Here is a 56,968-nt window from a genome sequence, read left to right on the forward strand (position 1 = left end):
CGCAGGCACCGCTCGTCTACGACGAGCGTCTCGAGATCCGCCAGCTTCTCATCGACTGGTCGACCGCCCGCGGCGTGATCGACCAGGCCGACTTCTACGACCCCAACTGGTCGCTGACGACGGAGCCCGCCGCCGAGGTCCCGGTCACCCCGGCGCCGACCGAGCCCGGCACCCCGACGGAGCAGCCCACCACAGCTCCGTCGCCGCACCCCACCACCACGGCGGCCCCCGTCGCGGGAGGCTCCGGCCCGGGCTCGCTCGCGAACACCGGCGCCGACGCGGCCGGCCTGATCGGCGGAGCCCTCGTGCTGCTGCTGTCGGGTCTCGCGCTGGTCGTCGCGCGACGCCGCCTCGCGGCCTAGCCGAGCAGGGCACGGGCGGCGGTCGGCGGGGTCTCCCGCCGGCCGCCGTTCGCCGTTCCGGAGGATCGCGGGACGATCGGGCCGCGGACCGGCGGCTCAGTCCCCGCGGCGTCGCGACCGGCGGGCCCGCCAGGCCGAGAACGCCCCGGTCGACCAGAGCGCCCAGACCACCAGCAGGGGCTGGAAGACGAGCCGCACCGCGCGCGCCGCGTCCGTCTCGAGGCCGAACGCCGGCGTCCGCGTCACCAGCTGCGAGATGTTCCCCGGGAAGACCGCGACGAAGAACGCCGCCACCACGACTCCCACGATCACGCGCCACCGCACGAGCACGACGAGCGCGAGCCCGAGCGCGATCTCGACGACGCCCGACGCGACGACCACCAGGTCCGGGTCGGCCGGCAGCCACGGCGGGACCTGCGCCTGGAAGGCCTGACGCGCGACCGTCAGGTGCGCCGTGCCGGCCGTGACGAGCAGCAGGCCCAGGAGGATGCGGGCGAGAGTGCGCGGGAGGGAGCGGCGTCCTCCGTCGGTCGCTGTGGCGGCGGTCATGCCCCCAGTCTGCGCTCGGAGCCCGCTCGCGCCGACCGCGAGCGCGTTCCGGCGGCGCCCCGTATCCTCGTTACCGCCCCGTCCGCAGACCGTGAAACGAGTTCCATGAGCACCCTGCCCCGCCTGATGGCCTTCGACCTCGACGACACCCTCGCCGCCTCGAAGTCCCCCGTCGACCCGGCGATGGCCGACCTCTTCGTGAAGCTGCTCCAGGCCACCGAGGTGTGCATCATCTCGGGCGGCCAGATCGGCCAGTTCCGGATGCAGGTGCTCGACCGCCTCGAGGGCGCCGACCCCGAGGTCCTCGCGAAGCTGCACCTCATGCCCACCTGCGGCACGCAGTACTACCGGTACGAGAACGGCGACTGGGCGCAGATCTACGCCGAGAACCTCACCGAGGACGAGAAGTCGCGCGCGCTCGCCGCCGTCGAGGAGAAGGCGAAGGAGCTCGGCTACTGGGAGTCCGAGACCTGGGGCCCGATCCTCGAGGACCGCGACTCGCAGATCACCTTCTCGGCCCTCGGCCAGTCCGCGCCCGTCGAGGTCAAGCAGGCCTGGGACCCGGACGGCGAGAAGAAGAACACCCTCCGCGAGGCCGTGCAGGCCGTGCTCCCCGACCTCGAGGTGCGCTCCGGCGGCTCGACGTCGGTCGACATCACCCGCAAGGGCATCGACAAGGCGTACGGGATGAACAAGCTCACCGAGCTGACGGGCATCCCTCTCGACGACATGATCTTCGTCGGCGACCGCCTCGACCCGGACGGCAACGACTACCCCGTCAAGGCGATGGGCGTCGAGTGCTTCGCCGTCGAGGGCTGGCACGACACCGCCGCGTACCTCCGCTCCTACGGCCTGTAGGCCGCGCCCCGCGAGCCTCTGCCGCGGCGGGGGCGCTGCGGCAGGGCGGCGCCGGGCGGGCGTCGTTCAGCGGTCCTCGTTCAGCGAGCCGGCGGCGGTGCCGCCGAGGGCGAGCCGGAGCCGCTTGGGCAGTCCGGCGACGACGATCGCGTGGGACTCCTCGATCAGCTCCAGCACCAGCCCGGACTCCACCGCCCCGCCCGCATCGACGGTCACCCAGTGCTTCTTGTTCAGGTGGTACCCGGGCTCGATGCCCTCGACCCCCGCGACGAGGTGCACCACGTTCTCGGGCAGCGCCTTGACGCTCACGACGGGGCGCTCGAAGCGCTCCGACTCGAGCGCGAAGACCTTCCCGGCGACCTTCCACACCCGCGTGCCCGGGCCGAACGGGAAGCTCGCCTCCGCCCCCGCGAGCCCCTCGAGGAGCCGCCGTACCGCCGTGTCGTCCATCCGATCATCCTCCCGCACCCGACTGCGCCGGAGGCGGAACGCGCCCGCTCACCGGACCCGACCCGAGTCCCATCGGAGCGGCGCCCGTCGCCGCCGCTCCGGCGCCGAGGTCGGACGACGCGACGGCAGCGTCGGAGGAGCCGGAACGGAGCGGACGTCCTGATGGGTCGATGAGCGACTGCGGATGCGCCGGCGATCCTCCTCTCGCCGCCGGGGATCCGCGAACGAGCCCGCGCCCGGCCGAGGTGAGGCCGATCAGTCGGATCACGACGAGGCCGTGCAGCCGACGGAGACGCTGCACCTGAACGAGGAGGACGCCCTCGGGAGGCGGTCCTGCCCGTGCGCGCCTGGTGACGGAATCACGAAGGCCGTAGAGGCCATCCTCCGATCGGCCTTGTAGGGGTTCCTCGGGCGGGAAAGCGAGCGGGGAGACGCATCCGGGCAGCCGACACCGGAGCGCCTCATCCGGCCGGACTCACGGCCCGATCGATCCGCCAGGAGAGAGAAGGAACACAAGCGGGAGACGGCTCTGCGCCTCACCTGTCGATCAATCATCTCTCTTGCGGCAGAACAGGGCGACCTCGGAGTGAGGCGGATAGTCGTTCCGCCGCCGTTTCGGAGCCTCTCTCATCTGTCTCGAGATCGTCGAACCCCGTTGCGTGGAATTACTTGGTGTGCAGTAGTCTCAGGCCTGCCGCGGGAGGGACAGCCCTCTCGCGAAATCAATCGTCGCGGAAAAACTCTCGGGACGCTGCGACATGAGCAGTGGATCTTCCGAGGGAACGTCTGCCGTCTACGGCTCAGGTCGTTCGTTGAAGATCCGCAGGCCATTCGTCCAACCAGAGAGGCATATTATGTCGAACACGTCCCCTTCTGATTCGCCCGTTCCGGCTCGCAATGCGGTTCCCGGCCGCCGGACCGTCCTGCAGGCGACCGCATGGACCACTCCCGTCGTCGTCGCGGCGATCGGTGCGCCGCTCGCCGCCGCATCGGCCCCGGTGACCGTGCGCACGGTCGCTTTCGTCGACCAGGAGGGTGGCGATGCCACTACTTCCTACACGACGAGCAGCTGCAACCCGTTCAACGCCTACCTCCAGGTGAGCGATTCCGGAGTTCCGGCCGCCGCAGGCATCGCGGTGACGGTGACTCTGCCGACCGCGCTGCGCTGGTACGACGGCACGGCCACACCTCGCACGCTGTTCACGGGTGCCGGCGGAAGCCTCCTCCTGGAGGGCTTCAACGGTCTGCGTTTCGCCACCGCCGGAGTCAGCCAGACGGGCACCATCACGGCCACGACAGCAGGCGTGGTGAATCCGGCCCAGCCGACCGTTCCCGTGGCCGATGCGACCACCGCAGCGATCGTGAACGGCACCAGCGGCACCCGCACCTCGACCTTCCGCGGACGTCGCAACAATGTCGAGTCCGAGATGCCGGAAGCTGTCACCACTGTGGTCGATTTCGCAGTCGCGTGGACCGGCGTCGGTGACACGGCTGCGTCTGCGACCTACCTGAGCTACGTCGTCTCCCAGGACGGCGACGTCTACTCGCACACCGCCCCCTCCGGCGGCTTCTACGAGTGGGACACGACGACCCCCATCCGCATCGGCATGACCAGCATCGCGGCGGATGACGGTCTGATCATCGCCGGCGGCGACCGCGGAGCCCGCCTGTTCTCGGCCAGCGGCAGCACGGTGTACGACTGGGACGGCGTCGCGCTCGCGGCCGCGCCCGGAGGCCGCACTGTCCTCGACATCGCCGTGTCGTTCAGCGACGACAGCCTGTGGCGGGTGTCGCTCGTCGCGACCGACGGGACGGCATGGGAGGCGACGAAGACCATCGAGGCCGGAGCGTCTTGGTCGCCGTGGACGCAGGTCCTCGCCACAGTCACCGGGCTGCGTCAGGTCGCCGCCGACACCCAGGTCTTCGGCGCGACGCGTCGCATCTTCGCGACGACGGCCGCTGTGTTCGACCAGGACGGCACCCAGCTCACCGCACTTCCGGCCGGACGCACGGCGAAGGACCTCGGAGTCGAGATCGGCGGCAACTGGATCAACGTGATCGGTGACAACAACCAGTACTACCGCACCCCGTTGAGCAACCCCGGGACGTGGGACAGCAACAGCACCGGCAGCCCCGTCGTCACGATCACGAACGTCACCAGCGTGGCGTCGGCCTCGACGCCGAACATCGGCATCCGCGCGTTCTACGTGGCAGGCGCGGCACTCTGCGGCTGAGCTGATCACCAGGGGGCGCCCTGACGACGGCGCGCCCCCCGAGCAGGACTCGCGGGTCCGGTGACGTCCTCCCCTCGATCACCGAGGGAGGACGTCACCGGACCCGCTCGTGCGAGCGGATGCCTCGCTCACAGGACGACCGGCTCGGGCGGACGGGGACAGGGCCTCGATCCCCGGTCGCGCTCACCGGCCCGAACCCGACACGACCCGAGCGATCCGCGACGTCCTGAACGGAGAGCGGAAGCGCCCCGGGAAGCCGTGACACGGCTCGTCATCGGCTCCGAGCAGCTCCCCGTCGAGGCAGGATCGTCCGCCGGCGAGGCACTCGCCCCCGGAGCGCCCGACCACGGGCGCCTGGCCGCGGCCGTGGCCGGAGCCGATGACCGCAGACGCATGCGCCGATCTCGGCTCCACGCCCAGGAGCACTCCGGCGCAGCACCTGTCCGTCTCGATGAGCACGAGTGTGCCGTCGTCGTTTCCGGCAGCGGAAGCGTCCTGCTCGTCCCTGCCGGCGACGACGTGCCCGCCGTCGGTGCCCGACGATCGTCCGCCGGTCTCCCCTCGCGAGCTCTCGCGGCGCCTCTCCCGAGTCTTCTCCTGCCGTTGCGCGTCACGCCCCATCGACAGCGGCGGGACGCCGCGACACCGCATCAGCACCGGACGCACGAGCGCCGACCGCGCGAGCCGAGAGACCTGAGCCGCCCGACGGATCCGACCCGCCGAACCACCTCGACTCCCCGTGCTCGGGACGTCTCCGCCGCCGACGTCCGAGCGGTCGTCGACGGCGCACAACGGAGGTCCGAGCGCGTCCTCATCGTCGGGGAATAGTCGGAATAGCCGAGAGCATCCCCTAGGAGGGGCCTTTGCGCGGAGCTTCGCTCAGGACGGAGGAGCACGACGCCCGACCACTACGCTGAGGGCAGGTCGCTTATGCGAGAGAACAGCGGTCAGTCGCAGACAGGGCTCACACGGTGAAACTGCAAACACCCACTTCCACGAAGAGCTCTTCCTCCGAGAAGGGCCGGAGCTCCTGGTCCCGAGCAGTGGCCAGAAAACTCGTCATCACCGATGTCCTCGTCATCGTGTTCTCGGTCTTCAGCAGTCAGTTCTTCTGGTTCGGAGTGGAGAGCCGAGAATTGTTCGTGGCCGGCCATCAGCCGGAGATCGCGGGCCTGCTCGCGAACTACTGGATCGTCTCCTCGATGATCGTGGTGCTGTGGGCCGCCCTGTTGAAGTTCTACGCCACACGCGAAGACCGTGTCCTCGGCGGAGAGGTGACGGAGTACAAGCGCATCCTCGATGCGACGCTCCTGCTGTTCGCCGTGATCACGTGCGTCGCCTACCTCGGCCAGATCGGCTTCGCCCGCGGGTACATCATCACCGCGCTCCCGCTCGGCCTCGTCCTGCTCTGGCTCGGACGCGGAGCCTGGAGGGTGTGGCTGCGGCAGCAGCGGAGCGCGGGCCGGTACTCCTCCTCCGTCGTCCTCGTCGGCTCGCCACGGAGCGTCGAGCACATCTACCGCGAGCTCGTCCGCGCCCCCGGGGCCGGGTATCTCGTTGTCGGCGTGTGCATCCCCGAGGATCTGGCCAGCGATCGGGTGAGCGGGTGGGGGGTGCCTGTCTTCGAGAACATCACGGTGGATGCGGTGCCGGGCATCCTGAACCGGACCGGCGCCGATACCGTCATCATCACGAGCAGCGACCACCTGCCACCCGAGCAGATCCGACAGTTGAGCTGGAGTCTCGAGCCGAGGCGCCAGCACCTGGTCATGGCGCCGAGCCTCACCGACATCAGCGGACCGAGGATCCACATGCGCCCGGTGGCGGGCCTTCCTCTCGTGCACATCGAGACACCTCGATTCGAGGGCAGCAAGCAGGCCCGCAAGCGTGCCCTCGACATCGTCGGATCGCTGAGCCTCATCGCCGTGCTGATGCCTCTCATCGCCTCGGTCGCACTGGCCGTCAAGCTGACGAGCTCGGGGCCCCTGTTCTATCGCCAGACGCGGATCGGCATCAACGGCAAGCCCTTCGGCATGATCAAGTTCCGCTCGATGGTGGTGAACGCTCATGATCAGCTCGCCGAGCTGCTCGCCGCTCAGGGAACGTCCGGAACACCACTGTTCAAGATCACTGACGACCCTCGCATCACACCGATCGGACGCTTCATGCGCAAGTACTCGATCGACGAGGTCCCTCAGCTCTTCAACGTGCTGAGAGGCGACATGTCGCTCGTCGGGCCGCGGCCGCAGGTGGCGGGAGAAGTCGAGCTCTACGACGAGGCCGCGCGCCGGCGCCTCAACGTCAAGCCGGGCATGACCGGGCTCTGGCAGGTCAGCGGGCGGTCGACGCTCTCCTGGGAGGACGCCATCCGACTGGATCTCTACTACGTGGAGAACTGGTCGTTCACCGGGGACCTCGCGCTGCTCGCGAGAACCGTGCAGGCCGTCGTCGCCCCCGGAGGCGGCGCCCACTGACGCATCGGGCCACCGCGCGAGCGGCCGGTCCTCACATCTCGGTGACGACCGCGTCGTCGATGCCGACCGTTCCCGCGGCGGGGTCGTTCAGGCCGACGGTCACGCGGAAATGCGACGCCCAGGACGGCGCCTGGCGATCCACGCCGGTCGCGGGTCTTACCCGGAACGGGAGTGCCGCGGCCATCGCCGCCATCGACTGCGTCGTCGAGGAGACGGGCTCCGAGCGGACGGTGACAGGGATGCCGCGGGCGTCACGACCGGAGACGGTGACGAAGGACTCCGAGACGATCATCGACCCGTTCGCAGCGGCCTGTCCGATGACGAGGTCGGCGGCGTAGACCCGGCCGGGTCTGCTGAGCACATCGAACGAGAGACTCGTCTGTCCGGTGCCTGTTTTCCGGACCAGGAGCCGCCCTGACGCGACGGCGAGCGTGGCCGACGGGCTCGCACTCCGAGAGGTGGCGTCCGGAGTGTCCAGGTACGCGTCCGCGACCGTGCCCACATCGAAGGCTCCATCGACGAGCCGGTTCGCGGCGCGGTGGACGAGAACCGAGGTCGGCACGACGGAGGGCTCGTCCAGGATCGAGACGTCCGCCAACCGGACGAGTCCGGTCCCTCCGACGAGGTAGCCCGATGCCGGAGCGACGTTGCGGAAGGAGGTGCTCGTCACGACGATCCCGCCTCCCCAGCTCCTGTGAGCCGTCTCGAAGACTGTGGCCGCCGCCAGCGGGGCGGCGGCGGAGACCGTGCCGCCGTTGATGCTGATCCTGGCCGTCGTCGTCGCAGCGGTGGAGAACGCGCTGACCGTGCTCGCCGGGGTCAGGCGGACGGTCGCAGCGTGCAGCGTGACGGCACCCCCTGAAGCCTCGACCGCGCGATCGCATCCGCTGATGGCCAGCGACGTCGTGTGCAGCTCGCCACTGGTCGACGCGGAGGACAGTCCCGTCGTGCACGAGCGCACAGAACCGCCGACCATCGCGAGATTCGACCCAGGGGCAGTGCCGGCGACCAGGACGCCCGTGCCGCACTCCTCCACGGCCACGTGGAAGAGGCGCAGATGCTCGGCGCCGGGACCGAACCGGACACCCGTCTCGAATCCGATGATCTCCACTCCGTACAGTCCTGCGCCTCGGACGCCTGTCGCCGAGGACAGCTCGAGGCCGACGGATCCAGGAGCCGCTCGGCCGGGACCCGTGAGGCGCAGTCCGCGCAGGCTCACGCGCGTGTGCGGCGCATCATCGGAGGCCTCGGAGGCGGTGAGGACGAGCGCCGATCCCGACACCGCCGTCGCATCGACATCGCCTCCGGCGAACTCCATCGACACACGCGAGAGGTCGATCGTCAAGGGTGCTGTCAGCACGACGGGCTCGGAGACGACCAGGAAGGACTCGGTCGCGAGGGCGTGAGCCGCGTCGAGAGCGGCGCGGAGCCGCTGCTCAGCAGTCGCTCCCGGGAACTCGGTCGAGTCCCGGAAGCCGTCCAGCCGTGCGTCCGGGAAGGCGTTGGCCGCTGTCGCCGGGGGGGCCGTCGCCACCGCCGTCACGGCGCCCGCGCCCGCTGCCGCCGTCAGGCTCAGAAGCGCCCGTCGTCCTCGATCCCGCGATGATGCTCCCATTCCCGAACAGTACGGAGGAAAGGCCGCCGTCACGACCGCCGTTCACACCCCCCGCACGGCGCACACTGCTGCACGATGTCTCACCTTCAGCGCGAGGGCAGCCTGTGGACCACGTCTGCTGTGCTCAGCTCCAGGAGGAAACTGAGCACGTCCTCCTCGAGGACCTCTCGGGGGACGCCGAACTCGTCGGCGAGCCCCGCGAGGATCTCGACGGTCGTGGACGGATGCTCGAGCCTTCTCCAGATCGCGTGCGCCGTGCCCTTCAGCACGAGGGGCACGGGAAACGGTGACAACAGGTTCAGCAGCACCGCCTGCGCGTCGTCCTCGACGAAGGCCAGCTGATCGGATCGCGCCCACACGGCGTGATCCAGAGCTCCCGGATCGACGGTGGTCACGAGTGGGTCGCATTCTCTCGGCGACGGCGTCGACGATCGGCGGCGAGCGAGCGCACGAGCCCGAGGAACGCCCGCAGATCTGACAACGACGGCCGATCGAAGCGGACCATCCCCGTCTCCGCAGCCCTCCGGCGCGCCCGGCGTGTGAGACCGATCACGGTCGTCAGCGCGGACACGATCAGCACGATGCGCCGCTTCCCTGTGGCCTCGACGAAGGCGAGCGCCCAGTGATAGCTGGACCGTCCCGTTCCGGCCACCCGCAGATCCCACAACCGGCGCTCGTGCACGGCCAGGTCGTCCGGCACGTCCAGCCCGAGGGCGTGGAGCACCGGGCGGAGGGGGTAGGCGCTGCGGGTGCTCTCGACGAGCAGGAGCAGCGCCTCCCGGTCCGATTCGCTCGCGCCCCTGAGGAACCCGATGACCGACTCGAGCTCGGACGTGCTCCGGGCAAGGAGGGGATCCTTCAGCGCGTGGAGCGCGACGACGACCGCGCCCGCGACCGGGGAGGGCACAGCGACCCTCCTGTGCGCGATCGTCACGGTCCGGTGCGACGTCCACAGCACGTCGAGGACTTCCTCCGGCTCTGCGAAGAATCCGGGGTAGCGGTCGTGCACGTCGATGTCGCAGGTCCACTGCGGATGGAACAGGGTCACGGAGTGCACCGGGTACGCGCGCGGGGCCGGGCGGTCGGGCCGGGGGATCCATCCGCGCTCGGCCAGCAGGTCGACGAGGCGCTGGACGTCCGCCGGGTGGACGAGCACGTCGACATCGCTGGACACGCGTCTCGTGCGGATGCCCTGTGCATGGGCGGTGGGCCCCTTGATGAACAGGGTGCGGAGCCCGTGCGTGGAGGAGAGGTGCGCGGTGAGGGCGTGTGCGAGGTGTACCGCATCATCGAGGGAGAGCTCGGTCGTCGCGGGTGCGGAGCTCACCGTCGATCCGACAACTGCCGGTGCCGACCGGTGGACGGCGCCGGACGCACCGCCATGGATCGCGACACCGCCGCTGCCCGTCGCTCCGAGTCGAGGCCGGACCGGGCGATCGAGGTCGTCGCCGGCAGCGGCTCGGAGGCGAGCGATGCGGCGTACGCCAGCGCGATCCACACGGTCAAGGCGGTCCACGCGGGGGCGGAGGCCAGAGCGACGGCGAGGAAGACCCCCAGACCCAGTGCCGTCCCGTTGCGCCGATATCCCCGCACGATCAGCATCACGAGGAGGACGGCGAAGAGGGCCAGGGCGATCACTCCGGTCTCGGCAGCGAGCTGGGCGTAGACGTTGTTCGCGAGACCGCGAGAGGCGCCGTTCGAGGTGAGCCCCGCCACCGCCTGGGAGTAGTCGGTCCTCCACACGCCGAACCGGCCGGGTCCGACTCCGAACAGCGGATTGTCCGCGGCCATGGTGAAGCCCGTGCTCGACGACTGGGATCGGACGTTCAGCGAGCGGGTGCCGACGTCGACGGCGCCTGTGCCCAGTCCGAGCTTCGAGAGCTGCGCGAGGACGAAGCGCTGCAGGGCGGGAACGAGCAGGACGATCACCGCGCCCAGCGCGCCGACGCTGAAGATCTGCACTCCCACTCCCCGCTGGGGGCGGAGCGTCGCCGTGAGGACCGCCGCAGAGACGGTCGCGATCAGTGCCGACGTCGACTGCGAGTAGACGAGGCAGGCGACGGCGGCGGCGATTCCGATGCGGTCGCGACGGCGCAGGCAGGCGAACAGCGCGATCCCGGCGAAGAAACCGAGGTAGTTCCCCTCGAGGAACGGGCCGTTCCTCGGCAGGCTGACGCCGAAGGTCGCCCCCATCTGAATCGTCGAGTTGAGGAGAGCGGGCAGCGGGACCCCGGCGAGGTGGAGGGCCAGCTGGATCGCGCAGAAGACGAAAGCGAGGCGGACGGCGATCGAGAGAGCCCGCTCCATGTCCTGGAATCCCAGTCGGTGGCCGACGTACCACCAGACCGCGAGGGCCAGCAGAGCGTATCCGCAGTAGAGGATCATGTCGTTGGTGAAGCCCAGGTCATAGCCGTAGGCGGCTGGAACCTCGGGTTGCTTGAACAGGAATGCCCAGATCGTCGCCAGAACGACCAGCGCACCGAGCCCCAGCACGATCTCCCGTCCCACCGGCGTGTACCGGTCCTTCTGGACGGTGATCACGGAGAAGCCGATGGCCAGGATGACGGCGATCTCGGTGATCTTCAGCGGAGAGCCGACCTGAATGGTGAGCGCCTGCTGGAACGGCATGAAGACGATGGCGAGGAACAGAAGCCGCTGGACGACATCCAGACGCGCCGCGCCCTCTCGCGTCGTCGCGGTCGCAGCGCCCCCTCGAGCCATCGCGCGCCTCATCTCCGACGTGATCGAGCATCGATCGTCTCCTGCAGCAGCTCCGTTCAGCTCTGTAGGACTACAGACTAACCACGGTCCCGGTCCCCCGGAGGTGGTCCCCTTTCGACCTCATACCGTCGGCCGGGAGCACATAGGATCGCTCACGGAGTCATGCCGACGGACCGCGTGGTCGGTGAGGGATCCTGTCCGATGGTCATCGACAGGGACCGGAGCCTTCCACGGCTCGGCCAAGCCGGAAGGGCGCGAACGGTTGACAAGCGGATCCACACTCGCTGAGGACTGGCGCGAAGGCGAGCGCACGATCGTGCACGTGACGGAGAGCTTCGGCGCAGGTACCGCGTCGGCGATCAGCGACTACGTAGCGGCCACGCCCGCCTTCCAGCACAGGCTCGTGTATTCACCGCGGGAGGACTCTCCGGTACCGGAGAGCGCCTTCGCGTCGTTCGCAGGCGTGACGGCGCTGCCGACAGGGCACGTCGCCCGAGTCCGCGCTCTGCGAACGGTTCTGGCCGGAATGCCGGGCGCTGTCGTGCACGCGCACTCCAGCTTCGGCGGAGCGTACGCGCGCCTCGCGGTCCGGGCGGGCCGGCGACGTCCGATCGTCTACACGCCGCACTGCTACGGCTTCGAGCGCCGAGACCTCCCGCTGCCCGCCCGGGCGGCGTTCCGGGTCTTCGAGGGCGTCCTCGCCTTCAACACCACCGTGTTCGCCGCCTGCTCAGCTCGCGAGGCCCGTCTGAGCCGGTGGCCGTTCAGCCGGGCGGAGGTCGTGCACGTCCCCAACTCGGTGCCCGCCTCGCTCCCGCCCGCCACTCGCCCCGGCGGGCCGAGGCCTCTCCGCCTCGTCGGCGCCGGTCGGCTCTCGACGCACAAGGATCCCCGATTCTTCGCCGAGGCCGTGGAGGCCGTGCGCGCCGCCGGCCATTCCGTCGACGCGACGTGGATCGGCGGAGGCGAGGGGCGTCACCGCACCGCCCTCGACCAGGCCGGCGTCCACGTCACCGGCTGGCTCAGCCGCGACGAGGCGCTCCGCCGACTGGGCGATGCCGACGTGTACCTGCACAGCGCGCAGTGGGAGGGGATGCCGATGGCCGTTCTGGAGGCGCACGGCATGGGGCTGGCCCTCGTCGTGCGGGACATCCCCGCCTTCGATCGCCTCGGCCTGCCCCTGGTCGCGCACTCCCCCCACGATGTGGCGTCGTACTGGGGCGATCTGGAGCACCCGGCGGCCCGTTCCCGTCTCGTCGCCGCCGCCGAGCACGCCCTCGCCCTGAACACCGTGCAGCACCAGTCGCAGATGCTCGAGCGGCTCTACCTCGGCCTGCTGCCGACCGCCCCTCGGAGGAGGAAGCCATGACGACAGTGCTCGTCTCCGCCCGTGTCCTCGACAGACAGGTCGGCGGCAACACCAGATACGCCCGCACCGTCTACAGCGGGCTCGCCGGACACGGCGTGCAGCACGTGCTGTCCCGACCTCCGATCGAGGGGGGCCGAGCCCGCAGCGCCGTCTACGGCGCCTATGAGGGACTCGTGCTGCCGAGGCTCCGCCCCTCCGGGATCGACGTCCTCCACTTCCCCGCGGACACGGGGCCGCTGGTTCCGAGCCGCCTCCCGATCGTCGGCACGATCCACGGGCTGGCGACACTCCACGTGGACGATGTGCGCAGCCGGAGCTCCGACCGGTTGTGGCGCCTGCGCGTCGCGCGTCTCGCAGCACTCTCGACCACGATCATCACGGTCTCCGATTCCTCCGCCCGGGACATCGCGACTGTCGCACCCGACGCCGCCGGGAAGATCGTCACCATCCCGCACGGGATCGACCACGACACGTTCAACACCCGCTCCACCGACCAGGACTCCGTCGCGCTCGACGAGCTGGGGATCGACGGCCCGTACTTCCTCTACGCGGGCAACCTCGACCCCCGCAAGAACATCATCGAGCTGTGCCGAGCCGCCTCGAAGGTCTTCGACGAGACGGGGGTGCCGCTCCTGGTGTCCGGCGCTCCGGCGTGGGAGAGCGACGCGATCCTCGAGGCGGTCCGCGGAACCCGCGGCGTGCGCTACCTCGGCCGCGTACCGGATGAGGCGCTCGTCCCGCTGCTCCGGGGAGCGCTCGCCTTCTGCTTCCCCTCCACCTACGAGGGCTTCGGCTTCCCGGTCGTCGAGGCCATGGCGTGCGGCGTTCCCGTCATCTGCAGCGATCGCGGGTCGCTCGCCGAGGTGGCGGGCGGCGCGGCGCTGACGCTCACCGACATCGGCGCGACGGCGATCGCCGATCACATGCGCGAGATCGTCGCCGATCCGTCCCTCCGCAACGACCTGCGGAGCCGGGGTCTGATCAACGCTCGACGATTCCACTGGTCGGACTCCATCGCAGCGCATGCTCGCGTCTTCGAGGAGGCCGCGCGGTGAGGGTCACGATCGTCCACGCCTACAGCACCACCAACTCCGGCGACGGCCTGCTCGTCGAGGAGGCGCGGGAGCTGGTCCTCTCGGCCCTGCCGACGGCGGAGATCACGCTCGTCGCCCTCGATCCCGCGAGCTTCGACGAGGAGCTCTACGAGAGTGTCCTGCACCCCCTCACCGGCCGTGCCGGCAGCATCGGCAGCCTCGAGACGCTGCGACGCGGTGGGGTCGCGCTGCTCTCCGGCCGCCGGAGCGCCGGCTACGCCCGGGCGATCGCCGGGTCCGACCTCGTCGTCGGCGTGGGGGGCGGCTACCTCCGCACCAAGAATCCCGTCGAAGTCGTCAAGATGATGTGCACCAACTTCGTCCAGATGCCCCGGCGCAGCGACCGCGTTCCGTTCGTCTACCTTCCGCAGAGCATCGGGCCGCTCAATCTCGGGACCCGCCGTGTGATCGCGGCGCGACTGGCCCGCGCCGTCGGGGTCTTCGCCCGGGACGACCGCTCCGTCGAGGAGCTGTCCGGCCTCGCGAACGTGCACCGCGCTCCCGACATGGCCCTTCTGGGCCTCCCCGACGAGTTCGATCCGAGGACCGTCGTGCGGGCCGGAGCTCCCGGGCCCGTCGGGATCGTCGCCCGCGCGCTGTCCTCGAGCCGGTCGCGACGTGCCGCCTACGAGTCGCGGATCGACGCCCTCGCGCGCGATCCGGAGTCGGAGCTGCTCGCTCAAGCCACCGCTCGCGGCAACAACGATCCGCAGTTCTACGAGCGGCTCGGCCACGAAGGGCCTTTCCGCCTGCTCCGCGACGCGGTCGGCAGCGGAGTCGCGGATCGGCCGGCGGTCGTGGTCTCGGTCCGGCTGCACGGCAGCATCCAGACCATCCGCAGCGGCGTTCCGAGTGTCCATCTGAGCTACGAGCGGAAGGGCTGGGGTGCCTACGACGACCTCGGGATCGACCGGTTCGTGCACAACGCCTTCGACGCCGATCTCTCGCTCATCCGCGACCAGATCGCTGAACTGCGGGAGGACCCGTCCGACTACTGGAGGCGCGTCGGAGACTCCGTGTCGGCGCTGCGGATGCAGCGAGGACGACTCGTCGACCTCCTCGTCGACGCCTCCGGACCGGTCGGGCGCCCGTGAAGATCGTCTTCGCGAGCCACACCGCCGAGGTCGGGGTCTTCCGAGTGGGGAGCCACCACCTGGCTCGGGAGCTCTCGCGCCTCGGGAACACGGTGACGCACGTCTCGACGCCGTCCTCGCTCCTGCACGCGGGGCGCCTGCGGGACGCCACCGTGCGGGCCCGCTTCGGTCTTGCGCTGCGAGGTCCACGCACGGACGCGGCGGGCGTCGTGCACGCCGAACCGCTCACCGTCGCCCCACTGGGATCGCTCCCGGCGCGGATGCGGACGCCGTCTCTGCGGGTGCCGCTGCGGCCCTGGCGGGCGCCCAGTGGGGCGATGCGTCCTGATGTCCTCATCGTCGACCAGCCCCTGATGGGCGTGCCGCTCCTCGAGCTCCTGCAGCCGAAGCGTGTCGTCTACCGGCCCACGGACGCTCATTTCGAACCGGGGATGCGGGCGGCGGAGATCGAGCTCCTCGAGCGGGCGGACGCTCTCGTCGCCACGTCGGAGCCGGTGCTGCGCGCGGTCTCCGAGGGAGTGGCCGCGCCGGAGCGCACGCTGGTCCTCGAGAACGGAGTCGAGTACGAGCGGTTCCACGGTCTCGGTGCCGAGCGTGCGGGAGTCGTCTACCTCGGGGCGCTCGACCGCCGCTTCGACTGGGGAGGAGTCCGGATGCTCGCCTCGGCGTTCCCTGACGTCCCCTTCCGACTCGCCGGTCCGCTCCCGAAGAACGTGGAGACGCTGCCCGCGAACGTGGAGCTGCTCGGCGCCGTGCCCTACTCCCGGGCGCCCGCGCTGCTGAAGAGCGCCCGCGTCGGGCTGCTCCCGCTCTCGGACGACCCGGGCAACGCGGGTCGCAGCCCGATGAAGTACTTCGAGTACCTCGCCGCCGGCCTCAGGATCGTCTCGTCCGCCTCCCCTGCACTGCGAGCCCGCTCCGCCCCCGGCGTCTGGCTCTACGACGACCCTGCGGGCGCAGAGAACGGGCTGCGGTCCGCGCTGGAGGCTGCGGCGTCGGGACCCAACCGGGAGGGCTCGGTCTACGCGGAGCAGTACGGCTGGCACCGTCGCGCCGCCGACCTCGCACAGCTGCTCGACGCGGTGCTGGCGGCACCGCGCCGAGTGCGGCGCTGACGGCCCGTCCTCAGCGCCGCCAGCGGTCGATCGGGAAGGCGTCCAGCAGGGGCGCCGGATCCCACGCAGCCAGCGGGCGTCTAGGAGTGCAGCCGGATCCGCGTCGCGTGAGCCACGGCGGAGTCGAGATCATCGAAGAGGGTGTACTCCGACCCGGTCCGTCCTGTCCCCTCGAAGTAGTCCTGGTACGTGAACGGCGGCTCGGCGCTGAACGCCTCATTCGACTCCCTGCGGCTCGTTCATCGATTCAGCTCGGAATGCCGGAGGAAGCGGGGGTCTGCGCGGAGGCGAGCGAGCGTCGCCGCTCTCCTCCCCTTCCCGCCTCGTCCTCGACCTCGGCCTGCAGCGACGAGCGCCTCGTACACGGCGCCGTGCAGCGCTCCCACGAGGGAACGCTCGCGCTTGGACAGGTCGGGTCGCTCCCTCTCTCCGTGCCGGCGCGCTCGCTCGAGGCCCGCCTCCAACGCCGCCGGCGACACGAGGCCGTCGAACAGCTCCACCCAGCCGCTCCCGACCTCCGCGGCGAGGGCCCGCGTCGATCCGGTCGCCGGGACCAGGATCGTCTTCCGCGCGCCGAGGGCGAGCAGCGCGGCTCCGGAGTTGTAGAGGTACTTGTACGGCAGGGTGACGAGGTCCGCGCCTGCCAGGAGCTCGTCCAGCTCGGCGTCGTCGATGTGGCCGAGCCGCAGGTGGACGCGACCGTCGGCTCCGACCGCTCTGCGCACCTCGTCGGCGTACTCGGGGACAGCGGCCGCGCCGGCGATGACGAGTTCGCCGTCGGTGAGTGCGCTGAAGGCCGCGATCAGCTCCTCGAGTCCCTTGTAGGGCCGGATCTGCCCGAAGAACAGGATGCGCCGACCCGCTTCACGGGGGCCCGGGACAGAGGCCGACTCCGGATAGGCGCCGTGCAGGACGACGACTCCCCGGTCCAGGTCGTTCTCGTCGGACTCGTTCAGATAGATGCGGACGTCCGTGAGACGGTCCAGCCAGCGCGCGAGGAGAGTCTCGACGGCACTGCCCGATTCGTGCGGTCGGAGGTTGTGCATCGTCACGACGACCGGCGTCCCCGACGCGAGCAGCCGGGCGATGAGCCCGAAGGCGAGGGCGGACTTCAGCCAGCGGCGCGGGCCGCGCGGGGCACGGAAGAGGTACTCCGGCCAGTGCACGTGGAAGACGTCGTAGCGCCCGAGAAGGGCACGTCGCCAGGTGAACGCGACCGGTTCCACCGACGCCGGGAACGAACCGACGAGCAGCTCGATGTAGGGGTTGCTCGAGCCGGAGAAGTCCTTCACGGAGAAGAGCGCCCGGATCATTCGCGTGCTTCTCCTTCGTTCGTCTCTTCGGCGGACCGCCCCGGGCACCACGAGACGACCTGGGAGAGGGCACCACGGCCTGTGATCGGACCGCGACACGCCCGCTTCGGCGACGGAGCGGACGACCTCGGCCGGCGAGGGATGGTCTGACGCTACCAGTCGGGTTTCTCGAGGTCCGTCACCCGCCGCCCCCGTCAGAGTTCGGTGATGACGATCTCCGAGAAGCGAGTCACTCCTGCTGTCACCGATCCGAAGGTGAACCGCAGCCGGAAGTGCGTCGCCCACGCAGGAGCGACCCGGTTCCAGGTCGTCTGCTGATAGGTCTTGCGGAAGGGGGCCTGCGCGTTCGCGCCGGCGAGGTCGAGATTCGACACCGGGCGAGCGCTGCTCCGAGCGACGATCGGGATCCCCGACGAGGACACGCCGGTCACGGCGACGAAGGATTCGGACACGTACATCGTGCCCGTCGACGTGGATCCCGCGATGGTGAAGTCGACGCCGTACAGCAGCCCCGCTGTGACGGGGACGTCGATGGAGACCGCCGGACCGGGACCGCCGGCCACTCGGGTCATCAGCAGCTGGTTGCCGCTGGTGGTCAGCGTCATGGACGGGCTGGTGGTGCGGCTCGTCGCGTCGGCGCCGTTGAGGAACGCGTCGACGGGCGCTGCGAGAGAGAAGTTCCCGTCGACGAGCTTGTTCGCCGCCTTCGAATGCAGAATCGACCCCTGCCCCGAACCGCTGCCGTTCCCGTCCGAGGTGACGTGCTGGCTGATACGGACCTTCGCAGTGCCACCGGCGAGATATCCCGATTTCATCTGCGTATTGAACATCGACAGTTGATGGACCTGGATTCCGCCGCCCCACCCTCCTGCAGTGGTCTCGAAGAGGTAGTTGGCCACCGGGACCTGATGGAAGAAGAGGTGTCCGCCTGAGATCGAGATCTGCGCAGCTGTACTCGACCCGGTGACGAACTGCGAGAGCGTGGAGTTCGCGCCGCTCTCGTTGATCTCGATATGCGGCTGGTGCAGGATCACCCGACCCGCGTCGACCTTCACGGCCTGCACGCAGAAGTCGATCGACGTCGAGACGAAGTGCAGCTCGCCGTTCGGGTTGGCGTTGTAGACGCCGAGGGTGCTGGTGCCGATACCACCGCCGATGAACTTGATGTTCTCGCCGTAGTTGACTCTGCCTGCGGGCATGGAAACGGCCGTCCTGCAGCGGAAGATGTGGAAGTTGTAGAAGCTGATCAGGAACGCATCGTTCTCGAAGGACACGCCGGTCCCGAAGCCCGAGATCTCCAGGCCCCAGAGTCCGAGCCCGCGCGTGGTGGCGGCAGTCGTGCTGTCGGTGTTGAACAGGATTCCGGTGCTGGCCGTCGCGGACGCTCCCGGCCCCAGCAGACGGAGTCCGGTGATCGCCGCCCTGTTGTTGGGGTAGCCGGACGTGGCACTGCCGATCACCGTGAGAGCAGGACCGCTGGTGATGGCGGTCGCATTCAGCGGACCGCAGGTGAACTCGAGCGAGATGTACGAGGAGTCGATCACGAGGGTGCGCGTGATCTTGAAGCTCTTCGAGATCGTCAACGTGACCTCTTGGCGAGCGGCGACGAAATAGTCGATCGCGGCGCGGAGCTTGTCCTCGTCAGTGGTCCCGGCGAATTCGAGGTAGTTGTGGATTCCGTTGACGCGGGTCGCAGGTATAGTCTCGTCCGCGGCTTCCGCGGCGGGTGCGGCGACGACGGCGGCCGCGGCCGCGGCCCCTCCGTAGCGGAGGAACGTGCGGCGGGATCCGGGTCCTGTTTCGAGAGTCGTCGTCATCTCCTCATGCTCGGATCATCCCGCCATCGGCTGTCGACGGCCGCACCCCCCGACCGCGGAGGGAAGCAGAGGAGACTCTGTCGTTTTCCTGGAACGACGACGCGGATCCATGGTTCCGCCCCTAGAAGGGGGGCCCAAGGGGCGGATCCTTCTTCACGAGCGGCCGCTCTCACAGGATTGCAGGATCAGCAGCTTGCCGAACGCCAGCACCTGATAGACCACCGCCAGAGTCCACTCGCTCACCCGCCGCGGCTCGTCGACCGAGCCGACCGAGAACGGTGTGCGCAGGCAGCGAGACGCGATCGTGCGGACCCGGGTCACATGCGGAGTGGAGGTCATCAGTGCCACCGAGGTCCAGTCGTACTCCGAGGAGAGCGTGTTCAGCTCGGAGATCTCACCGCCCGTAGTGAACGGGGAGGGAGTGAAGCAGACGACTCTGACCTCCTCGCCGGCATCGCATTCGGCTCGGGCGAACGAACCGTTCTCCAGGCGCGGAGTCGAGAGCACGAGGGTGACATCCCGGTGCTCCTCGAGCAGAGCGAGCGCACGGCCGACCCTGCGATCAGTAGCAGGACCCAGCACCACGAGCGCATCGGCTCCCCCCACGGGATCGAGAACGGGGCGGACGAAGAGGGGCACCGCCACCGCGGCGAGCAGTGCGACGGCGAGGAGGACGGCGAGCCACGTGCGCCAGAGGATCCGCAGTGAGCGTGCGGCGGATCGATTCGGGACGACTCGTCGGAGGATCGTGCCGACCAGCGCCCCGACCGCCGTGCCCGCGAGAACCGAGAGGAGGCCGTACAGCACGCCACCGACCGACGGCGGAGTGACGATCATCTCGACGGTCGACGCCCCCTCGAGCAGCGCGAGCACTCCGAGTGCGGGGACGAAGGGGCGACGGCTGCTCGAGGCCACCAGCGCGGCTGCCGCCGCTGCAGCCGGTGAGGCGAGAGCGCAGACTGCGATCCCTTCTCCACCCAGGGCGTGGACGAGACCAGTCGGATCATGGGAGCGGGCGATCCGGACGAACTGCCGCGAGGAGTCCGATCCGAAGGGATCGGCGCAGACGAGCAGGAGCAGAAAGGCGAGGACCGCCGTGGTCCCGGCGACCCGCAGGCGCCACCGGCTCACCGGAGCCTCCCCGGCCGACCGTGTCACGCCCAGCAGCCCGCCTCCGCGGACGCGAGGCGATCGCGCTCGCGTGCGCGCCTGAGGACGGGAAGGACGGGGAGGTCCGAGAAGAGCGTCACAGGAGCGAACACTACCCAGGGGAAGGGACGAGGAGGACCTGAGCGGTCGGGCTTCCGCCGGATCCTCGCCGGCGGGTGGCACGCCGACAGGAGACGATGCGCAGGACTGCGGGTGGACGGGATCGCGACTCCGCCTCAAGCCCTCCGGGCCGGCCTCCGAGCCCGACGCCCCCGGGACCGCGTCCCCGGCGCCGCCTAGTCGTTGCCGAGGATGACGATGGCGGCAGTGGGGGGAAGCGCGTCCTCGTGATAGCGCTCGATCTCGTCGATGGCGGCGGGATCGGCCTGCTGAAGGAAATGGGTGAGTCGCGCGACCTCCTCCGTCTCGCCGATCGAGTCGGCGGCGCGGCGGAGGGCGTAGAGGGCGAGGAGGAAACCGCGGTTGGGTCCGTGGCGCCACGGGATGGGACCCTGGCCGCGCCAGCCGGCGGATCGCAGGAGGTCCAGACCGCGGTGGTAGCCGACGCGGGCGTAGGCGTAGGAGGGGAGGGCCGCGTCGATGCCCCAGACGCTGTCGGCGAGCAGTGCCCAGGCCAGCGGGGAGCGCGGGTGGGCGGCGGCGAGGGCGGCGAATTCGACGGCTCCCGGGTTCGCGTGCTTCGCGAGGGCCGCGGTGACCGCGGGCTCGTCGGGGAGGAGGGTCGGTTCGGGGCCCAGCAGGTTCTCGCCACTCATGCCTCCCAGGCTATCCCGCTCGCGGCTGTGCGGGTCCGGGGTCCGGCCGTCCGGCGCACGACGGTCGTCCCTCCACAGGGGCGTCAGCGGAGGGAGCCGGCCGGTTCGCCGGTCGTCGCCGTCGTGCGCGGGGGTGCCGCCGATAGCATCGACCCATGGCGACGAACCGCAGTGAAGTCGAGGCCTGGCTCACGGACATGGACGGCGTGCTGGTGCACGAGAACAAGGCGCTCCCCGGCGCGCCCGAGCTGATCCAGGAGTGGACCGATTCGGGCACGCCGTTCCTGGTGCTGACGAACAACTCGATCTTCACGCCGCGGGATCTGGCGGCGCGGCTGCGCGGGTCGGGGCTGCACGTGCCGGAGGAGCGGATCTGGACGAGCGCTCTGGCGACGGCGGACTTCTGCGCGTCGCAGAAGCCGGGCGGGAGCGCGTTCGTGATCGGCGAGGCGGGGATCACCACCGCGCTGCACGAGGCGGGCTTCATCATGACGGAGACGGCGCCGGACTACGTGGTCGTGGGCGAGACCCGCAATTACAGCTTCGAGGCGATCACGAAGGCGATCCGCCTGATCGTCGCGGGTGCGCGCTTCATCGTCACCAATCCCGATGCGACGGGGCCGAGCGCCGAGGGCGTGCTCCCGGCGACGGGGGCGATCGCGGCGCTCATCACGAAGGCGACGGGTAAGGATCCGTACGTCGTCGGCAAGCCGAACCCGATGATGTTCCGCTCGGCGATGAACAAGATCGGCGCGCACAGCGAGAACACCGGGATGATCGGCGACCGGATGGACACCGACATCGTCGCGGGCATCGAGGCGGGCCTGCACACCGTGCTGGTGCTGACGGGGATCAGCGACGAGGCCGAGATCGAGCGCTATCCGTTCCGCCCGGACGAGGTGCTGAGCGGGGTGCACGAGCTCCTGTCGTCGGAGCCGCTGGAGTCGGAGTTCCCGCCGGATTCAGCGGTCTGAGTCCCGGCAGCGGGCCGGGCGCCGGTTCCTGACACGGCACCGCGGCTCGCGGGGGTCAGAAGCGGACGTGCTGCAGCACCCAGGCGTGCATCGCGACGGCTGCCGCCGCCGAGGCGTTGATCGACCGGGTCGAGCCGAACTGCGTGATCTCGAGCACGGCCTCCGAGGCGGCGATCGCCTCCTCCGAGAGGCCGGGTCCCTCCTGCCCGAACAGCAGGAGGCAGCGCTCGGGGAGCCGGTAGGTCTCGAGCGGCACACAGCCGGGGACGTTGTCGACGGCGAGGAGGGGCACGTCCGCCTCCGCGGCCCACTGCACGAGGTCGGCCACCGTCTCGTGGTGCTGGACGTGCTGGTAGCGGTCGGTGACCATCGCGCCGCGCTTGTTCCACCGCCGCCGGCCGACGATGTGGACGCCCTCCGCGCCGAACGCGTTCGCGCTGCGGACGATCGAGCCGATGTTCATGTCGTGCTGCCAGTTCTCGATCGCGACGTGGAACGGGTGCCGCGTGCGGTCGAGCTCCGCGACGATCGCGTCCATCCGCCAGTAGCGGAAGCGGTCGACCACGTTGCGCGCGTCGCCACGCTCCAGCAGCTCCGGGTCGAGGCGGTCGTCCTCGGGCCGCTCGCCCTGCCAGGGGCCGACGCCGTTCGTGGTGAGCTCCACGGAGGCGGTGGGTCCGGTCGCGGGGGTCGCCTCGTTCTCCTGCACGACGAGCGATCCTACTGGGCGCTCCGCGGCTCGGCCGGGTGCACCGGGCCGGTGCCCGGCGGCATCCTCCGAGGCCCGAGCGACGGCGCGCGTCAGGCCGCGGGGGTGCCGGCGAGGGAGCCGGTCAGCTCGCCGCCGCCCGCCCGGTCGACGAAGCAGTAGTAGCTGCGCTCGCCCGCGTCCCACTGCTCCTGGGTGACGGGGAACGCACCGGCGACCTGCACGTCGCCGTAGGTCTCGGCCGCGGCGACGTCCACGACGCCCTGCGCCTGGCAGAGCGAGGAGACGGTGACGGCCAGGGCGTCCTGGCCGGGGAACGCCGCGTCGGTCAGCTCCGCGGTGGCGACGAGCTGGGCGGAGTGGGCCCCCGCGCAATCCACGACGGTGAACTCCTCCGCCCAGACGGAGTCGAAGGGCTCGACGCACTCGCCGCCGAGGAGCGCGCTCCAGGCCCAGGTGCCGACGGGCAGCGGTCCGACGGTAGGGAGGGTCGCGGTCGGAGTGGGCGAGGGGGTCGGCTCCGCCGTGGGCGTCTCGCTGACGACCGGGGCGGCCTGCGGCTCGGCCCGGCCGCCGGCGCTCCCGACGGCGATGCCGATCGCGAAGAGCCCGGCGAGGAGGATCACCGCACCCGCCGCGATCAGGCCGATCAGGAGCCGGCGTCGGCTGAGCGTGCGCCATGCGGGCGCTCCGGCGGGCGCCGAGTCGCGCTCGCGGCTCTCGGGTCGGGACCGGGCGGAGCGGCGCTTCCGCGGCGGAGCGGCGTTGACGTGGGCGGCCGCGGGAGCGGTGCGGAAGGGCGCGGGCTCGGCGCGGTCGGCGGGCTCGGCGGCCGGCTCGAGGTTCCACGAGTAGGCGCCGGCGGTCTCGCGCCACAGCTCCTCGTCGCCGCCGTCCTCGTCGGGCTCGTCATGCGGAGCGACGACCTGCTCCCACACGGGCGGCTGGTCCCAGTCCCCGCGCGGGTCGGGCCACTCGTAGACGGCGGGCGGAGTCGGCTCGCGCGGAGTCGGCGGGGTCGCGCCGACCGGGCGTCCGTCAGCGGGGTAGAGGGCGCCGGAGCGGTCCGCCGGGTCGACGTCGGTCGAGGATCCGGCATCGGGCTCGTCGTCCGGCCGGTGGGCGCTGCGCAGTCCGGCGGGGGCGGTCGGCAGGTCGGCGGGAGGGTCGGTGTGCGGCAGGACCGGGCGCACGGAGTCCGCCCCGCGGCGATGCACCTCGGTGCGGCCGGCGTCGGCGGAGGCGTCGGAGCCGGAGCCGTCGGCATCGTCGTCGCGGAGGGGAGCGAAGAACGCGTCGAAGGCGTCCTCGTCGGACACGTCCGCGTCGGAGGCACTCGTGTCGCGGGCAGTCGTCCCACCGGCACCGGTCTCGCGGGCACTCGTCTCGCGGGCACTCGTCTCGCGGGCACTCGCCTCGGGCGCTCCCATGGCGCGGGCTCCCGTGTCGGGGGCTCCCGTGTCAGGGCCCGGAGAGCTCCGTCCCTCGGCGGGGACGCCGTCGCGGCCGGAGGAGCGCTCCGGCTCCGCGACCGTTCCGCGGTCGGCGTCGGCGTCCTGCTCCTCCACCCGAGCGGAGTCGTCCGCGGGTTTCGGGAGGTCGCCGTCGGCCTCCTCGGCGGCGGGCGTCGCGCTCAGCACGGGCTCCCCCGGCCACAGGCCGACCGGAGCGGCAGGGGCACGTCGCGACACCGCGTCGGAGTCGCTGTCGCTCGACGACGGTCCGGCCGCGTCGGCGGAGGAGGCCGACTCGCTCGCAACCCTCCGCTCCTCCGCTGACGCGTGGGCCTCGTCGGCTGCGGGCTCAGCAGGACCGGACGTCTGCTCCGCGCGCGACTCCTCCACGGGAGGGACGGGGCGGGGCGAGTCGAAGATGCTCTTCAGGCGGCCGCCGCTGAGCTGCTGGAGCAGCCACTCGCTGCTGCCGACGGGTCGCTCCGGCTCGGGTCGCTCCGGCTCGGCACGCTCCGGCTCGGAGGTCTCCGATCCGGCAAGCTCGGGCTCGCGGCCCTCCGGCTCGCGGCCCTCGGACCCGCGGCCCTCCGGCTCCGGGTGCTCGCCGCCTCCCGGGCCCCCGCCGCGTCCCCCCTCGTCGACCATCAGCTCAGGCCGAGGTCGGCCAGACCGATCGCGGCGAAGTACGGGTAGCCTGCGTCCTCGATGATCTCGCGGGCCCCGGTCGCGCGGTCGACGACGACGGCGACTCCTGCGATCTCGGCGCCGACCTTCAGCAGGGCCTCGATCGCCTTCAGCGGCGAGCCGCCGGTGGTGGACGTGTCCTCGACGACGACGACGCGCTTGCCCTCGAGGTCGGGGCCCTCGACCTGCCTGCCGCGGCCGTGGTCCTTGGGCTCCTTGCGCACGACGAACGCGTCGTAGGCGAGACCGCGGGCGGCGCCCTGGTGGAGGATCGCGGCGGCGATCGGGTCGGCTCCCATGGTGAGGCCGCCGACGGCGTCGACGCGCTCGATCGGCGCGATGAGGTCGAGCATGACCTGCCCGATCAGCGGCGCGACGCGGTGGTCGAGGCTTACGCGGCGCAGGTCGACGTAGTACGACGCCTTCTTGCCGCTCGTGAGGGTGAAGTCCCCATGGAAGACGGCGTCGGAGCCGATGTACTCGATGAGCTGCTGGCGTGCGTCGGTCACGCGCCTACTCTACGGGGCGGCCCCTCCCCCGCTCGGGAGCGCGCCCGCTGCGGCGTGCTCGCCCGCCTCGTCGCCTCCTCCGCGGAACTGCGTCATGTAGAGCTCGTAGTAGGCACCGCGCTGCTTCAGGAGCGCCTCGTGCGCGCCCTGCTCGACGATCCGGCCCGACTCCATCACCAGGATGGTGTCGGCGTCGCGGATCGTGGAGAGCCGGTGCGCGATGACGAACGAGGTCCGGTCGGTGCGCAGCGCGTTCATCGCGTGCTGCACGAGCAGCTCCGTGCGGGTGTCGACCGAGGAGGTGGCCTCGTCGAGGATCAGCAGCGACGGGTTCGCGAGGAACGCGCGCGCGATCGTGATCAGCTGCCGCTCGCCCGCCGAGACGCTGCCGCCGTCGGCGTCCAGCACCGTGTCGTAGCCGTCGGGCAGCTGGCGCACGAAGCGGTCGACCATGGTGGCCTTCGCCGCGTCGACGATCTCCTCGTCGGTCGCGTCCAGGCGCCCGTAGCGGATGTTCTCGCGGATGGTGCCCTGGAAGAGCCACGCGTCCTGCAGCACCATGCCCACGCGCGAGCGCAGATCGCCGCGCGCGAGGCTCGTGATGTCGACGCCGTCGAGCAGGATGCGCCCTCCGGTGAGCTCGTAGAAGCGCATGACCAGGTTGACCAGCGTGGTCTTCCCCGCCCCGGTCGGACCGACGATGGCGACCGTCTGCCCGGGCTGCGCGGAGAAGGTCAGGTCCTCGATCAGCGGCTGCTCCGGGTCGTACGAGAACGAGACGCCCTCGAACTCCACGTGGCCGTCGGTGCGCTGCGGGAGCGACGCGGTCGCCGTCTCCGGCTCCTGCTCCTCGGCGTCGAGCAGCTCGAACGTGCGCTCGGCCGAGGCGACGCCGGACTGCAGCATGTTCGCCATGCTCGCCAGCTGGGTCACCGGCTGGGTGAACTCGCGCGAGTACTGGATGAACGCGGTCGCGTCGCCGAGCGTCAGCTGACCGGAGGCGACCCGCAGGCCGCCGACCACGGCGATGAGCACGTAGGAGAGGTAGGAGACGAAGGTCATCGCGGGCATGATCATGCCCGAGACGAACTGGGCGCCGAACGAGGCGGTGTAGAGGCTGTCGTTGCGGCGGTCGAACTCCTCGAGCATCTCGCGGTCGCGGCCGAAGGCGCGGACGATCTCGAGCCCGGAGAAGGTCTCCTCGATGTGGCCGTTGAGCGCGCCCGTGTTCTTCCACTGGGCGGCGAAGAGCTTCTGGGAGCGGGCGCCGATCACGCCTGCGATCACGCCCGAGAGCGGGATCGAGATCAGCGCGATCAGCGCGAGCTGCCACGAGACGATGAACATCATCGCGGCGATGCCGATGATGGTGAGCACCGACTGCACCAGCTGCGAGAAGGCCTGCTGCAGCGCCGTCTGGATGTTGTCGACGTCGTTCGTGACGCGCGACATCACGTCGCCGCGCTGCCGGGTGTCGAAGAAGCGCAGCGGGAGGCGGTTGAGCTTCGCCTCGATGTCCTGGCGGAGGTCGAAGACCACCCGCATCACGAGGCCGTTGAGGATGTAGCCCTGTGCCCACATGAGCACCGACGCGACGACGTACATCAGCAGCACGATGATGATCAGGCGGCCGAGGACCACGAAGTCGATGCCCGCGCCGGGCACGATGTCGGTCTTGGCCAGCATGTCGGCGAAGGTGCCGTTGCCCGAGGCGCGCTGCTGCTCGATGATCTGCTCGAGCGGGACGCCGGCGGGCAGCTGCGAGCCGATCACGCCGTTGAAGATCGTGTCCATCGCCTGCCCGAGGATCTTGGGCGCGATGACGGTGAGGACGACCGACAGCGAGACCAGGGCGACCACGAGGACCATCCGAGCGCGCTCGGGGCCGAGCAGCGAGAAGAGGCGCTTGGCCGAGGGCCAGAAGTTCTGCGCCTTGCGGGCGGGCGGCCCGTCCCCGAACATGCCGCCGTCACCCTCGCCGGGCTCGAACTCGGGCTCGGGGGACGTCGTCTCCTCGGGGGCGGTGGTGTCGCGTGTGCGCGCCATCTCAGGACACTCCTTCGACGCTCAGCTGGGATTCGACGATCTCGCGGTAGGTCGCGTTCGTCTCGAGGAGCTCGTCGTGCGTGCCGCGGCCGACGACGCGGCCCGCGTCGAGCACGACGATCTGGTCGGCGTGGCGGATGGTCGACACCCGCTGGGCCACGATGATCACGGTCGCGTCGGTGGTGGCGTCGGCCAGCGACTCCCGCAGCCGCGCATCGGTCGCGACGTCGAGCGCCGAGAACGAGTCGTCGAACAGGTAGACCCGCGGCTTCGCGACGAGGGCGCGCGCGATGCAGAGCCGCTGGCGCTGCCCGCCGGAGACGTTGGTGCCGCCCTGCGAGACCGGCTCGTCGAGCCCGTGCTCCTTGCTCCGCACGAAGTCCTCGCCCTGGGCGATGCGCAGCGCCTCCCACAGCTCGGCGTCCGTCGCGTCGGGGCGGCCGAAGCGCAGGTTCGAGGCGATCGTCCCCGAGAAGAGGTAGGGGCGCTGGGGCACGAGCCCGATCACCTCGGCGAGCTGCGCCCGGTCGAGGGAGGAGACGGGCACGCCGTCGATCGTGACGCTGCCCTCCTGCGGGTCGAACAAGCGCGGCACGAGGCCGAGCAGGGTCGTCTTGCCGGCGCCGGTGGAGCCGACGACGGCCGTGGTGCGGCCCGGCTCCGCGACGATGTCGATGCCCGAGAGCACGGGGCGCTCGGCGCCCGGGTAGCCGAAGACGACCCCGGAGAACTCGACGCGGCCGCGCGCGGGCGTCGGGACTCCGCCCTGGGGCGTGGTGAGGCTGGTGCGGGCGTCGAGCACCTGCTGGATCCGCTCGGCGCAGACGACCGCGCGCGGGATCATCATCACCATGAAGACGCCCATCATCACGGCGGTGAGGATCTGGAGGAGGTACTGCAGGAACGCGGTGAGCGAGCCCACCTGCATCTGACCTGCGTCGACCCGCTGCCCGCCGAACCACAGCACGGCCGCGGTGGCCAGGTGCAGGATCATCATGATCGCGGGGAACATCAGCACGAAGATGTTGCCGACCTTGATCGACACCTCGGTGATCGCCGCGTTGGCCTTGCGGTACCGCTCGGACTCGAACGGCTCGCGCACGAAGGCGCGCACCACGCGGATGCCCGTGATCTGCTCGCGCAGCACGCTGTTGATCCCGTCGATCCGGTCCTGCATGAGGCGGAACAGCGGCAGCAGCAGGAACACCAGGAAGCCGACCACGACGAACAGCAGCGGCACCGACACCCAGACCAGCCAGGAGAGGCCGGCGTCCTCGCGCAGGGCGAAGACGATGCCGCCGACGCACATGATCGGCGCGGAGACCATGAAGTTGAGGGTCATCAGCACGAGCATCTGCACCTGCTGCACGTCGTTCGTGCCGCGGGTGATCAGGGTGGCCGTGCCGAAGCCGCCGACCTCGAGCCCGCTGAGCGAGTCGACGCGGCGGTAGACGTCGCGGCGCAGGTCGCGGCCGACGGACATGGCGGTGCGGGCGCCGAAGTAGACGGCTCCGATCGCCGCGGCGACCTGCACGACGCAGACGCCGAGCATGGTCATGCCGGTGCCCCAGATGAAGTCGGTGTCGCCGCGGCCGATGCCCTGGTCGATGATCTCGGCGTTTAGGCTCGGCAGGTAGAGCGCGGCGAGCGTCGCGACGAGCTGCAGCACGACGACGGCGGCCACCCAGCGCGCGTAGGGCTTCACGTAGGCGGAGGCGAGGCGGAGCAGGATCATGGGTCCTCCGGAGGGGCGGAGCAGGAGCGGGAGGGGAGGGGACCGGGCTGGGGAGCGCGGAGCGCCGGGGAGCCCGTCGGGCCCGCACGGCGCGGGCGGCGGCGGCGTCCGGACGGCACGAACGGCCGGTCGGGACGGCGCTAGACAACCATCGACCACCGACACCGGTTCCGCAATCCGCCGAGGGGATGACTCCCCCGGCCCGCGGCCGCCGGGACGCGCGGAGGACGCGCAGGAGACGTGTCGGCGGCGGCTCCTACACTTCCAGGATGCGCATCGCCACCTGGAACGTGAACTCCATCCGGGCCCGCACCGGCCGCGTCGTCGACTGGCTCGTGCGCGAGGACGTGGACGTCCTCGCCATGCAGGAGCTCAAGTGCAAGCCCGAGCAGTTCCCGCACGAGGCCTTCGCCGACGCCGGGTACCACGTCGAGATGGTCGGGCTCAGCCAGTGGAACGGCGTCGGCATCGCCTCGCGCCTGCCGATGGAGGACGTGCAGGTCGGCTTCCCGGGCATGCCCGGCTTCGCGAAGGAGGCGGCGGCCGACGGCTCCTACCCGCTCGAGGCCCGCGCGATCGGCGCGACGGTCGACGGCGTGCGCGTCTGGAGCCTCTACGTTCCGAACGGCCGCGCGGTCGACGACCCGCACTACCTCTACAAGCTCGAGTGGCTCGCGGCCCTCGAGGCGAGCACCCGCGAGTGGCTGGCCGCCGAGCCCGACCTGCCGCTCGCCCTGGTCGGCGACTGGAACGTCGCGCCGCTCGACAGCGACGTGGGCGATCCGAGCCTCGGCCCCGGATCCACGCACGTCTCGATCCCCGAGCGCGCCGCCTTCGCCGCCTTCGAGGACGCGGGCCTGCGCGACGTCGTCCGCCCCCTCGTGCCCGAGGGCTACACCTACTGGGACTACAAGCAGCTCCGCTTCCCGCGCAACGAGGGGCTGCGGATCGACTTCGTGCTCGGCTCCCCCGCGTTCGGCGAGCTCGTCACCGGCGCCTCGATCCACCGCGACGAGCGCAAGGGCGACGCCCCGAGCGACCACGTCCCGGTGGTGGTCGATCTCGACCTGGAGACGACCCTCGACGACGACCGCCCGATGATCTTCTGAGCATGGCCTCGTCGAAGAAGAAGCGCGCGCGGGCCCAGGCCGCCTCGGCCGGCGCCTCCCGCCCCGCCGCCCGACCCGCGACGGCGCGCCCTGCGACCGCACGCCCCGGAGCCGCGCACGACGAGTTCCGGTCCGACGCCTACCGCTCGGTGGGCGAGATCATCGCCGCCGGGAAGCCGCGCCGGCGCCGCTGGGACCTCGTGCTCTCGATCCTCGGCTGCCTCGCCCTCGGCCTGCTCACGATCGTGCTCGGCTACCTCGCCGCGATCCTCTCGGTCTTCCCCGCGCAGTGCGAGGGCCAGAACTTCGCCTGCGACTTCGACCGGATCGACTGGGGCGTCTCGATCGCGCTGATCGGGCCGCCCGCGCTGACACTGATCGCCGTGGCCGTGACGGTCGTGCGCTACCTCGTGGGCCGCCGCGCGTTCCTCGTGCCGGTCATCGGGTTCGTGCTCTGCATCGCCACCGCGTTCCTCGCCTCCTCGCTCGTGACGAGCTCGATCCCCGGGTCGGCGCTGGTCTAGCACCGACCCGGGGCGCGTCAGCGGTCGGCGTGCTCGGCGCTGGTCCAGCACCGACCCGGAGGCGCGTCAACGGTCGGCGTGCTCGGGGCTGGTCCAGCACCGACCCGGAGGCGCGCGAAGGCGAGGTCAGCCGCAGGCGGGCTCGTCGTTCAGCGTGACCGCGGTGGGGTTGATCATCGGGGTCACCCGCACGGTCTGGTCGCCGAAGCCGGAGGCGTCGCCGGCGCTGAACTGCACGTCGAACGTCTCGGACTGGCCGGGCGAGAGCTGCACGGCGACCTTCGAGACGGGACGGCCGAGGTCGTCGAGGCTCTCGGGTCCGTAGCCGGTGCCGTCGGCCCAGGCCGCGCTCGACACCGTGGTCCCGGGAGGGCCGTAGACGTAGATGTTGGTGACGAAGTCGCCCAGGGGGTACGCACCGCGCCCGCCGGCCGCGGCGACGTAGCCGGGCAGCGTCCGAGCGACCGCCTTCGAGATCGTGTTGGTCACGGTGACGGAGGTGGTGAAGACCGCGCCCGAGGCGGCGCACCGGCCCGCGCTCGACTGCGTGACCGCCGTGCTCAGGTAGTAGTCCATCTTCGAGCCGCCCGAGGCGTCCTGGAAGAACACTCCGGTGGTCGTGCCGTCGGTCGTCGTCTGCGGCAGGACCCCCGCGATCGGCGTGGGCGCGAGGAGCGCCTGCTCGTCGGCGTCGGAGCTGTAGGCGAGGATGCGGCTCTCGTCGACCGCCTTCACGATCGCCGGGAGCATCTTCGTCGGCTCCATCTCCCCGCCGAGGATCTTGCCCAGGACCGTCGCGCTCGCCTCCGAGAAGAACTCGTCGGTGCGCTCGGCCACGACCGACTCCGGGTAGCGGAAGTAGACCTCGTTGAGCAGGGTCGAGACGGTGTTCTCGCTCGTGAGGACCGTGCCGTCGGTGAGGGTCACGGGCCCGGTCGAGCCGAGGAGGTAGGAGAGGGCGACGGGGTCGATCGCGAGGACGCCGTCGATCCTCTGCTCGGGGAACTTCTGCGCCCAGAACTGCGAGGCGATCGAGGCGGCCGTCGGGAAGTCGGGGCGGCTGGTCGAGACGTTGAAGGTCGTCGCCATGTTCTCGCCGATGGTGTCGAGCGCGCTCTGGTCGACGGTGACGGGCGCCAGACCGCGGAAGTCGCCGCTGCCCAGCTGACGGCCGATCGATATCGCGCCGCCGTCGACGTCGAGCTGCATCACCGACGACGCGCCGCCGCCCAGAGCCTGCGACTCCGCCAGGTTCTGGAACATCACCAGGTAGTGGCGCGGACCGGACGCTCCGAGGGAGTCGGGGAGGATCGCGGTGAGCGGCTCGACCTGCTCCATCGCCGCGGTCGCGGTGGCCAGCTGCGGAGTGAAGGAGTCGAGGGCCGAGGCGACCTGCGGCACCAGCGGGCCGCGGTCGATGCCCTCGACGCGGGTCTGCGCCGCGTCGACGACCTCCTTGGCGACGGTGATCTTCTGCGACAGCTCGGTGATCGCCGCGAGGTCTACCCTGCCGTCGACGGGCTTGAGGATGTCGAGCGAGGTCGTGGAGAGCGGCGTGACGATCCGGCCGGAGACGTCGTCGGCGATCTCGGTCGCGGCGCGGACCGCGGACAGGTTCGGCCCGAGGACGGGCACCACCTCCATCACCCGCCACACCGGGTCCTCGGTCTCGTCGCGCGCCTCGCCGGTGAGGGTCGCGATCCGGCCCGCGATCTCCTCCGCCCCGGAGGTGTCGAACGTCGTCAGCCTGTCCGTCACCTGCGACACCAGCGGGATCGCCTCGGTCAGCTTGTCGCGGACGGTCATCGCCTTGTCGTAGGTGCGCACGCCGAGGAGCACCGCGACGACGGCGCCGATCAGCAGGACCAGGAGGACGATCAGCGTGATCCAGAGGCCGCGACGGCGGCGCGGCCTGCCGCGGGCGGAGCGGTCGGCGGACGTGGTGGTGCTCATTCGAGAGAGCCTAAGCGACGGTCGGCGGAGTGCGACCGGGCCCGCGCCACCGGCCCCGTCCCAGGACGAGGGACACGCGACGCGGATGCGCGGGCCGTCCGGCGCCTCCGCCGGGACCGAGCGGGAGGCGGGGATGCTGCTCCGCTCAGCCCAGCAGGAGGGACACCCCGATGAGCACGGGCACCGCGGCGACCGTGGTCACGAGGGCCGTGTCGCGGGCGACGGCGATGCCCCGGTCGTAGCGCGAGGCGAAGGTGAAGATGTTCTGCGCGGTCGGCAGCGCGGCGGTCACCGTCACCACGAAGAGGTGCTCGGAGTCGAGGTGGAACGCGAAGCGCCCCAGCAGCAGCGCGACCGCCGGCATCACCAGCGACTTGAGCACGGAGGCGACGACCACCTCGACCCGCGCCGGCCCCGCCTCCAGCGGCCGCTGCCCGCGCAGCGACATCCCGAAGGCGATCAGCACCAGCGGGATCGACGCGTTGCCGATGATCGAGAACGGCTGCAGCACGGGCGCGGGAAGCTCCACGCCGGTGAGGGCGACGACGAGGCCGAGGGCGGAGGCGATGATCATCGGGTTCCGCAGCGGCTGCGTGAGGATCGCGCCGACCGAGGTCCGCCCGCTCGTCGAGACGTCGAGCAGCGTCAGGATCGTCGGCGCGAGGACGATCAGCTGCAGGAGGAGCGTCGGGGCCACCCACTGCGGATCGCCCAGCACGTAGATGGCGACCGGCAGCCCGATGTTGTTGGCGTTGACGTAGGAGGAGGCCGCGGTACCGATCACCGTCTCCGGCAGCGGGCGGGGGAAGAGCAGCCGCGAGGCCAGCACGTAGAGCAGGGCGACGGTCAGCACCGTCAGGAGCGAGACGAGCAGGAACGAGGAGAAGAGGACGGAGACGTCGGCCCGTGACAGCACGGTGAACAGCAGCGCCGGCGTCGTGACGAAGAAGGCGATCCGCGACAGGATCAGCCGGCTCTCGGGCGGGACGATCCGGAACCGCGCGATCAGGTAGCCGACCGCGATGACGACCCCGATGATCGAGAAGCCGGTGAGCACGCCCTCCACGCCGCCGCCTCCCCGCCGCGGCCCGTCCGCTGTCGCGCCTCCACCCTAGGCAGTGGCCGGGCGTTGCAGCGCCGGCGGGACGCGCCTACGGTGTGCGGCATGCCGCATCTCGAGGTCCCCGGCGCGAGCCTCTACTGGGAGGCGGACGGCCACGCCTCCGCGCCCGCCCTGCTGCTCGTGCACGCGGGCATCGCCGACCTGCGGATGTGGGACCCGCTCGTCCCCGACCTCTCGCGCGACCGGCTGGTGGTCCGCTACGACGTCCGCGGCGCGGGCGGAACGAGCACGGAGGACGTGGAGTACGACCCGCGCCGGGACGCCCTGGACGTGCTCGACCACCTCGGGGTCGAGCGCGCGGTGGTCGTCGGCTGCTCGCGGGGCGGGACGCTCGCGCTCGACCTGGCGCTCGAGCATCCGGAGCGGGTGACCGGCCTGGTCGTGATCGCGCCGGGCCTGGCGGGCTTCGACTACCCCGCGCTGACGGCGGAGGAGGAGCGGCGCTTCGGGGAGGTCGAGGCGCTGGAGCTCGCGGGCGAGCGGGAGGCCGCGGCGATCGTCGAGGCGGAGCTCTGGGCCGTGGGTCCCGACCGCTCCGCGGACGACGTGGCTCCGGAGTTCCTCGCGCGGGTCCGGGAGCTCGCGCTCACGGGCGTCGGCCACGAGGCGGAGGCCCCCCGCCCGATCGATCCCTCCGGGCCGGCGGGCGAGCGGCTCGGGGAGATCGCCGTGCCGACCCTCGTCGTGGCGGGCGCGCACGACCTCTCCGAGTCGCTGCCGGTCTGCGAGCACCTCGCCGCCGAGGTGGGCGGTGCCGAGCTGCACGTGCTCGAGGACGCGGCGCACCTGCCCGGCCTCGCGCACCCCGAGGAGTTCCTGGCGGTGCTGCGGCCGTGGCTGGAGCGCCACGGGATCTGATCAGGCCACGGCGGCCAGGTCGAACGCCCAGTCCACGTAGAGCTCCGGCGGTTCGCCCTGCTCGACGAGGTCGATCCGGTCGAAGCCGGCCTCGACGCAGGTCGCGCCCGCGTCCAGGTCGCTCTCCGCCACGAAGGCGTGCACGAAGCGGGGCACGGGGAACGCCGCCGCCTCCTCGAGCAGCATCCGCACGGAGGCCGCGGTGATGCCGCGGGCGTGCGGAGCGATGCTCCACGCCGCCTCGTAGGCGACGACGCCGCGCGAGCAGCCGTACCAATAGCCGATGGAGCCGACGGAGAGTCCGTCCAGCTCGACCACGTAGAAGAACGCGTCGCCGTCCGCCCAACCGCGCAGGTAGCGGTCGTGGCGCACGAGGATCTCGCTCTCGCTCTCGAGTCCGCCGCCCGCGTGCGCGAGGGTGTCGCGCAGGACGGAGGCGTCCGCCTGCGGCCAGGGGAGCAGGCGGAGGTTCTCGGGGTGGTGGTCGATGCTGGCTGTTCTCTGGTCGCTTCCGGGTTCGGGTCCCGTCACGCGCTCCGATCCTCTCTCTCAGGATGGCTCGCCGATCGAGCGCGCCGCCAGGGTGTTCGGCGCGCCTGTCCGATCGGATGTCTCCGCACTCGGGATGCGGACACGGTGTCGCCCCATTTTCGACCCGATCAGGGGAGGGAAACGGAAGCGGTGAGGAATCTAGCCCCGGACGGGGGGTGGCACCTGCACAGCACCTGGGCAGCCGCTGACCGCGGGGCCTCCGAGGGGCGGCGGAGACGTGCGCCCGCCCCCGCGAGATCGCCGCTTCGCTCCGCTGAGACGCAAGAAAAGCGCGCGCACGAGCCCATACGCTCGGAGTCGGAGCGCGTTCCGCTCCTGCAGCCCCGTATCACCAGCGTGAGGAGGATCACCATGTCGCAAGCCGCGCAGAGCACCGTCGTCGGAGAACCCGAGGTCGTCGAGGACCGCGTGGAGGACTCCGCCGCCTGGCTCGACCTGAAGGCGGCCGCCGCCGCGCTGCAGCCGCTCCAGTCCCAGGACGGCTCGCTCGCCGAGCCCGAGCGGCTCGAGGAGGCGCGCACCCTCGTCGAGCGGATCGTCGCCGGCGTCCGCACCCTCGCCCCCGCGTTCCCGCACGACGCCGCGTATCTCGACGCGCTGGTCGTCGACCTCGAGCGCTGGAGCGCCGGCGGCCTCGGCCTGCCCGACTTCCTCGACTCGCTCACCGCGTTCCAGCCGCAGCTCGAGCGCGTCGACGGCCGCCGCCACCTCGTCGTCTTCCCCATGTACACCCAGAACGGCAGCCGCGACCGCCACGTCGAGGCCGTCCTCGTCGAGGTCGTCTGGCCGCGGTTCGTCGCCGAGCTGGAGGCGGGCGACTACTCCAACGCCCTCTTCGTGCCCGTGCGCTTCGTCGACTTCACCGCCGGCTACGACACCGACAGCGCCGTGCTGTTCCCCGAGACGGTCGCGATGCGCTCCGTCCCGTCCTTCACCTGGGGCGCGATCTTCGCCGACCGCGAGGCGGCCCGGTTCCGCCGCGTCGTCACGGAGGCGGCCCGGATCACCCGTCTCGAGCTCCCGGAGGACGCGCAGCGCCTGCTGGCCGACCAGCGCCTGGCGGAGGAGTCCTTCGTGATGTGGGACCTCATCCACGACCGCACCCACATGCGCGGCGACCTGCCGTTCGACCCGTTCATGATCAAGCAGCGGATGCCCTTCTTCCTCTACTCGCTGGAGGAGCTGCGGTGCGATCTCACCGCCTTCCGCGAGGCCGTCGCCATCGAGCGCCGCCTCGGCGCGCTCGACCGCCGCGACGACGAGGAGGAGGCGCTGGCCGAGCGCTCGCGCTTCGTGCAGTACGCGATCCTGTTCGACCGGCTCTTCCGCTTCCCGCTCACCGGGTCGCGGGTGCGCAACTACGACGGCCTCGGCGGCCAGCTGCTCTTCGCCTGGCTGCACCAGCACGGCGTCCTGCACTGGACCGACACCCGGCTGGCGTTCGAGTGGGACGGCGTCGCCGACGTGGTCGTCGCCCTCTCGGACGCGATCGACGAGCTCTACTGGCGCTCGATCGACCGGCCGAAGACGGCGCACTGGCTGGCCGCGCACGAGCTGATCGCGGCCACTCTCACTCCGCACCCCGCCTCCGCCTGGGCCGGCGGGCTCCCGGACGAGGTGCTGCTCGGCGCCCCGCGCGGCCTCACCGACGCGGTGCTGGACGACGAGTTCCCGCTGTCGATGTTCTACGAGGCCCTCGGGAGGAAGATGGGCGACGTCATCGCCTCGACCCGGGGCATCACCGGCCGGGACTGACGTCGCGCCCGGGAGGCGGCGGGGTGCGCTCCTCCGCCTCCCGGGGCCCCGTCCGACCGGCGTCGGTTAGCGTGGGGCGCATGCCCTCAGGTGACGGAGCCGCGGACCCGCTCGACGCGGGCTGGATCCGGCGAGCGCCGAGCCGGGCCGGATACGTGCGCGACGCGGTCACCGCGGGGATCCTGCTGGTGGCGACGATCGTCTCCGTCGCGCTGTACTCCTCGGCGGGCTTCCCGGACGCGGCGCACCCCGTCGTCAGCGCCCACTGGGCCGTCCTGATGACCCTTCCCCTCGCGCTGCGCCGCCGGTTCCCCGCGAGCGTGGCGGCCGGGCTCTCCGTCGTCTACGCGCTCGGGATCGTGCTCCAGGTGCCGGAGTCGCTCTTCGGCCAGATCTGCCTGTTCCTCGCGCTCTACACGGTCGGCGCGTGGGGCCGGAACCGGCGCACGGCGCTCGTCGTCCGAGTGGCGATCGCGGTCGGGATGCTGGGCTGGCTGCTCACCACCCTCGCCACGGGCGAGTACTTCGGCAGCTCCGTGCCGGTCGACGACTCCCCCGGCCTGCTCTCGCCCTACGCGGCGGAGTCGGCCCTCGCGGTCGTGTCGAACCTGCTCTACTTCGGCAGCGCCTACGTCTTCGGCGAGGCGTCGTGGCAGTCGGCCCGCCGGCTGGAGGCGCTCGAGACGCGCACGGCCGAGCTCGACGACGAGCGGGAGCGCTCCTCGCGGCAGGCCGTGTCCTCCGAGCGGCTGCGGATCGCGCGCGAGCTGCACGACGTGGTCGCGCACCACGTCAGCGTGATGGGCGTGCAGGCGGGAGCGGCGCGGCGGGTGCTGGCGCGGGATCCGGAGCGGGCGGCGGCCTCGCTCAGCGCCATCGAGGGCGACGCGCGCTCGGCGATCGAGGAGCTGCACCGCATCCTGGTCGCGCTGCGCGCCGAGGACGCGGTGCCGAATCCGCTCACCGACGCCGCGTCCACCCGTGGGGTGGCCCAGCTCGAGGAGCTGGTCGCGGCGTCCAGCGGGTCGGGCCTGCCCACCGTCTTCCTCACCCTCGGCACGCCCCGCGAGATCCCCGCGACGGTGGGGCTCAGCCTCTACCGCATCGCGCAGGAGTCGCTCACGAACGTCCGCAAGCACGCGGGGCGCGGCGCGCACGCCGAGGTGCGCCTCCGCTACGCCCCCGACGCGGTCGAGCTTGAGATCGCCGACGACGGCGGGTCCGGCCCGCACCCGAGCGCTCCCGCCTCCTGCGGACTGGGGCACACCGGCATGAGCGAGCGCGCGGCCGCGGTCGGCGGCTGGATCGAGATGGGGCCGAGGGGCGGAGGGTACCTCGTGCACGCCCGGGTGCCGCTGTCCCCCGTCCGGGCGAGCGTGCCGGACGCCGACGACCCGGTACCGTCGTCGGAGACGTCGCGGGGGCGTCAGGAGCGAGCGAGCGGGGGCCGCCCATGACCGAGCACGTGCGCGTGCTGCTCGTCGACGACCAGGAGCTCGTCCGCGTGGGCTTCCGCATCATCCTCGAGTCGGAGCCGGGGATCGAGGTGGTCGGCGAGGCCCGCACCGGGTTCGAGGCCCTGCAGCGCGCCTCCGAGCTGCGCCCCGACGTGATCTGCATGGACGTGCAGATGCCCGGCCTCGACGGCCTGGCCGCGACCCGCGAGATCGTGGCCGACCCGCGCCTGTGCTCGCGGGTGCTCATCCTCACCACCTTCGACCGCGACGACTACCTCTTCGAGGCGCTCTCGGCCGGCGCCAGCGGGTTCCTGCTCAAGAACGCGTCGCCGGAGGAGCTGGTCGAGGCCGTGCAGGTGGTCGCCCGCGGCGACGCGATGCTCGCCCCCGACGTCACCCGGCGCGTGATCGAGCGGTTCGCGTCCGTGCCCGAGCGCACGCCGGCCGCCGCCGACCACTCCGGAGTGGCCGATCTGACGGACCGCGAGCGGGAGGTGCTCGTGCACCTGGCGCGGGGCTGGTCGAACGCCGAGATCGCGGCCGAGCTGTTCGTGGGCGAGGCGACCGTGAAGACGCACGTCTCGAAGATCCTGATGAAGCTCGGCGTGCGCGACCGGATCCAGGCGGTCGTGTTCGCCTACGAGCACGGGATCGCGGTGCCGGGGCGCCCCTGAGCGGTCGGCCGGGCGGTCAGCGCCGGGGCTGGCTCGAGGCCGGGCGCGGCGGGGTGCGGCGGACGAACTCCATCCGGATCTCCGGCACGATCTTCCGGTCGAGCACGACCGTCATGTAGCGGCCGTCGACGCGGGCGCCGATCGCGACCACGTCCGGATCGGTGTCCACGCGGTAGCCGCGCAGCGCCTCCCCGTCCACGATCACCGGGACGCCCCGCACGACGTCCTCGTCGCGGAGGGCGGCGGCGACCACCGGCATCCCGCCGCGGCGGCTGCGCACGCGGCCCGGGAAGGTGTTGCGGAGCACGTCGCCCATGTGGGCCGCGAGGCGGGACTCCAGGGGCCGGCTGCGCTCGGCGGGGATCGGCACGGAGGTGCGGACCGCCTCCCAGAGCACCGGGTACCGCATCCGCGTCACCTGGTCGACCATCCACGGCGGCAGGTGGTCGTTCTCGGCGCGCTCGATCGCGCGCTTCTGCTCGGGGGTCAGCGGGACGTGGTTGACGGGGTCGGCGCGGTTGCGCGGGTTCTTGTAGAACGAGTACGAGAGCGAGATCTCGACGAAGCGGCCGAGCGCCATCGTCTGCGCCGCGGCGAACTCCTCCAGCCTCGGCTGGGGCGCGAACGCGAGGACGGGATCGCCGAAGCGAGCCGCGATCTCGTCCACCCCGGGAGGGGCGGGCATGTCGCGGACAGCTCCCGTCGTGTCCATGCGCATACGTCAAGAGTGGCCTGCCTCCCAGCCGATACCAACTTCTTGACGGAGATCGGCTTTCGGGTCGTCGTCCTTTCACCTGCCCGAAACATGCGGGAGGCAGGAGGGGTGTCTCGGCGGGCGCCGCCGGGGCTCCTCCGGGCGGCGGGCTGCGAAGATGGAGGGATGAGCGCTCTGCACGATCCCGACGTCCGCGGCTTCGCCTCCGACAACTACTCCGGAGTGCACGACGAGGTCCTGGCCGCGATCGCCGCGGCCAACGGAGCGCACCAGATCGCCTACGGCGAGGACGTCTACACCGAGCGCCTGCAGGAGGCGTTCCGCCGCGAGTTCGGCGAGCAGGCCCAGGCCTTCCCCGTCTTCAACGGCACGGGCGCCAACGTCACCGGCCTGCAGTCGATGCTGCCGCGGTGGGGCGCCGTCGTCTCGGCGGGCACCGCGCACATCACCTCCGACGAGGGCGGAGCGCCGGAGAAGGTCGGCGGGATCAAGATCCTCACGGTCCCCACGCCCGACGGCAAGCTGACCCCGGCGCTGGTCGACCAGGAGGCGTGGGGCTTCGGCGACGAGCACCGCGCCCAGCCGCTCGTGGTCTCGATCACCCAGTCCTCCGAGCTCGGCACCGTCTACACCCCGGAGGAGGTGCGCGCGCTCGCCGACCACGCGCACGGCCTCGGCATGCGGCTGCACATGGACGGGGCGCGCATCGCGAACGCCGCGGCCGCCCTCGGCCTGCCCCTGCGCTCCTTCACGACCGACGCAGGCGTCGACGTGCTCTCGTTCGGCGGCACCAAGAACGGCATCCTGCTCGGCGAGGCGATCGTCGTGCTCGACCCGGCGGCCTCGACCGGGCTGACCTTCCTCCGCAAGACCAACATGCAGCTGTCCTCCAAGATGCGCTTCATCTCGGCGCAGCTGCTCGCCCTGCTCGGCGACGGCGGCGAGGAGGAGCCCCTGTGGCTCCGCTCGGCCCGGCACGCGAACGCCATGGCGGCGCGCCTGCGCTCGGGGCTCGAGGAGGCGATCGCCGCCTGCCGGATCACCGGGCTCGAGTTCACGCAGCAGACCCAGGCCAACGCGGTGTTCGCGACGCTGCCGCCCGGAGTCGCGGACCGGCTCCGCGCCGCCTACCGCTTCTACGACTGGAACCCGGCGACCGGCGAGGTCCGCTGGGTCTGCTCCTTCGACACGACGGAGGACGACATCGACGCGTTCACGGCCGCGATCGAGCGCGAGCTGGCCGCGTGAGGGCCCGCCTCCCGCGCCTGGCGACGGTCGGCGCCGCGCTCGCCGTTCTCGTCGCGCTGACGGGCTGCACGTCGGCCGAACGCTCGGACGTCGCGGCCACCCCGTCGGCGTCCGAGACCGCCGCTCCGACTCCCTCCGCGACTCCGACGCCCTCGCCCACGGCCTCGACCCGCCTGGGCTGCGACTCCCTCCTCCCCGCCACACGGGCGGCCTCGGCGCTGGGGGTCTCCCGCAGCGCTCTCGAGGGCAGCCGCGAGGTGACGACGCGCTCCTCGGGCGAGCTGATCCGCGAGGCCGCGGAGGAGAACGGCGGAGTGCTCCGCTGCGCCTGGTACGACGAGGACGCCTCGATCACCGCGGCGGCGGTCGACGACGCCGCCGAGGCGTTCGCGGGCCGTCCGGGCCCGCGCCTCGAGACCGGCGTCGAGGCCTACGGCTCCTGCACCGACGGCAGCTGCGACCTGGACCTGCTCGCCGGCGCCACCTGGGTGACGCTGCAGCTGCGAGGCGCCCCCGCGGCCGTCGACCTCGCCGCGCTGGCGACCGGCACCGCCTCCGCCGCGCTCGGCAGCCTCGACGAGCCGGTCACCGCGACGGCGCCCGTCTGCACCGAGGTCCTGACGGCCGAGCAGCTGTCCGGTGCCGCCGGTCTCGCGCAGGCGACCGCGGGGACGGGGACCGGGACGCCGACCACCGCGTCGGCCGCTGCCGCCGCCCGGGCCGGATACGCCTCCTGCAGCTGGAGCGACGCCTCCAGCGCCGCCTACTCGGGCGTGACGGTCGACGCGCTCCCGAACGGCGACGACGGCTGGCGGAACCTCTCGCTGACCTCGGGCCTGGCGATCCCGCTCGAGCCGCTCGACGGCTTCGGCGAGAAGGCCCTCACCGGCTGCGCGGCGGGCGTGTGCGAGATCGACGCGCTCGCCGACGACGTGTGGTGGCGCGTGACCGTCACCGGCGACGCGGCGAAGGCCGAGGCCGTCGCCCGCGCCGTGCTCGCGAACGCCTGACCCGGGCACCCCGCTCCTCCTCCGCGAGCGGGTCAGCGCCAGTACTCGTACCAGGACGACTCGCGGCAGCCGAGGGACGCGTAGAGGCGGCGGGCGCCGACGTTCTCGGCGAGCACCTGGAGCCAGAAGCGCGCGACGCCCCGGCCGGACGCGTCCTCGAGGAGGGCGCGGATCACGGCGGAGGCGAGCCCGCGGCGCCGGGCGTCCGGCCGGGTCGCCAGCGCGAAGAGGCCGCCCCAGAGCTCGCCGTCCGGCGCCGTGACGAGCGCGAGGCGGCCGGTCGCGGCCGGGCCGTCCCCGTCGACGGCGAGCGCGTAGGAGGAGGGGCAGCCCGCGAGGATGCGCTCGGCGACCGCGCGCTCCTCCGCTCCACCGCGACCGTCCACCGACCACCAGAGGGCGAGCCAGTCCTCGTCGGGAGCCGGGGCGAGGCGGACGCGAGGCTGCGGCGCGGGCCTCGGCGGCACTGGCCTCGACGGCGCGGACCCCGACGTCGTGGACAGGGCGGCGAGCGCCTCCTGCACCGAACCCGTCAGCACGAGCGTCCGGTCGATCGGCGCGGCGCCCCGCTCGGCGAGCAGCCCGGTCAGACCGGCGGGGCTCGGCGGTCCGATCTGCACGAGGGGTGCGATCCCGTGCTCGCGGGCGAACGCCTCCGCCGTGTCGAGGGCCGCCTCCTGGTCGACGACGTCGCCGGACGCGAGCACCGAGTTCGCGCGCTTGGTGACCCCCGAGGAGGCGCGCAGCTCCCATGGGCCGAGGGGGCGCCGCACGAGCGCGGGCCAGGCGTCGGCGGCGAGGCGGTCGAGCAGGCGCGGATCCATCGGGCCACGGTAGCGGGAGCGGCGCCGGAGCCCTGTGGACGCCCCCGGAGACGACTCCGGCCCGCCGGATCCGCCGCGGACGAGCCGAGCGGGATCCTGCGGGCCGGAGGCCGTGGAGGGACGAGCCCTACATGTTGATCATGTGCCCCTTGAGGCCGTGGAAGCCCTCCTGCAGCGCCTCCGACAGCGTCGGGTGGGTGTGCACGTTGCGGGCCAGCTCGGTCGCGGTGAGGTCCCACTTCTGGGCGAGCGTGAGCTCGGGGAGCAGCTCCGAGACGTCCGGGCCGATCATGTGGGCGCCGAGGAGCTCGCCGTACTTCTTGCTCGCGATGAGCTTCACGAAGCCGGTGGGCTCGCCGAGGCCGTGGGCCTTGCCGTTCGCCATGAAGGGGAAGGTCGAGACGGTGATCTCGTGTCCCTCGTCCGTCGCCTGCTTCTCGGTGAGGCCGAAGGAGGCGATCTGCGGCTGGCAGAACGTCGCCCGCGGCATCATCCGGTAGTCGCCCAGGGTCTGGGTCTCGGCACCGGCGAGGGTCTCGGCGGCGACGACGCCCTGCGCCTCCGCGACGTGCGCGAGCTGCAGCTTCGCGGTGACGTCGCCGATGGCGTAGATGTGCGGCACGTTGGTGCGCATGTGGTCGTCGATCGCGATCGCGCCGCGCTCGGTGAGCTCGACGCCCGTCTTCTCGAGGCCGAAGCCCTCGGTGCGGGGGACCCAGCCGATCGACATGAGCACCTTGTCGACCTCGAGGGTCGACTGCGTGCCGTCCTTCGCGGTGTAGGTGACCGTGACGTAGCCGTCCTTGTCGACGACCGACTCGACCTTGGTCGAGGTCAGGATCTCGACGCCGAGCTTCTTGTACTGCTTCTGGATCTCCTTGGAGACGTCCGGGTCCTCGTTGGGGAGGGCGCGGTCCATGAACTCGATGATCGTCACGTCGACGCCGTAGTTCTTGAGGACGTAGGCGAACTCCATGCCGATCGCGCCCGCGCCCACGATGGCCATCGTGTCGGGGAGCTCGCGGGTCATGATCTGGGTCTCGTAGGTGACGACGTTCTCGGAGAGCTCGACGCCGGGGAGGAGGCGGACGCTCGCGCCGGTCGCGATGATCGCGTCGTCGAAGGTCAGCGACTCCGTGCCGCCCTTGCTCAGCTGCACGTCGAGACCCTGCGGGCCGGTGAAGGAGCCGACGCCGTCGAACTCGGCGATCTTGTTCTTCTTCATCAGGAAGTGGACGCCCTTGGTGCGGCCGTCCGCGACCGAGCGGCTGCGGTCGAACGCCGCGCCGAAGTCGAACGAGACGTCGCCCGAGATGCCGAACTGCTTCGCCTGGGTGTGGAAGAGGTGGGCGAGCTCCGCGTTGCGCAGCAGCGCCTTGGACGGGATGCAGCCGACGTTGAGGCAGACACCGCCCCAGTACTGCTTCTCGACGACGGCGACGGACTTGCCGAGCTGGGCGGCGCGGATCGCGGCCACGTATCCGCCGGGGCCTGCCCCCAGGACGACGACGTCGAAGTGCTGGGCCATGGATGATCCTCCAGAGTCGTGGATGGTGGTGCGCGGGGTGACCACGCCGTCTCCCACCGTACCGTTCCGGGACTCGGAGGCGGCCCGCTCCTCCGTGGGCGAACGCGCGCGCGGGCGCCTGCCGTGCGCGCGAGGGAATGCCCGCGGGGCGGGCACGGTTGGGCTCCACGGGCGACGGAGCCCCTCCCCCAGTCCCCCGCACGGAAGAAGCCCCGCGATGTCCGCCACCGCCTCCCGCACCGCCAGCACCAGCGCCCCGATCCTCGACGTCCTCGCGGAGCGCTGGAGCCCCCGCTCCTACGACGCGTCCGCGACCGTCTCCGACGAGACCCTCGCGTCCCTCCTCGAGGCCGCGCGCTGGTCCCCGTCCGCCAGCAACTCGCAGCCGTGGCGCTTCATCGTCGCCCGCCGCGGAACCGACGAGTTCGACCGCATCGTCGCGACGCTCGCCGGCTTCAACGGCGCCTGGGCCGGCTCCGCCGCCGTCCTGGTCGTCGCGCTGGCCGAGACCGTCGACTCCGAGGGGAAGCCGCGCCCCTGGGCCGTCTACGACCTCGGCCAGTCGATCGCCCACCTCAGCGTCCAGGCGCACCACGAGGGCCTGCACGTGCACCAGATGGCCGGCTTCGACAAGGACGCCGTCCGCGCCGCGTTCGGCGTCGACGAGCGCTTCGACCCGGTGACGATCGCCGCGGTGGGAGTCGCGGCCGACGCCGACGCGCTGGCGAACGAGACCCTCCGCGAGCGCGAGACCGCGCCGCGCACCCGCCTGCCCCTCGAGGAGCTCGTGCTCGTCCAGGCGTAGCCCTCCGGCGGAAGGCCTCCCCCGTCCGCGGACCGGGGAGGCCTTTCGCGTCCCTCCCCCTGTGTTACTCCCCGTGTCGGTCCCCGCTGTGCCGCCGGGAGCCTCTCCGTACGATCGGACGATCCGCCCGCCCGTCCCGCTGCCCGGAGAGACATGCCCGCCACCCCCGCCGCCCGCACGAGCCTGGCCTTCGACGCCGAGCTCGGCCAGTCGGCGTTCCCCGTGCGCTTCGAGGGGGTCGGCCGCACCTTCGCGCCCGGGTCCCCCGTGCTGACGGACGTGACGCTCGAGGCCGCCGCGGGCGAGGTCATCGCGATCCTCGGCCCGAGCGGCTGCGGCAAGTCGACGCTGCTGCGCATCGCGGCGGGCCTGGACACCGCCTCCGAGGGGTCCGTCCTCATCGACGGCGCCCCCGTCTCCGGCATCGACCCGCGCTGCGCGGTGGCGTTCCAGGAGCCGCGGCTGCTGCCCTGGCGGAGCATCGCCGACAACGTCGCGCTCGGCCTGCCGCGCGGCACCCCGCGCCCGGCCGCCCGCGCCGCCGTCGACGAGCTGCTCTCGCTGGTCGGCCTCACCGTGCACGCCCGCTCGCGGCCCCGCGAGGTGTCCGGAGGCATGGCCCAGCGCGCTTCCCTCGCCCGCGCCCTCGCCCGGAACCCCGGCGTGCTCCTCCTGGACGAGCCCTTCGGGGCGCTCGACGCGCTGACCCGCCTGCGGATGCAGGACCTGCTGCTCGACGTGCACGCGGCGGCTCCGGCGACGATCCTGCTCGTCACCCACGACGTCGACGAGGCCCTCCAGCTGGCCGACCGCATCGTGCTCCTCGGGCGCGACGAGCCCGGAGGCGTCTCGCGCATCCAGCGGATCGTCACCGTCCCCGGAGCGCGGCCGCGCGACCGCGGCTCGGCGGAGCTCGCCGAGCACCGGGCCGAGCTCCTCGCGGGGCTGGGCATCGAGCGGCACTGACCCCGGGCGGATCGACCCGCATCCCTCCACCCGGGCGGCACGGTCCGGGCGGCACGACCTCCCTCCCCAGCCGCCTCCTCCTCCCGCTCTCCACCGCACGAGCACCTCCCCGCACCGCCCCTCCCCTGCAGCGTCCACACTCGCTGTCACCGCATCCCCGAAGCCGAGGCCCCCATGTCGTTCACCAGCTCCCCGCTCACCCGCCGCACCGCTCTCGCCGGTCTGCTCACCGCCGCCGCCGTCCCGCTCCTCGCGGGCTGCGTGCAGGGCGAGGGCGGAGGAGGAGCGGCGGCCGCGACCGCCGACGCCGCCTCCGGAGGAACTCAGGGCGGCACGCTCACGCTCGACTTCGCGACGTACAACCCGCTGAGCCTGGTCATCAAGGAGAAGGGCTGGCTCGAGGCCGCCCTCGCCGAGCAGCAGGTCACCGTCGCCTGGGTGCAGTCGGCCGGCTCCAACAAGGCCAACGAGGCCCTGCGCGCCGGAGCGATCGACGTCGGCTCCACCGCCGGCTCCGCCGCGCTGCTCGCCCGCTCGAACGGCTCGCCGATCAAGACGATCGACATCTTCTCGCAGCCGGAGTGGTCGGCCCTCGTCGTCCCCGCCGGCTCGGCGATCACGTCGGTCGAGCAGCTCAAGGGCAAGCAGATCGCGGCCACCAAGGGCACCGACCCGTACTTCTTCCTGGTGCAGGCGCTCGAGGCCGCCGGGCTGGGCATCGGCGACGTGACGGTGCAGAACCTGCAGCACGCCGACGGCTGGGCGGCGCTGCAGAACGGCTCCGTCGACGCCTGGGCGGGCCTGGACCCGATCATGGCCGGCGCCGAGGCGGCCGGGGCGACCCTGCTCTACCGAAACGTCGACTTCAACTCCTACGGCCTGCTCAACGCGACCGAGAGCTTCCTCGCCGAGAAGCCGGACCTCGCGCAGACCGTCGTGAACGCGTACGAGCACGCCCGCGCCTGGGCGCTCGAGAACCAGGACGAGACGGCGAGCATCCTCGCCTCCGTCGCCGGCCTCGACGTGGCGGTGGCGACGACGGTCATCACCGAGCGCAGCAACCTCGACGTCGACAACGTCCCCGGCTCCGCGCAGACCGACGTGCTCGCCGTGATCGGCCCGATCTTCGTCGAGAACGGCGACGTCGCCTCGCAGCAGCAGGTCGACGACGCGCTCGACTCGCTGCTCGACGACACCTACGCCTCGGCGGCCGACCCGAGCGCCATCGGCGCCTGAGGGTCCGGCCCTCCGCCCCCGACCCCGTGATCCGAGGAGACCGACGATGACGATCCGCGACGACGACACCGCGACCGACGCCGATGTGCTGCGGCGGAGCGCGCTGTCCGCGCCGATGCCGGGTGAGCCCGGACTCGTGACGGCGGGCCCGTCGGTCGCGGCCTCCCAGCGCCGCCTCCGCGAGGACCGCTCCCACCCGCTCACCACGCGACGGTGGTTCGTGGTCGCGGGAGGCGCGATCCTGCCCGTGCTGCTGCTCGCCGCCTGGCAGATCGCGACGACGACCGGGATGGTCTCGGTGGCGGTCTTCCCCTCGCCCGCGATGGTCTGGGCGGCCGGCGTCGACCTCGCCCAGCGCGGCGACCTCGGCCAGGACGTCGCCATCTCGACGCAGCGCGTGCTCATCGGGTTCGCGCTCGGCTCGGCGCTCGGGCTCGTGGTCGGCGCGCTCTTCGGGCTCTCCCGCGTCTGGGAGGTCGTCCTCGGGCCGACCCTCGGCGCGATCCGGGCGGTCCCGTCGCTGGCCTGGGTCCCGCTGCTGCTGCTCTGGATGGGCATCGGCGAGGAGTCGAAGATCACGCTGATCACGATCGGCGCCTTCTTCCCGGTCTTCACCACGGTGGCCACGGCGCTCGGCCACGTCGACCGGCACCTCGTCGAGGCGGGCCGCGCCTTCGGCCTCTCGGGCGTCCGGCTCTTCACGACGGTGCAGCTGCCCGCGGTGATCCCCTCCGTGATCTCCGGGCTGCGCCTCGCGCTCGCCCAGTCGTGGCTGTTCCTGGTCGCCTCCGAGCTCATCGCCTCCTCGATGGGCCTCGGCTTCCGCCTCATCGACAGCCAGAACAACGGCCGGATCGACCGGGTGTTCCTGGCGATCGTCCTGCTGGCCGTGCTGGGCAAGCTCACCGATGCCGTCGTCGGCGTGTTCCAGCGCTACGCCGTGAGGAAGTGGGCGTGAGCGCCGGGGAGGGAGCTCCGAGCGTGAGCGGGACGATCGCCAACCTGCTCGACGAGCACCGCCGGTTCCCCCCGCCCGCGGCCTTCGCCGCGCAGGCGAACGCGGGCGCGGAGGAGTACTCGCGCGCCGCCGCCGATCCGGTCGCGTTCTGGGAGGAGGCCGCCCGCCGCCTCGAGTGGGCGGAGCCGTGGCACACCGCCCACAGCTGGGAGCCTGCCGCTCCGCTGCCCGACGGCTCGCTCTCGGTGCCGCGCACGACCTGGTTCGAGGGCGGACGGCTGAACGTGGCCGTCAACTGCGTCGACCGCCACGTGGACGCGGGACGCGGCGGGAAGACCGCCCTCCACTTCGAGGGCGAGCGCGGCGACCGGCGGTCGATCACCTACGCCGAGCTCCAGCGCGAGGTCTCCCGCGCCGCGAACGCGCTGACCGCGCTCGGGATCGGTAAGGGCGACCGCGTCGTCGTCTATCTCCCGGTGATCCCCGAGACCGTCGTCATCACGCTCGCGATCGCGCGGATCGGCGCGATCCACTCGCTCGTCTTCGGCGGCTTCTCCGCCGAGGCGGTGCGGTTCCGCGTGGAGGACACCGGCGCGAAGCTCCTGGTCACCACGGACGGGCAGTTCCGGCGCGGAGCGGCGGTGCCGGTCAAGGCGAGCGCCGACCGGGCGGTCGAGGGCGTCGCGTCGATCGAGCACGTCCTCGTCGTCCGCCGCACCGGTGAGACCGACGTCCCGTGGACCCCGGGCCGCGACGTCTGGTGGCACGAGCTGGTCGACGCGCAGAGCGACGTCCACGAGGCCGAGGCCTTCGACTCCGAGACGCCGCTGTTCATCATCTACACCTCCGGCACGACCGGGAAGCCCAAGGGACTGGTGCACACCAGCGGCGGCTACCTCACGCAGGCCTCCTGGACGCACTGGGCGGTGTTCGACGCGAAGCCGGACGACGTGCACTGGTGCACCGCCGACCTCGCCTGGGTCACCGCGCACACCTACGAGATCTACGGACCGCTCTCGAACGGGCTCACCCAGGTGATCTACGAGGGCACCCCGAGCACCCCGCACACCGCCCGGCACTTCGAGATCATCGAGCGGTACGGGGTGACCGTCTACTACACGGCGCCGACGCTGATCCGGACGCTGATGACCTGGTTCCCCGAGGGCGTGCCCGCCCGGTACGACCTGTCGAGCCTGCGCCTGCTCGGCACCGTCGGCGAGTCCATCAACCCCGAGGCCTGGGTCTGGTTCCACGAGGCGATCGGCGGCGGACGCTGCCCGATCGTCGACACCTGGTGGCAGTCCGAGACCGGCGCCGCGGTGATGTGCCCGCTGCCGGGCGTCTCGACCCTCAAGCCGGGCTCGTCGCTCGGAGCCCTGCCCGGGCTCGGCGTCCTCGTGGTGGACGAGCACGGCGAGCGGGTGCCGAACGGCTCCGGCGGCTACCTCGTGGTCGACCGGACCGGGCCGGCGCTCGCCCGCACCGTGTGGGGCGACCCGGAGCGGTACCGCGACTCCTACTGGGCCCGCTACGCGTCCCAGGGGTGGTTCTTCTCCGGGGACGGCGCGAAGTACGACGCCGACGGCGACGTCTGGGTGCTGGGCCGCGTCGACGACGTCATCAACGTCTCCGGGCACCGCCTGTCCACGATCGAGATCGAGTCGGCACTCGTCGCCCATCCGGCCGTCGGCGAGGCCGGAGTCGTCGGAGTCGCCGACGCGACGACCGGGCAGGCGATCGCGGCGTTCGTCATCCCCTCCGACGAGGCCGTCGACCGCGCCGAGGAGGACCCGGCCTACTGGGCCGCGCTCGGCACGACGCTCTCGGCGCTCCTGCGCGACCACGTGGCGGTCGCGATCGGTCCGATCGCCAAGCCGCGCGACGTGGTGGTGGTGCCGGATCTGCCCAAGACCCGCTCCGGCAAGATCATGCGGCGGCTGCTCGGCGACATCCGCGACGGCCGCCCGCTCGGAGACGTGACGAGCCTCCAGGACGACACCGTCCCGGCGCGCATCGCCCGCATCGTCGCCGAGCGCGGGTAGGCGCCGCGCCAGTCGGACGCGGCGGGCGGACCCTGTTTCGGGGAGGCGTCGGGAGCCTGCGCGTCCGCGGCGAGGAGGGGCCGCCGGGGAGCATCCGGAGTAGCGTGAAGCCGTGCGCGACGTCCAACAGCAGATCATCTCCGAGCTCCACGTCTCCCCCGCCGTCGATCCGGCCGTCGAGGTCGAACGGCGCAGCGGATTCCTCGCCGACTACCTCCGCAGCACCGGCGCGAAGGGCCTCGTCCTCGGCATCAGCGGCGGCCAGGACTCGAGCCTCGCCGGGCGCCTCTGCCAGCTCGCGGTCGAGCAGGTCCGCGCGAGCGGCGGCGACGCCTCCTTCATCGCGGTCCGCCTGCCGTACAAGGTGCAGGCCGACGAGGAGGACGCCCAGCTCGCCCTCACGTTCATCCGCCCGGACCGCCAGGTCGTCTTCGACATCCACCAGGGCGTCGACGGCGTGGCCGCAGCATTCGGCGACGCGGTCGACGAGCCGATCAGCGACTTCGTGAAGGGCAACGTGAAGGCGCGGATGCGGATGATCGCGCAGTACGCGATCGCCGGCCAGGCCGGGATGCTCGTCGTCGGGACCGACCACGCGGCCGAGGCGGTCACCGGCTTCTTCACGAAGTACGGCGACGGCGGCGCCGACGTCCTCCCGCTCACCGGTCTCACCAAGCGGCAGGGCCGCTCGCTCCTCGAGCACCTGGACGCACCGGCGCGGCTCTACGAGAAGGCGCCGACGGCGGACCTGCTCGACGACAACCCCGGCCAGACCGACGAGACGAACCTCGGGCTCACCTACGCCGACCTCGACACGTACCTCGAGGGCGGCGAGGTCGACCGGGCCGTCGCCGAGGCCATCGAGGCGCGGTACGCCGCGACCGAGCACAAGCGCCAGGTGCCGCTGTCGATGTTCGACGACTGGTGGCGCTGAGCCGCCGCTGACCGCTGCCAGCAGCCGGCAGCTCAGGACCGCACGGGGCCCCGCTGAGGCGGGGCTCCCGTGCGTCCGGCGCGGAACCGGCGCGCAGTCCGGACCTGCCGCGGTATCAGGAGTCGGCGCGGGCGTTGTAGACGAGCACCTCGCCGGAGTCGACGGAGGCGCGGTAGGCGCGGAACACGTCGAGGGCCTCGTCGCGGAGCACGCCGTCGACGACCTCGATACCGCGGGCCTCGAACTGCGCGGCCCAGTCCTCGCGCATCGGCCCCTCGTCGAAGGTGCTGATCTCCTCGAGCTCGGGGCCGGAGCCCGCGACGACCAGGCGGCGCACCCCCGACCACATCGTCGCTCCGTAGCACTGCACGCACGGGCGCCAGTTGACGACCAGGTCGTGCGCGGGGAGGCCCTCGCCGCCGAGGTCCCAGGTGCCGAGCGCGGTCTGCGCGAGACCGAGCGCCGTCACCTCGGCGTGGCCGGACGAGACCCCGCTGCCGAGGACGACGTTCACTCCGACCGAGACGAGACGACCGGAGTCGCGCTCGACGACGATCGCCGCGAACGGGCCGCCGTTCCCCTCGCGGAAGTTGCGGTCGGCGAGCGCGTGCACGAGTGCCATCCGGTCCTCGAGGCTCGGGAGGACCTCGGGGACGTCGCGGAGGGCGTCACCGATCCAGGCGGGCAGGGCGATCTCGTAGCGGGTGGCGAGGCGGTCGATGTCCATGGGTCCTCCGGGAGACGGGGCGGGGCGGGGCGGCGGGCGGAGAGGGATGCGCGGCAGGCACGGCACAAATGACGCGCGGGCGGCGGCGGCCGTCGCCCCTCAGCCTCGCAGTGCCGAGCGCCGGAGACGGAATCGGCCCGGCGCGTCGACGCGGAGGTCAGGCGAGGAGGGCCTCGCCGAGCGCCGCGGCCTGCGCCGCCCAGAAGCGCTTCGCCACGCCGGACCGGCGGAACAGGGCGTCGAAGCCGTGGAAGGCGCCCTCCACGATCTCGAGCCCGCACGGCACTCCGGCCGCGCGCAGGCGCTCGGCGTAGCGGACGTCCTCGTCGTGGAAGAGGTCGAGGCCGCCGACGCCGATCCAGGCCGGCGGCAGGCCCGTGAGGTCGTCGCGGCGGGCGGGGGCGGCATAAGCCGTGACGCCGGGGCCGCCGGGCTCGCCTGCGAGGTAGGCGGTCCAGCCGAAGCGGTTGCTGCCCGGGGTCCAGACGCGGACTCCGCGCGGAGGAGGACCGGGCCGGGTGACGGTGCGGTCGTCGAGCATCGGGTAGACGAGCAGCTGGAACGCGGGCTGCGCTCCTCCGCGGTCGTGGGCGAGGAGGGTCGCACCCGCGGCGATGCCGCCGCCCGCGCTCGCGCCTCCGACGGCGATGCGCGCCGGGTCGACGCCGCGCTCCTGCGCGTGCTCGACGAGCCAGTCGAACGCGGCCAGCACGTCCTCGACGGCAGCCGGGGCCGGATGCGCGGGCGCGAGGCGGTAGTCGACGGAGACGACCGTGATGCCCAGGGTGCGAGCGAAGTCGATGCAGGACGCCTCGTCCTGGAGGTGGCTGCCGAGCACCATGCCGCCGCCGTGCACCCAGAGGAGCGCGGGAGCGGTACCGCGGAGGATGCGCGGCCGGTAGCTGCGGGCCCGGACGGGAGCGGCTCCGGCGACGGGGATCTCGAGGTCGTCGACCACGATGTCGGGCGGAGCCTCGCCTCCCTCGGCGACGCGACGCGTGGCGAGGCGCAGCAGTCGCGGGCCGAGGACGATCGGTGGGAGGAAGCGACCGAGCGCGAGGTCGGGGTGGAAGAGGGGCGCCGTCGTGGCGGTGCGGGCTGACGCGGTCATGCGCGGGAGGCTACCCCTCGCGGCCGTGCCGGCGCCCCTCCGCGGGATTACGGACGCACGAGGGTCTTGATCGCGCGGCGCTCGTCCATGGCGGCGTACGCCTCGGCGATCTCCTCGAGGGGCAGCTCGAGGTCGAAGACCAGACCGGGCTCGATCGCGCCGCTGAGCACGTCCGGCAGCAGCTCGGCCATGTAGCCGCGGACCGGCGCGACTCCGCCGTTGACGCCCACGTTCGAGCCGAACATCTGGCGGACGGGCAGCTCGGGGCCTCCGTTGGGGACGCCGACGTAGCCGACCATCCCGCCGGGGCGGGCGGAGTCGAGGGCCTGCTGCATCGACTCCTTGGTGCCGACGCACTCGAGCACGCAGTCGGCGCCGATCCCGCCGGTCAGCTCGCGGACGCGCGCGACGCCCTCGTCGCCGCGGGTCTCGACGATGTGGGTCGCCCCGAAGCGGCGGGCGAGGTTCTGCCGCGACTCGTGCCGCGACATCGCGATGATCGTGGTCGCGCCGAGGCGCTTGGCCGCCAGGACGGCGCAGAGGCCGACCGCGCCGTCGCCGACGACCGCGACGGTCGAGCCAGCGGTGACGCCGGCCGAGACCGCGGCGTGGTGGCCGGTCCCCATCACGTCGGCGAGGGTGAGCAGGCTGGGGATGAGCGCCGGGTCCGGATCGATGCCCACGCGGAAGAGCGTGCCGTCGGCGAGGGGCACGCGCACCTTCTCGCCCTGGGCGCCGTCCGCGAAGCCCTCCTCGCGGACCTCGGCGCCCCACCAGCCGCCGGTGAGGCACGAGGTGGAGACGCCGTTGGCGCAGTTCGCGCAGGTGCCGTCGCAGACGTAGAACGGGGCGATCACGAAGTCGCCGACCGCGACGTCGTGCACGTCGTCGCCGATCTCCTCGACGACGCCGACGAACTCGTGGCCGATGCGGTGCGCCTCCTTGGTGGGCGTGACGCCGCGGTAGGGCCAGAGGTCCGAGCCGCAGACGCAGGCCGCGGTGACGCGGACGATCGCGTCGCGCCCCGTCGAGAGCTGCGGGTCGGGGACCTCCTCGAGTCGGATGTCGCGCTCGCCGTGGATGAGTGTTGCTCGCATGGGTGCTCCTGGTCGGGAGGGGGATGGGGTCGGCGTCCACGGTACGCCCGCGACCGGCCGCGGGCGCCGGAGAGGCGGGGGCTTGCACGAACGCGCGCCGACGCGGCCCAGGTGGAGAGCCGAGGCGCGGCCGGGGGCGGTCCGGCGCCGGGCGGGAGGCGTCCTGCCGGAACGGAGGGGCCCCGCAGCAGCCCTGCGCCGCGTCACGGCTGCGCCTCCGCCCAGCCGTCGCGCCCGATCACGACGTGCGCGAGGAACCGCAGGCCGCACGCCTCTGCCCCGTCGGCGATCGCCCGCGTCGCCGCACGGTCGGAGGGGAGCACCACGGCCTCGCCCGCGTGGCTGTGCGCCAGGCCGATGCCCGCCGCGCCGCGCGCCAGCACCTCGGCGAGCACGGCGGCGACGGGGATCTCGGCGTGCGCCGGGGCTCCGTCGGCCAGCGTCAGGACGTCGCGGACGGCTCCGGATTCGGCGAGCGCCACCGCCAGCACGGTCTCGACCGGCCGGGCGGCCAGCAGCGGAGCGACGAGCCCGGCCAGGCCGGCGGCGTCTGAGACGCGGGCGGCGCGCGAGGCGCGGTTCATCCTCCGCCGCAGCTCGAAGGAGGCGACCAGGCGGCAGGCGGCGACCTCACCGACTCCGCGGTGCCGCATCAGATCGGCCACCCCGGCCCGGGCGACGGCGTCGATGCCGCCGAAGCGCGCGAGGAGGCGCTGCGCGACGACGGTCGCGTTGGCGCCGCGGACGCCGGCCCCGATGAGCACGGCGAGGGTCTCGGCGTCGGTGAGCGCCTCCGGTCCGTAGGCGCGGAGGCGCTCCCTCGGCCTCTCCTCGGGAGGGAGGTCGGCCATCCGGGGGCCGGGCGTTTCGAAGGACATGCCGCCGACGCTACGGAGCCCGCCGGACGGGCGCGCCGCGGATCCCGCGACTGTGGACGACTCCCGCCCTCGCGCGCCCTGTGGAGGGACATCCCGTCGCCGCCCCCGCGCTCCTCCCCCTGCGGGAACGCAGGAGTAGCGGTACTCGACCGCGAAAACCGCGACGTCTGCGGACTCGCGACAGGGCTCGAGCACCCCGGTCAGTCCGACGCGGGCATCCCGGCCGTCACCGACAGGCTCTCGCCGTCCGGCGCCACGTCCACCAGCACCACGTCCCCGTCGCGCACCGTGCCGCCGAGCAGCGCCGTCGCCAGCTGGTCGTCGATCGCCCGCTGCATCAGCCGGCGCAGCGGCCGCGCGCCGTACTGCGGGTCGTAGCCGCGCTCGGCCAGCCACCCGCGGGCCGCGGGCGTCACCGCCAGGTCGAGCCGTCGCTCCGAGAGCCTCCTCGACAGCCGGTCGACGTACAGCGACACGATCTCGCCGAGCTCGGTGCGGTCGAGCGCGTCGAAGATCACGATGTCGTCGAGCCGGTTCACGAACTCGGGCTTGAAGGCCTGGCGCACCATCTGCTGGACCGCCTCCTCCTTCTGCGGCCGCGACAGCGCCGGGTCCACGAGGAACTGCGACCCCAGGTTGGAGGTGAGGATGAGGATCGTGTTGCGGAAGTCGACCGTCCGCCCCTGGCCGTCGGTGAGCCGGCCGTCGTCGAGCACCTGGAGCAGGACGTCGAACACCTCGGGGTGCGCCTTCTCGATCTCGTCGAGGAGCACCACCGAGTACGGGCGGCGGCGGACCGCCTCCGTGAGCTGGCCACCCTGCTCGTAGCCGATGTAGCCGGGAGGGGCGCCGACCAGCCGCGAGACGGCGAACTTCTCGCCGTACTCCGACATGTCGATGCGGACCATCGCCTTCTCGTCGTCGAAGAGGTGGTCGGCGAGCGCCTTCGCCAGCTCGGTCTTGCCGACGCCGGTCGGCCCGAGGAAGAGGAAGGAGCCGGTCGGCCGGTCGGGGTCGGAGATGCCCGCGCGGGTGCGGCGCACCGCGTCCGCGACGGCCGACACCGCCTCGTCCTGGCCGATCAGTCGGCGGTGCAGCTCGGTCTCGAGGTGCAGCAGCTTCTCGGTCTCGCCCTGCAGGAGGCGCCCGACGGGGATCCCCGTCCAGGCGGCGATCACCGCGGCGATGTCGTCGGCCGTCACCTGCTCGTTGACCATGCGGCCCTCGGCCGGCTCCTCCTCCGCCTCGGCGGCCGCGAGCTCGCGCTCGATCACCGGGATGTCGCCGTAGAGCAGCTTCGACGCGCGCTCGAGCTTGCCCTCGCGCTGCGCCCGCTCGGCGGCGATCCGCAGGGCGTCGAGCCGGTTCTTGAGCTCGCCGACGCGGTTGAGGGAGGCGCGCTCGCGCTCCCAGCGCTCCTGCAGCTCCTCGAGCTGGGCGCCGCGGCGGGCCAGGTCCTCGCGCAGCTTCTCCAGCCGCGCCTTCGAGGCCTCGTCCTTCTCCTTCTTCAGCGCCAGCTCCTCGAGCCTCAGCCGGTCGACGGAGCGGCGCAGCTCGTCGATCTCGACGGGAGCGGAGTCGATCTCCATGCGCAGCCGCGACGCGGCCTCGTCGATCAGGTCGATCGCCTTGTCCGGCAGCTGGCGGGAGGTGATGTAGCGGTTCGAGAGCGACGCGGCGGCGACCAGGGCGGAATCGGCGATCGCCACCTTGTGGTGCGCCTCGTAGCGCTCCTTCAGCCCGCGGAGGATCGCCACGGTGTCCTCGACGGTCGGCTCGCCGA

49 protein-coding genes (2 of these 49 only partly in view) are annotated in these 56,968 nt (G+C 72.1%); 23 read left to right on the top strand and 26 right to left on the bottom strand.

Annotated elements, in window-relative coordinates:
* Nucleotides 1-362: the final stretch of a bifunctional UDP-sugar hydrolase/5'-nucleotidase gene (locus C5D09_RS07840; protein WP_104247485.1), read on the top strand. 1,663 nt of this gene lie to the left of the window's left edge; 362 of the gene's 2,025 nt are visible here — the last part of the coding sequence; its start codon lies beyond the left edge, outside the window; the stop codon is at nt 360-362.
* Between the two features lie 96 nt (nt 363-458).
* Here C5D09_RS07840 and C5D09_RS07845 read toward each other — a convergent pair whose 3' ends face one another.
* Nucleotides 459-911 carry a DoxX family membrane protein gene (locus C5D09_RS07845; RefSeq protein ID WP_104247486.1) on the bottom strand — a complete coding sequence of 151 codons (453 nt, stop codon included), beginning with the start codon at nt 909-911 and terminating at the stop codon, nt 459-461.
* Between the two features lie 105 nt (nt 912-1,016).
* Here C5D09_RS07845 and C5D09_RS07850 point away from each other — a divergent pair, with 105 nt between their 5' ends.
* On the top strand, nt 1,017-1,769 hold the full coding sequence (locus tag C5D09_RS07850) for an HAD-IIB family hydrolase (RefSeq protein ID WP_104222786.1): 753 nt from the start codon (nt 1,017-1,019) through the stop codon (nt 1,767-1,769).
* 66 nt (nt 1,770-1,835) lie between these two features.
* On the opposite strand, the gene C5D09_RS07855 is transcribed toward C5D09_RS07850, so the two are convergent.
* Entirely contained in the window at nt 1,836-2,219 is a 384-nt protein-coding gene (locus tag C5D09_RS07855) for an MmcQ/YjbR family DNA-binding protein (protein ID WP_104222787.1), read from the bottom strand.
* An 854-nt stretch (nt 2,220-3,073) separates the two neighbouring features.
* Between C5D09_RS07855 and C5D09_RS07860 the strand changes: the two genes are divergently transcribed.
* Both C5D09_RS07860 and C5D09_RS07870 read left to right on the top strand, forming a co-directional pair.
* Nucleotides 3,074-4,453: a hypothetical protein gene (locus C5D09_RS07860; protein WP_146085620.1), complete on the top strand. Its 1,380-nt coding sequence runs from the start codon at nt 3,074-3,076 to the stop codon at nt 4,451-4,453.
* Between the two features lie 1,043 nt (nt 4,454-5,496).
* On the top strand, nt 5,497-6,927 hold the full coding sequence (locus tag C5D09_RS07870; RefSeq protein WP_258059309.1) for a sugar transferase: 1,431 nt from the start codon (nt 5,497-5,499) through the stop codon (nt 6,925-6,927).
* Between the two features lie 31 nt (nt 6,928-6,958).
* On the opposite strand, the gene C5D09_RS07875 is transcribed toward C5D09_RS07870, so the two are convergent.
* The 4 genes from C5D09_RS07875 to C5D09_RS07890 form a co-directional block, all read right to left on the bottom strand.
* Nucleotides 6,959-8,461 (bottom strand): hypothetical protein, encoded by a 1,503-nt coding sequence (locus tag C5D09_RS07875; RefSeq protein WP_146076940.1) that lies wholly within the window; start codon nt 8,459-8,461, stop codon nt 6,959-6,961.
* A 167-nt stretch (nt 8,462-8,628) separates the two neighbouring features.
* The gene (locus C5D09_RS17480) at nt 8,629-8,937 is read right to left on the bottom strand and encodes a PqqD family protein (protein ID WP_181027179.1); all 309 of its coding nucleotides are present in this window, start codon (nt 8,935-8,937) and stop codon (nt 8,629-8,631) included.
* Complete coding sequence (locus C5D09_RS17120) at nt 8,934-9,869, bottom strand: nucleotidyltransferase family protein (protein WP_181127690.1); 936 nt, start codon at nt 9,867-9,869, stop codon at nt 8,934-8,936. Before C5D09_RS17120 ends, C5D09_RS17480 begins: the two co-directional genes overlap by 4 nt.
* Entirely contained in the window at nt 9,866-11,263 is a 1,398-nt protein-coding gene (locus C5D09_RS07890) for an O-antigen ligase (RefSeq protein ID WP_181065640.1), read from the bottom strand. The genes C5D09_RS17120 and C5D09_RS07890 overlap by 4 nt, the downstream gene beginning before the upstream one ends.
* On the opposite strand from C5D09_RS07890, the gene C5D09_RS07895 reads away from it, so the two are divergent.
* Genes C5D09_RS07895 through C5D09_RS07910 form a run of 4 tightly spaced genes read left to right on the top strand, consistent with a single transcriptional unit; the run spans nt 11,178 to nt 15,935 of the window.
* Nucleotides 11,178-12,632 (top strand): glycosyltransferase, encoded by a 1,455-nt coding sequence (locus C5D09_RS07895; RefSeq protein WP_258066941.1) that lies wholly within the window; start codon nt 11,178-11,180, stop codon nt 12,630-12,632. The genes C5D09_RS07890 and C5D09_RS07895 overlap by 86 nt on opposite strands.
* Complete coding sequence (locus tag C5D09_RS07900) at nt 12,629-13,687, top strand: glycosyltransferase family 1 protein (protein ID WP_104225715.1); 1,059 nt, start codon at nt 12,629-12,631, stop codon at nt 13,685-13,687. The genes C5D09_RS07895 and C5D09_RS07900 overlap by 4 nt, the downstream gene beginning before the upstream one ends.
* Complete coding sequence (locus C5D09_RS07905; RefSeq protein ID WP_181027183.1) at nt 13,684-14,820, top strand: polysaccharide pyruvyl transferase family protein; 1,137 nt, start codon at nt 13,684-13,686, stop codon at nt 14,818-14,820. Before C5D09_RS07900 ends, C5D09_RS07905 begins: the two co-directional genes overlap by 4 nt.
* On the top strand, nt 14,817-15,935 hold the full coding sequence (locus C5D09_RS07910) for a glycosyltransferase (RefSeq protein ID WP_104262618.1): 1,119 nt from the start codon (nt 14,817-14,819) through the stop codon (nt 15,933-15,935). Before C5D09_RS07905 ends, C5D09_RS07910 begins: the two co-directional genes overlap by 4 nt.
* Before the next feature lie 239 nt (nt 15,936-16,174).
* Here C5D09_RS07910 and C5D09_RS07915 read toward each other — a convergent pair whose 3' ends face one another.
* The 4 genes from C5D09_RS07915 to C5D09_RS07930 all read right to left on the bottom strand — a co-directional run bounded on the left by C5D09_RS07915 (nt 16,175) and on the right by C5D09_RS07930 (nt 20,990).
* Nucleotides 16,175-17,248, bottom strand: coding sequence for a glycosyltransferase (locus C5D09_RS07915; RefSeq protein WP_104262617.1), 1,074 nt, complete (start codon nt 17,246-17,248; stop codon nt 16,175-16,177).
* A 194-nt stretch (nt 17,249-17,442) separates the two neighbouring features.
* On the bottom strand, nt 17,443-19,065 hold the full coding sequence (locus C5D09_RS07920; protein ID WP_104222798.1) for a twin-arginine translocation signal domain-containing protein: 1,623 nt from the start codon (nt 19,063-19,065) through the stop codon (nt 17,443-17,445).
* Nucleotides 19,066-19,218: 153 nt separating this feature from the next.
* Nucleotides 19,219-20,196, bottom strand: coding sequence for an ElyC/SanA/YdcF family protein (locus C5D09_RS07925; protein WP_104269030.1), 978 nt, complete (start codon nt 20,194-20,196; stop codon nt 19,219-19,221).
* Nucleotides 20,197-20,510: 314 nt separating this feature from the next.
* A complete protein-coding gene (locus tag C5D09_RS07930) occupies nt 20,511-20,990 on the bottom strand; it encodes a DUF3151 domain-containing protein (RefSeq protein ID WP_104222800.1) in 480 nt (159 codons plus the stop codon).
* Nucleotides 20,991-21,145: 155 nt separating this feature from the next.
* Here C5D09_RS07930 and C5D09_RS07935 point away from each other — a divergent pair, with 155 nt between their 5' ends.
* On the top strand, nt 21,146-21,964 hold the full coding sequence (locus tag C5D09_RS07935) for an HAD-IIA family hydrolase (protein WP_104225721.1): 819 nt from the start codon (nt 21,146-21,148) through the stop codon (nt 21,962-21,964).
* A 55-nt stretch (nt 21,965-22,019) separates the two neighbouring features.
* Here C5D09_RS07935 and C5D09_RS17695 read toward each other — a convergent pair whose 3' ends face one another.
* The 5 genes from C5D09_RS17695 to C5D09_RS07955 all read right to left on the bottom strand — a co-directional run bounded on the left by C5D09_RS17695 (nt 22,020) and on the right by C5D09_RS07955 (nt 29,101).
* Nucleotides 22,020-22,673 (bottom strand): TrmH family RNA methyltransferase, encoded by a 654-nt coding sequence (locus C5D09_RS17695; protein WP_104225722.1) that lies wholly within the window; start codon nt 22,671-22,673, stop codon nt 22,020-22,022.
* A 92-nt stretch (nt 22,674-22,765) separates the two neighbouring features.
* On the bottom strand, nt 22,766-24,772 hold the full coding sequence (locus C5D09_RS17935) for a septum formation family protein (protein ID WP_219813060.1): 2,007 nt from the start codon (nt 24,770-24,772) through the stop codon (nt 22,766-22,768).
* The gene (pyrE, locus tag C5D09_RS07945; protein WP_104222804.1) at nt 24,772-25,320 is read right to left on the bottom strand and encodes an orotate phosphoribosyltransferase; all 549 of its coding nucleotides are present in this window, start codon (nt 25,318-25,320) and stop codon (nt 24,772-24,774) included. The genes C5D09_RS17935 and pyrE overlap by 1 nt, the downstream gene beginning before the upstream one ends.
* A 9-nt stretch (nt 25,321-25,329) precedes the next feature.
* Complete coding sequence (locus C5D09_RS07950) at nt 25,330-27,366, bottom strand: ABC transporter ATP-binding protein (protein WP_104269031.1); 2,037 nt, start codon at nt 27,364-27,366, stop codon at nt 25,330-25,332.
* 1 nt (nt 27,367) lies between these two features.
* Nucleotides 27,368-29,101 carry an ABC transporter ATP-binding protein gene (locus C5D09_RS07955; protein ID WP_104269032.1) on the bottom strand — a complete coding sequence of 578 codons (1,734 nt, stop codon included), beginning with the start codon at nt 29,099-29,101 and terminating at the stop codon, nt 27,368-27,370.
* Between the two features lie 269 nt (nt 29,102-29,370).
* Here C5D09_RS07955 and C5D09_RS07960 point away from each other — a divergent pair, with 269 nt between their 5' ends.
* Nucleotides 29,371-30,210 (top strand): exodeoxyribonuclease III, encoded by an 840-nt coding sequence (locus tag C5D09_RS07960; RefSeq protein WP_104269033.1) that lies wholly within the window; start codon nt 29,371-29,373, stop codon nt 30,208-30,210.
* A gap of 2 nt (nt 30,211-30,212) precedes the next feature.
* Complete coding sequence (locus tag C5D09_RS07965; protein WP_104239195.1) at nt 30,213-30,734, top strand: DUF6264 family protein; 522 nt, start codon at nt 30,213-30,215, stop codon at nt 30,732-30,734.
* 126 nt (nt 30,735-30,860) lie between these two features.
* On the opposite strand, the gene C5D09_RS07970 is transcribed toward C5D09_RS07965, so the two are convergent.
* Nucleotides 30,861-32,687, bottom strand: a complete 1,827-nt coding sequence (locus C5D09_RS07970; protein ID WP_104269034.1) for a DUF4012 domain-containing protein — start codon at nt 32,685-32,687, stop codon at nt 30,861-30,863.
* A gap of 145 nt (nt 32,688-32,832) precedes the next feature.
* The gene (locus C5D09_RS07975) at nt 32,833-33,753 is read right to left on the bottom strand and encodes an AEC family transporter (RefSeq protein ID WP_104256593.1); all 921 of its coding nucleotides are present in this window, start codon (nt 33,751-33,753) and stop codon (nt 32,833-32,835) included.
* A 99-nt stretch (nt 33,754-33,852) separates the two neighbouring features.
* On the opposite strand from C5D09_RS07975, the gene C5D09_RS07980 reads away from it, so the two are divergent.
* Nucleotides 33,853-34,668 carry an alpha/beta fold hydrolase gene (locus tag C5D09_RS07980; RefSeq protein WP_104269035.1) on the top strand — a complete coding sequence of 272 codons (816 nt, stop codon included), beginning with the start codon at nt 33,853-33,855 and terminating at the stop codon, nt 34,666-34,668.
* Here C5D09_RS07980 and C5D09_RS07985 read toward each other — a convergent pair whose 3' ends face one another.
* Complete coding sequence (locus tag C5D09_RS07985; RefSeq protein WP_104222811.1) at nt 34,669-35,199, bottom strand: hypothetical protein; 531 nt, start codon at nt 35,197-35,199, stop codon at nt 34,669-34,671.
* Between the two features lie 372 nt (nt 35,200-35,571).
* Between C5D09_RS07985 and C5D09_RS07990 the strand changes: the two genes are divergently transcribed.
* The 3 genes from C5D09_RS07990 to C5D09_RS08000 all read left to right on the top strand — a co-directional run bounded on the left by C5D09_RS07990 (nt 35,572) and on the right by C5D09_RS08000 (nt 39,106).
* Nucleotides 35,572-36,975 carry a DUF6421 family protein gene (locus C5D09_RS07990; protein ID WP_104269036.1) on the top strand — a complete coding sequence of 468 codons (1,404 nt, stop codon included), beginning with the start codon at nt 35,572-35,574 and terminating at the stop codon, nt 36,973-36,975.
* Nucleotides 36,976-37,055: 80 nt separating this feature from the next.
* Complete coding sequence (locus tag C5D09_RS07995) at nt 37,056-38,432, top strand: sensor histidine kinase (RefSeq protein ID WP_104260958.1); 1,377 nt, start codon at nt 37,056-37,058, stop codon at nt 38,430-38,432.
* A complete protein-coding gene (locus C5D09_RS08000) occupies nt 38,429-39,106 on the top strand; it encodes a response regulator transcription factor (protein WP_104262610.1) in 678 nt (225 codons plus the stop codon). The genes C5D09_RS07995 and C5D09_RS08000 overlap by 4 nt, the downstream gene beginning before the upstream one ends.
* Nucleotides 39,107-39,122: 16 nt before the next feature.
* Here C5D09_RS08000 and C5D09_RS08005 read toward each other — a convergent pair whose 3' ends face one another.
* Nucleotides 39,123-39,818: a hypothetical protein gene (locus tag C5D09_RS08005; protein ID WP_104239200.1), complete on the bottom strand. Its 696-nt coding sequence runs from the start codon at nt 39,816-39,818 to the stop codon at nt 39,123-39,125.
* Nucleotides 39,819-39,986: 168 nt separating this feature from the next.
* Here C5D09_RS08005 and C5D09_RS08010 point away from each other — a divergent pair, with 168 nt between their 5' ends.
* Nucleotides 39,987-41,069 carry a low specificity L-threonine aldolase gene (locus C5D09_RS08010; RefSeq protein WP_104269037.1) on the top strand — a complete coding sequence of 361 codons (1,083 nt, stop codon included), beginning with the start codon at nt 39,987-39,989 and terminating at the stop codon, nt 41,067-41,069.
* Entirely contained in the window at nt 41,066-42,079 is a 1,014-nt protein-coding gene (locus C5D09_RS08015) for a hypothetical protein (protein ID WP_104269038.1), read from the top strand. Before C5D09_RS08010 ends, C5D09_RS08015 begins: the two co-directional genes overlap by 4 nt.
* A 32-nt stretch (nt 42,080-42,111) precedes the next feature.
* Here the strand turns inward: C5D09_RS08015 and C5D09_RS08020 are convergent, their stop codons facing one another.
* Together C5D09_RS08020 and lpdA are read right to left on the bottom strand one after the other, a co-directional pair.
* Nucleotides 42,112-42,903 (bottom strand): GNAT family N-acetyltransferase, encoded by a 792-nt coding sequence (locus C5D09_RS08020; RefSeq protein ID WP_104269039.1) that lies wholly within the window; start codon nt 42,901-42,903, stop codon nt 42,112-42,114.
* Nucleotides 42,904-43,030: 127 nt separating this feature from the next.
* Nucleotides 43,031-44,431, bottom strand: a complete 1,401-nt coding sequence (gene lpdA / locus C5D09_RS08025; RefSeq protein ID WP_104222818.1) for a dihydrolipoyl dehydrogenase — start codon at nt 44,429-44,431, stop codon at nt 43,031-43,033.
* Nucleotides 44,432-44,648: 217 nt separating this feature from the next.
* On the opposite strand from lpdA, the gene C5D09_RS08030 reads away from it, so the two are divergent.
* From C5D09_RS08030 to nadE, 6 genes are all read left to right on the top strand, one after another.
* On the top strand, nt 44,649-45,236 hold the full coding sequence (locus C5D09_RS08030; RefSeq protein ID WP_104222819.1) for a nitroreductase family protein: 588 nt from the start codon (nt 44,649-44,651) through the stop codon (nt 45,234-45,236).
* A 153-nt stretch (nt 45,237-45,389) separates the two neighbouring features.
* Nucleotides 45,390-46,202 carry an ABC transporter ATP-binding protein gene (locus C5D09_RS08035; protein WP_104269040.1) on the top strand — a complete coding sequence of 271 codons (813 nt, stop codon included), beginning with the start codon at nt 45,390-45,392 and terminating at the stop codon, nt 46,200-46,202.
* A 174-nt stretch (nt 46,203-46,376) separates the two neighbouring features.
* Nucleotides 46,377-47,438: an aliphatic sulfonate ABC transporter substrate-binding protein gene (locus tag C5D09_RS08040; protein WP_104269041.1), complete on the top strand. Its 1,062-nt coding sequence runs from the start codon at nt 46,377-46,379 to the stop codon at nt 47,436-47,438.
* Between the two features lie 46 nt (nt 47,439-47,484).
* A complete protein-coding gene (locus tag C5D09_RS08045) occupies nt 47,485-48,396 on the top strand; it encodes an ABC transporter permease (RefSeq protein WP_244229541.1) in 912 nt (303 codons plus the stop codon).
* 23 nt (nt 48,397-48,419) lie between these two features.
* Nucleotides 48,420-50,438: an acetate--CoA ligase gene (gene acs / locus C5D09_RS08050; protein ID WP_104269055.1), complete on the top strand. Its 2,019-nt coding sequence runs from the start codon at nt 48,420-48,422 to the stop codon at nt 50,436-50,438.
* Between the two features lie 112 nt (nt 50,439-50,550).
* Nucleotides 50,551-51,372, top strand: coding sequence for an ammonia-dependent NAD(+) synthetase (gene nadE, locus C5D09_RS08055; protein WP_104222821.1), 822 nt, complete (start codon nt 50,551-50,553; stop codon nt 51,370-51,372).
* A 115-nt stretch (nt 51,373-51,487) separates the two neighbouring features.
* On the opposite strand, the gene C5D09_RS08060 is transcribed toward nadE, so the two are convergent.
* The 5 genes from C5D09_RS08060 to C5D09_RS08080 all read right to left on the bottom strand — a co-directional run.
* On the bottom strand, nt 51,488-52,099 hold the full coding sequence (locus tag C5D09_RS08060) for a nucleoside deaminase (protein WP_181027247.1): 612 nt from the start codon (nt 52,097-52,099) through the stop codon (nt 51,488-51,490).
* A gap of 157 nt (nt 52,100-52,256) precedes the next feature.
* A complete protein-coding gene (locus C5D09_RS08065; protein ID WP_104269042.1) occupies nt 52,257-53,210 on the bottom strand; it encodes an alpha/beta hydrolase in 954 nt (317 codons plus the stop codon).
* 47 nt (nt 53,211-53,257) lie between these two features.
* Nucleotides 53,258-54,307: a zinc-dependent alcohol dehydrogenase family protein gene (locus C5D09_RS08070; protein WP_104222823.1), complete on the bottom strand. Its 1,050-nt coding sequence runs from the start codon at nt 54,305-54,307 to the stop codon at nt 53,258-53,260.
* 203 nt (nt 54,308-54,510) lie between these two features.
* Nucleotides 54,511-55,185 (bottom strand): RadC family protein, encoded by a 675-nt coding sequence (locus C5D09_RS08075; RefSeq protein WP_146085515.1) that lies wholly within the window; start codon nt 55,183-55,185, stop codon nt 54,511-54,513.
* A 200-nt stretch (nt 55,186-55,385) separates the two neighbouring features.
* On the bottom strand, nt 55,386-56,968 hold the 3' portion of the coding sequence (locus C5D09_RS08080; protein ID WP_374952925.1) for an ATP-dependent Clp protease ATP-binding subunit. The gene runs 559 nt beyond the window's last position; the window shows 1,583 of its 2,142 coding nt (coding positions 560-2,142); its start codon lies beyond the right edge, outside the window; it ends in the stop codon at nt 55,386-55,388.

Source organism: Rathayibacter sp. AY1C9, assembly GCF_002932315.1.
Classification (GTDB): Bacteria; Actinomycetota; Actinomycetes; order Actinomycetales; family Microbacteriaceae; genus Rathayibacter.

Bases quoted from the DNA above. Each gene is read 5' to 3' on its own strand.
- C5D09_RS17935 (WP_219813060.1), bottom strand. From the start codon at position 24,772: ATGGTCGACGAGGGGGGACGCGGCGGGGGCCCGGGAGGCGGCGAGCAC.
- C5D09_RS08010 (WP_104269037.1), top strand. From the start codon at position 39,987: ATGAGCGCTCTGCACGATCCCGACGTCCGCGGCTTCGCCTCCGACAAC.
- C5D09_RS07920 (WP_104222798.1), bottom strand. From the start codon at position 19,065: ATGACGACGACTCTCGAAACAGGACCCGGATCCCGCCGCACGTTCCTC.
- C5D09_RS08060 (WP_181027247.1), bottom strand. From the start codon at position 52,099: ATGGACATCGACCGCCTCGCCACCCGCTACGAGATCGCCCTGCCCGCC.
- C5D09_RS08045 (WP_244229541.1), top strand. From the start codon at position 47,485: ATGACGATCCGCGACGACGACACCGCGACCGACGCCGATGTGCTGCGG.
- C5D09_RS07990 (WP_104269036.1), top strand. From the start codon at position 35,572: ATGTCGCAAGCCGCGCAGAGCACCGTCGTCGGAGAACCCGAGGTCGTC.
- C5D09_RS07900 (WP_104225715.1), top strand. From the start codon at position 12,629: ATGACGACAGTGCTCGTCTCCGCCCGTGTCCTCGACAGACAGGTCGGC.
- C5D09_RS07890 (WP_181065640.1), bottom strand. From the start codon at position 11,263: ATGGCTCGAGGGGGCGCTGCGACCGCGACGACGCGAGAGGGCGCGGCG.
- C5D09_RS08000 (WP_104262610.1), top strand. From the start codon at position 38,429: ATGACCGAGCACGTGCGCGTGCTGCTCGTCGACGACCAGGAGCTCGTC.
- C5D09_RS08065 (WP_104269042.1), bottom strand. From the start codon at position 53,210: ATGACCGCGTCAGCCCGCACCGCCACGACGGCGCCCCTCTTCCACCCC.
- C5D09_RS07995 (WP_104260958.1), top strand. From the start codon at position 37,056: ATGCCCTCAGGTGACGGAGCCGCGGACCCGCTCGACGCGGGCTGGATC.
- C5D09_RS07930 (WP_104222800.1), bottom strand. From the start codon at position 20,990: ATGAGTGGCGAGAACCTGCTGGGCCCCGAACCGACCCTCCTCCCCGAC.
- C5D09_RS07850 (WP_104222786.1), top strand. From the start codon at position 1,017: ATGAGCACCCTGCCCCGCCTGATGGCCTTCGACCTCGACGACACCCTC.
- C5D09_RS07860 (WP_146085620.1), top strand. From the start codon at position 3,074: ATGTCGAACACGTCCCCTTCTGATTCGCCCGTTCCGGCTCGCAATGCG.
- C5D09_RS07845 (WP_104247486.1), bottom strand. From the start codon at position 911: ATGACCGCCGCCACAGCGACCGACGGAGGACGCCGCTCCCTCCCGCGC.
- C5D09_RS08005 (WP_104239200.1), bottom strand. From the start codon at position 39,818: ATGGACACGACGGGAGCTGTCCGCGACATGCCCGCCCCTCCCGGGGTG.
- C5D09_RS07955 (WP_104269032.1), bottom strand. From the start codon at position 29,101: ATGATCCTGCTCCGCCTCGCCTCCGCCTACGTGAAGCCCTACGCGCGC.
- C5D09_RS07970 (WP_104269034.1), bottom strand. From the start codon at position 32,687: ATGAGCACCACCACGTCCGCCGACCGCTCCGCCCGCGGCAGGCCGCGC.
- C5D09_RS08020 (WP_104269039.1), bottom strand. From the start codon at position 42,903: ATGGATCCGCGCCTGCTCGACCGCCTCGCCGCCGACGCCTGGCCCGCG.
- C5D09_RS07950 (WP_104269031.1), bottom strand. From the start codon at position 27,366: ATGGCGCGCACACGCGACACCACCGCCCCCGAGGAGACGACGTCCCCC.
- C5D09_RS07895 (WP_258066941.1), top strand. From the start codon at position 11,178: ATGGCGAGGAACAGAAGCCGCTGGACGACATCCAGACGCGCCGCGCCC.
- C5D09_RS07960 (WP_104269033.1), top strand. From the start codon at position 29,371: ATGCGCATCGCCACCTGGAACGTGAACTCCATCCGGGCCCGCACCGGC.
- C5D09_RS08040 (WP_104269041.1), top strand. From the start codon at position 46,377: ATGTCGTTCACCAGCTCCCCGCTCACCCGCCGCACCGCTCTCGCCGGT.
- lpdA (WP_104222818.1), bottom strand. From the start codon at position 44,431: ATGGCCCAGCACTTCGACGTCGTCGTCCTGGGGGCAGGCCCCGGCGGA.
- C5D09_RS08070 (WP_104222823.1), bottom strand. From the start codon at position 54,307: ATGCGAGCAACACTCATCCACGGCGAGCGCGACATCCGACTCGAGGAG.
- C5D09_RS08075 (WP_146085515.1), bottom strand. From the start codon at position 55,185: ATGTCCTTCGAAACGCCCGGCCCCCGGATGGCCGACCTCCCTCCCGAG.
- C5D09_RS07855 (WP_104222787.1), bottom strand. From the start codon at position 2,219: ATGGACGACACGGCGGTACGGCGGCTCCTCGAGGGGCTCGCGGGGGCG.
- C5D09_RS08035 (WP_104269040.1), top strand. From the start codon at position 45,390: ATGCCCGCCACCCCCGCCGCCCGCACGAGCCTGGCCTTCGACGCCGAG.
- C5D09_RS08030 (WP_104222819.1), top strand. From the start codon at position 44,649: ATGTCCGCCACCGCCTCCCGCACCGCCAGCACCAGCGCCCCGATCCTC.
- C5D09_RS07935 (WP_104225721.1), top strand. From the start codon at position 21,146: ATGGCGACGAACCGCAGTGAAGTCGAGGCCTGGCTCACGGACATGGAC.
- C5D09_RS07965 (WP_104239195.1), top strand. From the start codon at position 30,213: ATGGCCTCGTCGAAGAAGAAGCGCGCGCGGGCCCAGGCCGCCTCGGCC.
- C5D09_RS07915 (WP_104262617.1), bottom strand. From the start codon at position 17,248: ATGATCCGGGCGCTCTTCTCCGTGAAGGACTTCTCCGGCTCGAGCAAC.
- C5D09_RS07980 (WP_104269035.1), top strand. From the start codon at position 33,853: ATGCCGCATCTCGAGGTCCCCGGCGCGAGCCTCTACTGGGAGGCGGAC.